This is a genomic window from Fusibacter sp. A1 (genome assembly GCF_004125825.1).
Lineage (GTDB): Bacteria > Bacillota > Clostridia > Peptostreptococcales > Acidaminobacteraceae > QQWI01.
The window spans coordinates 230,686-288,356 of sequence record NZ_QQWI01000006.1; the positions used below are offsets into that span (position 1 = coordinate 230,686).

At 44.3% G+C, this 57,671-nt stretch carries 53 protein-coding genes, 1 pseudogene, 1 riboswitch and 1 other annotated feature (2 of these 56 only partly in view); of the genes and pseudogenes, 11 read left to right on the plus strand and 43 right to left on the minus strand.

The window, feature by feature from the left end:
• The 5 genes from DWB64_RS10405 to DWB64_RS10425 form a co-directional block, all read right to left on the minus strand.
• Positions 1-166 carry the start of a hypothetical protein gene (locus DWB64_RS10405; RefSeq protein WP_129488169.1) on the minus strand. Its footprint begins 1,439 nt before the window's first position, so only the first 166 of its 1,605 coding nucleotides appear in the window; it begins with the start codon at positions 164-166; its stop codon lies beyond the left edge, outside the window.
• Entirely contained in the window at positions 159-878 is a 720-nt protein-coding gene (locus tag DWB64_RS10410) for an ABC transporter ATP-binding protein (protein ID WP_129488170.1), read from the minus strand. Before DWB64_RS10410 ends, DWB64_RS10405 begins: the two co-directional genes overlap by 8 nt.
• Before the next feature lie 155 nt (positions 879-1,033).
• Positions 1,034-2,023, minus strand: coding sequence for an adenosine deaminase (gene add / locus DWB64_RS10415; RefSeq protein ID WP_129488171.1), 990 nt, complete (start codon positions 2,021-2,023; stop codon positions 1,034-1,036).
• Between the two features lie 161 nt (positions 2,024-2,184).
• A riboswitch (purine riboswitch) is annotated at positions 2,185-2,284 on the minus strand.
• 84 nt (positions 2,285-2,368) lie between these two features.
• Positions 2,369-4,495, minus strand: a complete 2,127-nt coding sequence (locus DWB64_RS10420) for a diguanylate cyclase domain-containing protein (RefSeq protein ID WP_129488172.1) — start codon at positions 4,493-4,495, stop codon at positions 2,369-2,371.
• A gap of 47 nt (positions 4,496-4,542) precedes the next feature.
• Positions 4,543-5,316, minus strand: coding sequence for a sulfite exporter TauE/SafE family protein (locus tag DWB64_RS10425; protein ID WP_129488173.1), 774 nt, complete (start codon positions 5,314-5,316; stop codon positions 4,543-4,545).
• A gap of 169 nt (positions 5,317-5,485) precedes the next feature.
• Between DWB64_RS10425 and DWB64_RS10430 the strand changes: the two genes are divergently transcribed.
• Positions 5,486-6,172 carry a response regulator transcription factor gene (locus tag DWB64_RS10430; RefSeq protein ID WP_129488174.1) on the plus strand — a complete coding sequence of 229 codons (687 nt, stop codon included), beginning with the start codon at positions 5,486-5,488 and terminating at the stop codon, positions 6,170-6,172.
• Positions 6,173-6,218: 46 nt separating this feature from the next.
• On the opposite strand, the gene DWB64_RS10435 is transcribed toward DWB64_RS10430, so the two are convergent.
• The 4 genes from DWB64_RS10435 to DWB64_RS10450 form a co-directional block, all read right to left on the minus strand.
• A complete protein-coding gene (locus DWB64_RS10435) occupies positions 6,219-7,991 on the minus strand; it encodes an aminopeptidase P family protein (protein ID WP_164980353.1) in 1,773 nt (590 codons plus the stop codon).
• Positions 7,992-8,115: 124 nt separating this feature from the next.
• Positions 8,116-9,273, minus strand: coding sequence for an HD-GYP domain-containing protein (locus DWB64_RS10440; protein ID WP_129488176.1), 1,158 nt, complete (start codon positions 9,271-9,273; stop codon positions 8,116-8,118).
• 261 nt (positions 9,274-9,534) lie between these two features.
• Entirely contained in the window at positions 9,535-9,858 is a 324-nt protein-coding gene (locus tag DWB64_RS10445) for a hypothetical protein (protein WP_129488177.1), read from the minus strand.
• A gap of 111 nt (positions 9,859-9,969) precedes the next feature.
• Positions 9,970-10,590 carry an HD domain-containing protein gene (locus DWB64_RS10450; RefSeq protein ID WP_207713457.1) on the minus strand — a complete coding sequence of 207 codons (621 nt, stop codon included), beginning with the start codon at positions 10,588-10,590 and terminating at the stop codon, positions 9,970-9,972.
• A 146-nt stretch (positions 10,591-10,736) separates the two neighbouring features.
• On the opposite strand from DWB64_RS10450, the gene DWB64_RS10455 reads away from it, so the two are divergent.
• Positions 10,737-12,020 (plus strand): MFS transporter, encoded by a 1,284-nt coding sequence (locus tag DWB64_RS10455; protein WP_129488178.1) that lies wholly within the window; start codon positions 10,737-10,739, stop codon positions 12,018-12,020.
• Positions 12,021-12,075: 55 nt separating this feature from the next.
• On the opposite strand, the gene DWB64_RS10460 is transcribed toward DWB64_RS10455, so the two are convergent.
• Entirely contained in the window at positions 12,076-12,636 is a 561-nt protein-coding gene (locus tag DWB64_RS10460) for an AAA family ATPase (protein WP_129488179.1), read from the minus strand.
• Between the two features lie 114 nt (positions 12,637-12,750).
• Between DWB64_RS10460 and DWB64_RS10465 the strand changes: the two genes are divergently transcribed.
• Positions 12,751-13,956 carry a DNA glycosylase AlkZ-like family protein gene (locus tag DWB64_RS10465; protein ID WP_129488180.1) on the plus strand — a complete coding sequence of 402 codons (1,206 nt, stop codon included), beginning with the start codon at positions 12,751-12,753 and terminating at the stop codon, positions 13,954-13,956.
• Positions 13,957-14,081: 125 nt separating this feature from the next.
• On the opposite strand, the gene DWB64_RS10470 is transcribed toward DWB64_RS10465, so the two are convergent.
• From DWB64_RS10470 to DWB64_RS10480, 3 genes are all read right to left on the minus strand, one after another.
• Positions 14,082-15,266 carry a metallophosphoesterase family protein gene (locus tag DWB64_RS10470; RefSeq protein ID WP_129488181.1) on the minus strand — a complete coding sequence of 395 codons (1,185 nt, stop codon included), beginning with the start codon at positions 15,264-15,266 and terminating at the stop codon, positions 14,082-14,084.
• Between the two features lie 114 nt (positions 15,267-15,380).
• A complete protein-coding gene (locus tag DWB64_RS10475) occupies positions 15,381-17,753 on the minus strand; it encodes a valine--tRNA ligase (protein WP_129488182.1) in 2,373 nt (790 codons plus the stop codon).
• Positions 17,754-17,820: 67 nt separating this feature from the next.
• Positions 17,821-18,054: a binding site (T-box leader), on the minus strand.
• A 346-nt stretch (positions 18,055-18,400) separates the two neighbouring features.
• Positions 18,401-19,453 carry an NADH:flavin oxidoreductase gene (locus DWB64_RS10480; RefSeq protein ID WP_129488183.1) on the minus strand — a complete coding sequence of 351 codons (1,053 nt, stop codon included), beginning with the start codon at positions 19,451-19,453 and terminating at the stop codon, positions 18,401-18,403.
• Between the two features lie 109 nt (positions 19,454-19,562).
• On the opposite strand from DWB64_RS10480, the gene DWB64_RS10485 reads away from it, so the two are divergent.
• Complete coding sequence (locus DWB64_RS10485) at positions 19,563-20,771, plus strand: DEAD/DEAH box helicase (protein WP_129488184.1); 1,209 nt, start codon at positions 19,563-19,565, stop codon at positions 20,769-20,771.
• A 76-nt stretch (positions 20,772-20,847) separates the two neighbouring features.
• Here the strand turns inward: DWB64_RS10485 and DWB64_RS10490 are convergent, their stop codons facing one another.
• Entirely contained in the window at positions 20,848-21,492 is a 645-nt protein-coding gene (locus tag DWB64_RS10490) for a class I SAM-dependent methyltransferase (RefSeq protein ID WP_129488185.1), read from the minus strand.
• 143 nt (positions 21,493-21,635) lie between these two features.
• Between DWB64_RS10490 and DWB64_RS10495 the strand changes: the two genes are divergently transcribed.
• Positions 21,636-22,484: a DMT family transporter gene (locus DWB64_RS10495; RefSeq protein WP_129488186.1), complete on the plus strand. Its 849-nt coding sequence runs from the start codon at positions 21,636-21,638 to the stop codon at positions 22,482-22,484.
• Positions 22,485-22,538: 54 nt separating this feature from the next.
• On the opposite strand, the gene DWB64_RS10500 is transcribed toward DWB64_RS10495, so the two are convergent.
• The 3 genes from DWB64_RS10500 to DWB64_RS10510 all read right to left on the minus strand — a co-directional run bounded on the left by DWB64_RS10500 (position 22,539) and on the right by DWB64_RS10510 (position 25,822).
• Positions 22,539-23,429 (minus strand): NAD(P)-dependent oxidoreductase, encoded by an 891-nt coding sequence (locus DWB64_RS10500; RefSeq protein WP_129488187.1) that lies wholly within the window; start codon positions 23,427-23,429, stop codon positions 22,539-22,541.
• A gap of 89 nt (positions 23,430-23,518) precedes the next feature.
• On the minus strand, positions 23,519-24,769 hold the full coding sequence (locus DWB64_RS10505; protein WP_129488188.1) for a 4Fe-4S dicluster-binding protein: 1,251 nt from the start codon (positions 24,767-24,769) through the stop codon (positions 23,519-23,521).
• Between the two features lie 141 nt (positions 24,770-24,910).
• Positions 24,911-25,822, minus strand: a complete 912-nt coding sequence (locus DWB64_RS10510; RefSeq protein WP_129488189.1) for a phosphotransferase family protein — start codon at positions 25,820-25,822, stop codon at positions 24,911-24,913.
• A gap of 211 nt (positions 25,823-26,033) precedes the next feature.
• Here DWB64_RS10510 and DWB64_RS10515 point away from each other — a divergent pair, with 211 nt between their 5' ends.
• Positions 26,034-27,317, plus strand: coding sequence for a sulfite exporter TauE/SafE family protein (locus tag DWB64_RS10515; protein ID WP_164980354.1), 1,284 nt, complete (start codon positions 26,034-26,036; stop codon positions 27,315-27,317).
• A 49-nt stretch (positions 27,318-27,366) separates the two neighbouring features.
• Here DWB64_RS10515 and DWB64_RS10520 read toward each other — a convergent pair whose 3' ends face one another.
• The 3 genes from DWB64_RS10520 to DWB64_RS10530 form a co-directional block, all read right to left on the minus strand.
• On the minus strand, positions 27,367-28,236 hold the full coding sequence (locus DWB64_RS10520; RefSeq protein WP_129488191.1) for an AraC family transcriptional regulator: 870 nt from the start codon (positions 28,234-28,236) through the stop codon (positions 27,367-27,369).
• Positions 28,237-28,314: 78 nt separating this feature from the next.
• Positions 28,315-28,806: a cysteine hydrolase family protein gene (locus DWB64_RS10525; protein WP_129488192.1), complete on the minus strand. Its 492-nt coding sequence runs from the start codon at positions 28,804-28,806 to the stop codon at positions 28,315-28,317.
• Complete coding sequence (locus DWB64_RS10530) at positions 28,803-29,015, minus strand: cysteine-rich CWC family protein (protein ID WP_129488193.1); 213 nt, start codon at positions 29,013-29,015, stop codon at positions 28,803-28,805. The genes DWB64_RS10525 and DWB64_RS10530 overlap by 4 nt, the downstream gene beginning before the upstream one ends.
• A gap of 181 nt (positions 29,016-29,196) precedes the next feature.
• Here DWB64_RS10530 and DWB64_RS10535 point away from each other — a divergent pair, with 181 nt between their 5' ends.
• Positions 29,197-29,907 carry a bifunctional 2-polyprenyl-6-hydroxyphenol methylase/3-demethylubiquinol 3-O-methyltransferase UbiG gene (locus DWB64_RS10535; RefSeq protein WP_129488194.1) on the plus strand — a complete coding sequence of 237 codons (711 nt, stop codon included), beginning with the start codon at positions 29,197-29,199 and terminating at the stop codon, positions 29,905-29,907.
• Between the two features lie 44 nt (positions 29,908-29,951).
• Here the strand turns inward: DWB64_RS10535 and DWB64_RS10540 are convergent, their stop codons facing one another.
• The 17 genes and pseudogenes from DWB64_RS10540 to DWB64_RS10620 all read right to left on the minus strand — a co-directional run bounded on the left by DWB64_RS10540 (position 29,952) and on the right by DWB64_RS10620 (position 46,601).
• A complete protein-coding gene (locus DWB64_RS10540) occupies positions 29,952-30,689 on the minus strand; it encodes a hypothetical protein (RefSeq protein WP_129488195.1) in 738 nt (245 codons plus the stop codon).
• Positions 30,682-31,380, minus strand: coding sequence for an ABC transporter ATP-binding protein (locus tag DWB64_RS10545; protein ID WP_129488196.1), 699 nt, complete (start codon positions 31,378-31,380; stop codon positions 30,682-30,684). Before DWB64_RS10545 ends, DWB64_RS10540 begins: the two co-directional genes overlap by 8 nt.
• Positions 31,381-31,389: 9 nt before the next feature.
• Positions 31,390-31,740, minus strand: a complete 351-nt coding sequence (locus tag DWB64_RS10550) for a GntR family transcriptional regulator (RefSeq protein WP_129488197.1) — start codon at positions 31,738-31,740, stop codon at positions 31,390-31,392.
• Positions 31,741-31,904: 164 nt separating this feature from the next.
• A complete protein-coding gene (locus tag DWB64_RS10555; protein WP_129488198.1) occupies positions 31,905-32,807 on the minus strand; it encodes a helix-turn-helix transcriptional regulator in 903 nt (300 codons plus the stop codon).
• A gap of 91 nt (positions 32,808-32,898) precedes the next feature.
• Entirely contained in the window at positions 32,899-33,918 is a 1,020-nt protein-coding gene (locus DWB64_RS10560; RefSeq protein ID WP_129488199.1) for a serine hydrolase, read from the minus strand.
• Positions 33,919-33,920: 2 nt separating this feature from the next.
• Positions 33,921-35,015 (minus strand): low specificity L-threonine aldolase, encoded by a 1,095-nt coding sequence (locus tag DWB64_RS10565; protein WP_129488200.1) that lies wholly within the window; start codon positions 35,013-35,015, stop codon positions 33,921-33,923.
• Positions 35,016-35,108: 93 nt separating this feature from the next.
• A complete protein-coding gene (locus tag DWB64_RS10570; RefSeq protein ID WP_129488201.1) occupies positions 35,109-36,170 on the minus strand; it encodes an endonuclease/exonuclease/phosphatase family protein in 1,062 nt (353 codons plus the stop codon).
• 21 nt (positions 36,171-36,191) lie between these two features.
• Entirely contained in the window at positions 36,192-37,115 is a 924-nt protein-coding gene (locus DWB64_RS10575) for an alpha/beta fold hydrolase (protein ID WP_129488202.1), read from the minus strand.
• A gap of 3 nt (positions 37,116-37,118) precedes the next feature.
• A pseudogene (gene dhaK / locus DWB64_RS19575) lies at positions 37,119-38,786 on the minus strand (dihydroxyacetone kinase subunit DhaK).
• Positions 38,786-39,871, minus strand: coding sequence for a glycerol dehydrogenase (locus DWB64_RS10585; protein ID WP_129488203.1), 1,086 nt, complete (start codon positions 39,869-39,871; stop codon positions 38,786-38,788). The pseudogene dhaK and the gene DWB64_RS10585 overlap by 1 nt, the downstream one beginning before the upstream one ends.
• A 167-nt stretch (positions 39,872-40,038) precedes the next feature.
• Complete coding sequence (locus DWB64_RS10590; RefSeq protein WP_129488204.1) at positions 40,039-41,031, minus strand: PocR ligand-binding domain-containing protein; 993 nt, start codon at positions 41,029-41,031, stop codon at positions 40,039-40,041.
• Between the two features lie 80 nt (positions 41,032-41,111).
• A complete protein-coding gene (locus DWB64_RS10595; RefSeq protein ID WP_129488205.1) occupies positions 41,112-41,936 on the minus strand; it encodes a ZIP family metal transporter in 825 nt (274 codons plus the stop codon).
• Between the two features lie 96 nt (positions 41,937-42,032).
• Complete coding sequence (locus DWB64_RS10600; protein WP_129488206.1) at positions 42,033-42,440, minus strand: secondary thiamine-phosphate synthase enzyme YjbQ; 408 nt, start codon at positions 42,438-42,440, stop codon at positions 42,033-42,035.
• A 50-nt stretch (positions 42,441-42,490) separates the two neighbouring features.
• Positions 42,491-43,048 (minus strand): GNAT family N-acetyltransferase, encoded by a 558-nt coding sequence (locus DWB64_RS10605; protein ID WP_129488207.1) that lies wholly within the window; start codon positions 43,046-43,048, stop codon positions 42,491-42,493.
• Between the two features lie 64 nt (positions 43,049-43,112).
• Complete coding sequence (locus DWB64_RS10610) at positions 43,113-43,700, minus strand: helix-turn-helix domain-containing protein (protein ID WP_129488208.1); 588 nt, start codon at positions 43,698-43,700, stop codon at positions 43,113-43,115.
• Positions 43,701-43,748: 48 nt separating this feature from the next.
• On the minus strand, positions 43,749-45,029 hold the full coding sequence (locus DWB64_RS10615; RefSeq protein ID WP_164980355.1) for an MFS transporter: 1,281 nt from the start codon (positions 45,027-45,029) through the stop codon (positions 43,749-43,751).
• 150 nt (positions 45,030-45,179) lie between these two features.
• Positions 45,180-46,601 carry a DUF2087 domain-containing protein gene (locus tag DWB64_RS10620; RefSeq protein WP_129488210.1) on the minus strand — a complete coding sequence of 474 codons (1,422 nt, stop codon included), beginning with the start codon at positions 46,599-46,601 and terminating at the stop codon, positions 45,180-45,182.
• 172 nt (positions 46,602-46,773) lie between these two features.
• Between DWB64_RS10620 and DWB64_RS10625 the strand changes: the two genes are divergently transcribed.
• The 3 genes from DWB64_RS10625 to DWB64_RS10635 all read left to right on the plus strand — a co-directional run bounded on the left by DWB64_RS10625 (position 46,774) and on the right by DWB64_RS10635 (position 49,985).
• On the plus strand, positions 46,774-47,418 hold the full coding sequence (locus tag DWB64_RS10625; RefSeq protein WP_129488211.1) for a peroxiredoxin-like family protein: 645 nt from the start codon (positions 46,774-46,776) through the stop codon (positions 47,416-47,418).
• Positions 47,419-47,677: 259 nt separating this feature from the next.
• Positions 47,678-48,970, plus strand: coding sequence for a UDP-N-acetylglucosamine 1-carboxyvinyltransferase (gene murA / locus DWB64_RS10630; RefSeq protein ID WP_129488212.1), 1,293 nt, complete (start codon positions 47,678-47,680; stop codon positions 48,968-48,970).
• A gap of 28 nt (positions 48,971-48,998) precedes the next feature.
• On the plus strand, positions 48,999-49,985 hold the full coding sequence (locus DWB64_RS10635) for a YeiH family protein (RefSeq protein WP_129488213.1): 987 nt from the start codon (positions 48,999-49,001) through the stop codon (positions 49,983-49,985).
• Between the two features lie 49 nt (positions 49,986-50,034).
• Here DWB64_RS10635 and DWB64_RS10640 read toward each other — a convergent pair whose 3' ends face one another.
• The 5 genes from DWB64_RS10640 to DWB64_RS10660 form a co-directional block, all read right to left on the minus strand.
• On the minus strand, positions 50,035-51,198 hold the full coding sequence (locus DWB64_RS10640) for a S8 family peptidase (RefSeq protein ID WP_129488214.1): 1,164 nt from the start codon (positions 51,196-51,198) through the stop codon (positions 50,035-50,037).
• Positions 51,199-51,325: 127 nt separating this feature from the next.
• Positions 51,326-52,513: a class 1 isoprenoid biosynthesis enzyme gene (locus tag DWB64_RS10645; protein ID WP_129488215.1), complete on the minus strand. Its 1,188-nt coding sequence runs from the start codon at positions 52,511-52,513 to the stop codon at positions 51,326-51,328.
• Between the two features lie 133 nt (positions 52,514-52,646).
• The gene (locus DWB64_RS10650) at positions 52,647-53,096 is read right to left on the minus strand and encodes a hypothetical protein (RefSeq protein WP_129488216.1); all 450 of its coding nucleotides are present in this window, start codon (positions 53,094-53,096) and stop codon (positions 52,647-52,649) included.
• Between the two features lie 12 nt (positions 53,097-53,108).
• Positions 53,109-53,651: a phosphatase PAP2 family protein gene (locus tag DWB64_RS10655; protein ID WP_129488217.1), complete on the minus strand. Its 543-nt coding sequence runs from the start codon at positions 53,649-53,651 to the stop codon at positions 53,109-53,111.
• 51 nt (positions 53,652-53,702) lie between these two features.
• Positions 53,703-54,431, minus strand: coding sequence for a hypothetical protein (locus tag DWB64_RS10660; protein WP_129488218.1), 729 nt, complete (start codon positions 54,429-54,431; stop codon positions 53,703-53,705).
• 151 nt (positions 54,432-54,582) lie between these two features.
• Between DWB64_RS10660 and hutG the strand changes: the two genes are divergently transcribed.
• On the plus strand, positions 54,583-55,569 hold the full coding sequence (gene hutG / locus DWB64_RS10665; RefSeq protein WP_129488219.1) for a formimidoylglutamase: 987 nt from the start codon (positions 54,583-54,585) through the stop codon (positions 55,567-55,569).
• A 66-nt stretch (positions 55,570-55,635) separates the two neighbouring features.
• On the opposite strand, the gene DWB64_RS10670 is transcribed toward hutG, so the two are convergent.
• Positions 55,636-57,671 carry the 3' portion of a methyl-accepting chemotaxis protein gene (locus DWB64_RS10670; RefSeq protein ID WP_129488220.1) on the minus strand. 19 nt of this gene lie beyond the right edge of the window, so the window shows 2,036 of its 2,055 coding nt (coding positions 20-2,055); its start codon lies beyond the right edge, outside the window; the stop codon is at positions 55,636-55,638.

Here is a 57,671-nt window from a genome sequence, read left to right on the forward strand (position 1 = left end):
ATGCCTGATACATCTGGTAGATCATCTGAATGAAAGGCAGCGCGATGAGTAGCGGCAGCACAAAGACTAGTTTACTCAACCATTTGTTCTTGATATTCATCTGCTGATTATATCGATTGAAAAAATCGATCAAAAGAAGTTTGGTTAACGCCAGAAACTTATTCATCTTTTGTCATCTCCAAAAATAAATCTTCTAAACTGATTTCTCGGTTTGCTTTGATCGCCTCAAGCGTATCGCATGCGATCAGTTCTCCCTTATGGATGATCGCTACACGGTCGCATAGGTTTTCGACCACTTCAAGAACATGCGAAGAAAACAGAACAGTCCCCCCCTGATCCCTATGCTCTCTCATTAAATCCTTTAACACTTTGGAAGATTGAGGGTCAAGGCCGACATGGGGCTCATCCAAGATGAAAATCTTGGGTTTTGGTAAAAGGGCCGCGCAGATCATCAGCTTTTGACGCATGCCGTGGGAATAGGTGGTGATATGCTGTCCAAGCGCGTCGTCGATTTGAAACGCCTTGCTGAAGCGTTCGATTCTTTCTTTTCTATCTTCGATGCCCACTTCGTACATGTCCGCAATAAAATTCAGGTAATTGATTCCTTTGATTCCATCATATATTTCCGGATGGTCCGGTACAAAGGTGAACTGCATCTTCGCCTCTATCGGATTTTTTGCGATATCCGATTCACCGATGAGTATGCTGCCGTTAGTAGGTGCGAGAATCCCGGTGATCATCTTGAGTGTGGTCGTTTTACCAGCCCCGTTAGGACCAATAAAGCCGAAGATCTCACCCTTTTCAATCGTCACATTCAAGTGATTCACAGCTACTTTTCCGTTTTGATAGGTTTTAGAAATTTCATTCAATCTAATCATCCAGCACCTCTTTATCCTTAGTTTTTATACAGGGCTCACTATGTATGAAATAAAGCACTTCTCTTTATCTGACTACAGTGTATAAAAAAAAGAGCTCCTCGACAATACCTGAGGAACTCCTAATCTTATAAAACAGAATTTACCACCGATGGCATTTAGTTCAGAAAAGACTTCAGCCAATCCTTGACTTCATCGGAAGCGTAGCTTGCTTCAATCGAAATCTCAAAGATCCTATTGAAATCACTTTCATTCCAGTGGAAGGCTTCTTCGATTCTTTCAAATTCCTTTGTCATGGTCGTGTCCGATACCGTGCGGTTGTCCGTATTGACCATCACCAGAAGATCATCTTTGTAAAAATCATCAATCGGGTGTTCATCCATATTTAGAACGGCCTTAGTCTGCACGTTGCTTGTAGGGCAGCTTTCGATGACGACACCCTTTGATTTTAGTAAACCATAAGCTTCAGCATTGTCTTTAATCGCCACACCATGACCGATTCTAGTTGCGCCCAGTAGTTTGATGGCATCGATCACATTGCTAGAAATACCGGTTTCGCCCGCATGGATCGTCACCTCGTACCCCAGTTCACGCGCATAGTTGACCGGTTCGACAAATCGTTCTGAGAACGCTTCCAGTTCACCACCACATAAATCCACCGCAACAACCCCCTTATTGATAAAAGGCCTTCCTGCGTCGATCATCGTGTACATCTCCTTAGGAGAAGTATGTCTTAGATAAGAAAGAATCAGATTGCCCTTGATTTCAAATGCATCTTCAGCCCTCTTGATGCCATCCAGCACACTTTTGATGACTAGGTCCTGAGTCAAGCCCTTTTCAGTATGCTGTTGAGGCGCGAACCTGATTTCAAGGTATTTTACATTTTCATTTGCAGCGTCCTCCATCAGCTCATATGCGACTCTTTCTAGCGCATCTTCTGTTTGAGTGATCGCGATCGGAAGGTCGAACCTTTCAAGATAGGTAAGTAGGGAATCACAGTCTGCAGGTGCCACAAGGTGGTCGTTCAGTTCATCCATGACCTCTGAAGGCAATATGATATGATGTTTCTTAGCCAGTTCAAATACGGTTTCAGTTCGTAAACTACCGTCTAGGTGGCAGTGAAGTTCGATTTTAGGTAGATGTTTCATTTTTTTCGCTCCTTTATGATGGCTTGATTAAGTTTTTTTGTTTTTTAGTTTTTAAAAACGTCTAAACACCTCTTCGTGACCTGCAATACAAGCTCACTTGCCGGTGGGGCGCTACGAACAGAATACGTTCGTAGTAAAAAAAAGCTTGATTACGAAGAAGACACGTGAAGCGTCTTCTTCGTAATCAAGCTTTTAAGGTGCTTGGTAGAAACTCCCGAACCAGATTATCGGGATTATACGAAGTTCATAATTATTATATTAGTTGCTATTATACGACCGACAAGTCTCGTTGTCAAAGGTAATTATCAACAAAAAGGTATTTCTCCAATAGTCACTAATCTATAATTAAAGTTTTTCCCGTCTTTTTTGACGCTCCTTATCGATATACATAGCCTCATCTGCAGTCTGTAAACACTGATCGATAGAAATCTCTTCATTTTCTCTTACTCCGTAACCCATAGCCACACTGATTCCTGTCTTTACTTCCTCGTCATCTTTGACCAGACTGATGTGTTTGCAACCAATTCGTATTTTCTGCATGATGATCTTAGCCTGTACTTCGTTTCCGCTTTCAATCCAAACTAAAAATTCATCACCGCCCATTCGAATGGCATCAAAGGGTTTTGATGCGTCTTTTAGCAGTTCAGAAAACTTGATAATCAGCTGATCTCCCACTAAGTGTCCGAATTCATCGTTGACAAGTTTTAGATCATTGATATCGAAAGCAATAACATACTGAGGATAGCTACGTGTGTCGGTTTCCATATCCAATTGATTAAAATGGTTTCTATTGAATAATCCTGTTAAGGGATCGATATAGATAAGCCTTTCTCTTTCACGCAGCAATAGCAGGTCGGTATTTTGTCGTATCAGTTTTGTGATGATGTGATAAAGGATAACAAAAAGAAGGGCAAGAAATAATCCTGAGATAATCAAGGCATTTCTCAGCTTAATGTTTTCGATATTTTCAATTACAGGCAATCCCTGCATTCCATAGTATTTTGCTTCATCATAACTTATCAATCGCTTTGATTTGTTGAAGATGCTCACCATCAGCCCTAATTCCTTCTGCACTCCAAAATATAAGAAGGAATCTGTGGGTGTATCCCCTTTTTTCTGTATATTGCTATAACCTAAACCGTGGATATAATAGTCGGCAACTGCTGGTGTTTCAATAAAATAATCCGCCTCTCCACTATCCACTTTGGCTATCGAAGTTTGAATATCAGGTGTATTGACAATCGTAACATTCCTTAAGTTCTTATTAAGGTACTCTTCATGCCAAAAGCCATCGATCACAGCCACTCTTTTTCCTTCTAGTCCATAGGTATCAAATACATATGGACTTTTATTGTCACCATAGATGATGTCGCGTTCGTCACTAAAAGGAGCGGTAAAAATAAAGGATGCCTTACGCTCTTCTGATATCGCCATGTTAAGAACATCCACTTGCTTGAGCAAGGCTTTGGCATAAACTTCTTCAAATGTGCCTGGAACAGCTTCAAGTCTAATGCCAAGCAGCTCTGAGAAATTAGATAGATAATATCCTGCGATTCCTCCATAGTTACCATTCTCATAATAATCGATTGGAAGATAATCTGTTGCGACGCCTACTCTTACACTTGGCTCAGATTCAAGCCAGGCTTTCTCTTGCGGTGTTAAATCAAGAATCATCCGAATGTAGGCTTGCCTTGCGTTTTTTATCATACGATCGATCTCTGGCCGACTGCCGATAATCACTTTCTCAATAATTCCTAGAAGCATCTTATTTTCATTCAGTGCGGATATCGTCAGTTTGGATCTGATATCATCTAGGTCTGTTAGTTTTATCGTGTTGGGATATTTCAATGAATAGTCATAGAGGATCTCCCCGCCTGCGGTGATAAACGCTTCTATTTCTTGATTTTCTAACGCTTCCAATCCGTGATACTGATCTTCAAAAATGATAGGTTCGTAGTTGATTTTATTATAGGACTGCTGAAACAGATCGATGACAATATCACTGTCAATAAAACCGACTTTCTTATTGTCGATATCTCCAACTGTTCTGATCGTACCGTTTTTAGACGCCAATATCGCATAAGGGACACTATTGATCTCATTCGTAAACGACATTGTCTTCATCCGTTCTTCCGTTGGATTCGCACCAAACAAAAGATCGATTTCTCCACTATGGAGCCCGTTATAGACTGCTCCCCAAGATAGGTCATCCACAACTTCAATGGTTAGTCCCAACTCTTCATTGAGATAATCGGTGAACTCAAGCATATAACCCTTTGAATGGTCCCCATCATAAAAAAATTCGATACCAGCGTAAGGATCCAACCCCAGAGTATAAATCTTATTCTTATTAACCTTCAACCACTGGGTTTCTTCAGGTGTCAAACTAGCTGGGATGAAGGAATCTGCATACATGCTACAATCTGATAGGATCAGAAGGATGATAGCAATGACAATGAGTGCCCTTTTCATAACCGCCTCCAATACTGTATAAACTTCCGTTTTCTTTCGTCAGGTAATTAGCTTAAAAAGAAATAGGCATTGCCTAAGTTGACGCATGCGATAAGAATTATCGCTATATTGAATATGATCCGTAAGTATCCTTCTTTTATCCTTCTATACAACTTGCTGCCCATGAATCCACCCAAGATCCCTCCTGGAATCAATACGACCAGCATGCTCATATCCATGGTCGACCACTCATTAAGCATGGTCAAGGTAAGTAGCTTTGTTCCCTGTGACGCGAAGATTAAAAATATGGATCCGAATGCCGCATACTTTCTATCCATACCGCAGATTAGAAAAAGAAGCATTACATTCAATGGCCCCCCACCGATACCGAGAAAGCTTGAAATCGTACCTAGTCCTATACCAGCAAGCAAAATGTAAATCGGATGTGAGACCTTTATTTTTTTAGGACTCCTATTTACTAGATAGATCACTAAGATCATGATCGCAACAAGCATGAGAGATTGAATTCCTTTGGCTAGCTTATCATTTGCAAGCAGTAGGATAAATTGCGAAAAAAGTATTTTTCCAATAAAACCGCCAATGACACCCCCGCCAGCAATCCACCATAGTGACTTTTCAACCACCACGCCAAGTCTTATATTCATCGTTAGCGCGATGATTGTCATAGAAAAAACGGTTACAGACGATAGGGTGCTTATTGTTGCCGCATCGAAGTGATTAAGTGTGTCAAGCGCCGGTTTGATGATGACTCCGCCACCTAGCCCCACTAGAGACCCGAATAGGGTTGCGATCAGTCCAATAAAGAAATAAATGAAATACATGATGACTCCTTTGCATATTAGTTTGCTTATTTGGGTACAATTCGAGTATATCCGTAATAACGAATCTGATTATTAATCAATTATTAATTGACTTGTTACTATATACTTGATATTGTGAAGGATATTAATCATCAAGTCAACAAAGAGCTTAACATGGGAAGGAAATCAAATGGCTAGAATACTGATCGCTGATGATTCACTCGTGATGCGAAGGAACATCAAAACCATGCTTCAACAGACTAATCATAAAATCATAGGCGAAGCCGATAACGGAAAAAAAGCATACATGGCTGCCATTGAGCTTTGTCCCGACTTGATCACGATGGACATCAACATGCCCATCATGACCGGTGTTGAAGCTGTTAAAAAAATTAAAGCTCAAAATAAGGATATAAAAATCATCATGATCAGTTCTGAAGCGGATAAGCATAGCGTCTTTTCAGCCCTAGAGGCGGGTGCTGACAATTACCTGCTTAAACCGCTCAATAGGGACAAACTGATACAAGTGATCGACAAGGTATCTTCTGATTCTTCAAGTGCCTTACGTGTAGATAAGCTTAAGACCTTGACCGGTCATGAGCCCTTTTTCGAGCAGATAAGTAAAGAGAATTCAGGGTATGTCATCGAAAACGCCAAAGGGATAATCTCAGTTTTTGTAGGCAACTCATTCGGTAACGAACATATCGATTCACTTCATCAGACCATTCACAGTATGCTTCAAATAAGCAACTTAAGCTGGCATTTTAGCTTTGAAGCCTATAATGAATTGGGTACGAACGCTATCGCATTTTTCGAATCCTCTTTCAAGTCCTTAGAACAGAGTAAACATGAATATACTTCTTCACTTATAAAATAAAAGCTGAATGAGCATGACTTTTCTTCGTGCTCACTCAGCTTTTTTATTATATTCTTCGTGTCAACTTATCAAGAAGTTCAAGTGTGCTTCCTTCAAGCATAGGTGAAAGATGACGATTCACTTTGTCGTGGTAGTCGTTGATCCATTCGAGCTCAGCTTCTGTAAGCAAGTCCATCACAAGCGGCACCGTATCAATCGGGCAATAGGAGATCGTTTCAAATTTAAAAAACTCTCCGAACTCCGTGACACGGTCCTCCACAACCAGCAAGGTGTTTTCAATTCTTACGCCATGTCTTCCTGGTTTATAAACACCCGGTTCATTTGTAATCAGCATGCCCTTTTCAAGTTCCACATCGTTTTGATTGCACCGTATCGTGTGTGGTCCCTCGTGCACGCTTAAGACGTATCCCAACCCGTGACCTGTGCCGCACTTATAATCAAGCCCCGCATCCCACATCGGCTTTCTAGCCAGTATATCAAGATGTGGACCACAGGTGCCTTTTAAGAATACCGCCTTTGAAAGTCCTATATGCGACTTAAGCGTCAGCGTATAATCCACTCTTTCCTCATCTGTCAGTTCTCCAAGAGCCACTGTCCTTGTGATATCGGTGGTACCGTCCAAGTATTGTCCACCGGAATCAAATAGTAGGAATCCCTTTTCCTTTAAAACGGCATGGTTGTCCTTTGTGGCGCCATAGTGCATCATTGCAGCATTTTCACCGTATCCTGCGATCGTATTGAAGCTTGGACCCATGCTAAGCGGCTGCTCTCTTCTGAACTTTTCCAGTTGATCTGCGACATCAAGTTCTGTGATACTGCCAGATTTCACTTCGCTGTAGAGCCACTCCAAGAAGTAGATCAGGGCTATACCGTCCTTTATCTGGCTGTTTCTTATATTGGCAATTTCCTCTTTTGATTTTACAGCCTTAAACTTTGTGATCTCATCGCCCTTATCGATATGGATGACTGTTTCAGGTAAGGCACCAACAAGACTTGCGCTAATCTGATGTTTATCATAGATGACTTTTTTGTGGTTCATCCCGTCTAAATCCATAAAAATGCTATCATAATCCAGTAGATCGATCCGATCTGCCTTCAATGAGTTTTTCACCTCATCATCCAGTTTTTCTGAATGTACATATAATTTTACCTCATCAAGAGTGATGATCACATAAGAAATCACAAAAGGACAATACTGTATGTCCTCGCCCCTTATGTTAAGGAGCCACGCGATATCATCAAGGTTTGGTAGGATAAAAGCGTCTGCGGCGTTCTTCTTCATCGTCTCTCTGACTCGTTCAATTTTTTCAGTCCTAGACTGTCCGGCGTACTCGAGTTTGAAATCGATCACCCTGCCCATCGGAAAAGCAGGTCGCTCGGTCCAAAGGCTATCTATCAGATCAAGATCGATCTTAAAATCGAAGGCTTTTGATTTAGTTTGTTGAAGTAGCTGCTCAAAAGCGGATTGACTATAGCATTTGCCGTCAAAGCTGATGACAGCGCCTTCATAAAGATTGTCTCCCAACCACTCCGCTATTGTCGGTTCTCCAGGAAGACCCTGTTTGACCAACTCGAATGGGGTATCTGAAAGTTGAGTCTCGGCCTGGGTATGGTATCTACCGTCTGTCCATAATCTCGCCTTATACTCAGTAATCACCGCAGTTCCAGCAGAACCTGTAAATCCGCAAATCCATTCACGCGATTTGAAATAGTCCGATACATACTCGCTCTGATGCGCGTCAAAGCTTGGAACAATGTAACAAGAGATACCATGGGCCTTCATTTGATTGCGTAGTTCACTCACTCTTTGATTTATCATAAATCCTCCTTGATTTTCACTTAATTTCATCATACCTAACTCTATTTTTTTATCAATATTTCATCAAAAACACTTGTTACATTTACGAAACATAAAATGACTAGCCTTTTCACAGTCTAGTCATTTAAATGGTTTTGCTATTTTTTATTGTATGTACCGATTGACTCGATCCAAATCCTTTTTTAAAGGTTTCGACATCCCAAACATCTTCAATGAAGAGTGTCTGTTCCTTTTCAAGATTTACTTCCTGTATCTCTGTATAATGGAGCACCGCTTCCAGATTTAAAATCCTGACTCTCGGTCTACTTGGATTTGAGGCCCGGTAACTGGCTACGATACCGATTCTACCATCGGATAATACGACTCCGCTTCCCGGTGGAAACATACAGATATTGTTCATCATCTGTTTAAAGATATTCCTATCGATTCGATAGATGCACTCGACCATGAGAATATCAAGCGCCTCATAAATCGCCATCTTGCTTCTGTAAACCCTGTTGGTCGTCATCGCATCATACATGTCACAGACGGTGACAATCTGAACATACTCTGGAATCTCAATTCCGCTGATTCCAAGGGGATATCCCGACCCATCCAACTTTTCATGATGAAGTAGGACAATTTGCTTAGCCAAATAAGGCAACTTTTCAATATCCTTGAGTAACTCATAACCAAGCTGAGGATGCTTTTGAATCACTCTGATTTCGGCAGGAGTGAGTTTTCCCGGCTTTTGAATGACATCTTGGTCGATACGCGCCTTACCTATATCGTGAAGCAGGGCTCCCAGCGCGATGTTCTTAATATCTTCCATCACATAGTTAAGGCCCTTGGCAGTCAGTATCGATAGCACGGCTACGTTCACACTGTGTTTATAAGTGTACGCGTCGGTTCCAATCAGCTCAGAAACTGTATATAGAATATCACCTGATCTGCTAAGCGTTTCAATAAGCATATCCACAACATTTTTTACCAGTTCAATTTGATCATTTGGTATGAGCGCTTTAACACCCATACTTTCCTTATGTAAAATATCATCAAAAATCTCTTTAACATTTTCAATTGCCTGTTCCATCTTATCTTCTTCGATAATCCCGACAGGTTGAATGCCACGGCTTGCTTGATCGATTACATGTACCACATTGACATTGTGGCTTAATAACTTCTCAAGTATGTCATTATTTACCACCGTGCCTTTCTGCAAAAGCATACTACCGTGTTCAGTAAACACGGGTTCCAGTAATTGATTTCCGATGAGTTGATGACCTACTTGTGCCAATCTCATACGCGCCTCTCCTGCAGTCTTTTATGTCTACTACTATCATACAACAATTCATACTTAATTCATACTCTATTAATCTATCGTCAGATTGTCGCATTATATTTAATGGAATTCTCCGATTTATTTCCTTTTTTTTATCAAATTTGTGCTCGGAAGGCTTCATCTTGTTAATTTTTAATGAAGGAGCGTCCCTAAATGAAAGAAAGGTGATCTTCATATGAAAATCACCTGACAAAGCCAATACTATGCACTTTATCCTTTTTACTAAAAACTATCAAAAATTCCTGCAAGGATAAACGTTACTATCGTATCTTCATCCATGAATATTTCTGAAAATACGGGGTGGACACTCATCTCATCGATCAGTTTCGAGGCCGTCAATTTAATCTCTTTTTCAATAGCCTTAAAATAAGAGATATGCTTCGCTTCAGAACTCACACCTAATCTGCAGACAATGCCACTCACTTCAATTCGTTCTCCTGCGCTGTGTAGGATACTAAGAACCAGTTCCACGCTCTCGTCTGATTTGATGAACCGCTCTGCGATGAGCTTGATTGACGCGTTGATTGTTAATGTTGATAATTTCAAAAGTATTCTCCTCTTCAATCAAAATATAAATGAGTATACCATGATTGCGAACGACTTCCTATGTGCATTTTCAATATTTTGTGAACAATAGTAGAGAATTTGTGAAGTCTATCAGACTCTCTCTCCCCATTCGCTATAGAATTCCTCTAAGAACTCAAGCATAAACAGATGTCTCTTCTCGGCGAGTCTCGTTCCTGTTTCAGTATGCATCAAGGCTTTCAGTTTCAGGAGTTTTTCATGAAAATGGGATATGCTATCTTCTCCCGGCGCATCGGGTGTATGCTCAGGCGAGTAAATCGCCCTACCTGCATGTCCGCCAAAAGCGAAAGTTCTAGCGATTCCGATGGCTCCTAAAGCATCTAGACGATCCGCATCTTGCACGATCTTCCCTTCTATGGTTGTAAGCACATGTTTGTTTTTTCCGCCTTTAAAGGAGATGTTGTTGATGATGTAAATAACATGGTCGATCTGCTCGTCACTTATTTCAGAACCCCATAGGCAGTCCTTTACCATCCTCGCCCGGTCCTCGTCACCATATCCCAACTTGTGATCCATCACATCATGAAGTAGCGCTGCGATTTCAATCACATCGGTATCAACAGCCCCCTCCCCTTGAGCGATAAGAAGAGCTGCTGAGTAAACCCGTTTAGTGTGATACCAATCATGTCCCGAAGTATCCCCGTTCAGACCGTTTTTTGCGAAATCTATTACTTTTCTTATTATAGCTTTCAAAATAGACCTCCTTTTTTTATTATCAATCAATTTTATCAAGTAGCATATTAATTATATCAATTTCTCATATACTTCTAGTTTGTCTCTAATGTTCTCTTAATGATTTCTGTATATACTTAGTTCATCTTATTAAAGGAGGACTTATCATGTCAACTTCATCATCCCTCAATCGGACTGAAAAAAGAAACACCTTTTTGCTTATAGCAGGACTCGGGGTTTCAAGAATCGGCACACTCGCATTTAGTTTTGCAATTGGCTTATACATACTCAATCGTACCGGTTCCGGCATGTCATTTGCGATTTCGATGATTCTAAGTGCGCTTCCTCGTATTATTTTATCACCTTTGGCCGGAATCTGGGCAGATAAGTTCGACAAGAAAAAAATCGCAGTCATTGGAGATCTGCTAAGTGGTATAGTTGTTCTGTTCTTGCTATTACAGCCGTCAATATCCATTATTTCATTGTTTATCGTGACGGCATTGCTTTCTTCAATCAACACCTTCTTTGATCTCGCGCTTTCAGCAGCCATTCCCAATATGGTACGCGAAGAGAACTTAATGAAGCTGAACGGTTCAAAAGAAGCTTTCATGGCCATCGCCTCTATCATGGGACCGGTAGCCGGTGGCATCATGTATGGATTCGGTTCAATTGAATTTATCATCTTGATCAATGGTGTATCCTTCATATTATCCGGTATTTCAGAGATGTTCATCGACTTCAAGGTCAACTCGACCATGGAGCAACCAGATCAAAACACCAAGCTTAAGGAATCTTTTGTCGTCGTCAGATCCTTCATCAAGAAAAACCCGGTATTTTCCTATATGCTCATCTTGTCCTTAGGATATAATTTCGCCCTAACCTTTGGAATCAACGTACCGCTGACTTATCTGATGAACACGATCTTAAAGATTGATCCAAAGTTCATCGGTGTGATTGAAGCCGGTTTTCCAATCGGGGCACTTCTTGGTGCGATCTACATCTCGCGCGGTGCTATCGAAAACGCCTATAGGAAGATGTTTATCAGTTCCACTCTTCTAGGCCTTGGAATCGTCTGTGCGGCACTGCCTTTTGTCTTTAAAATCGACTTTTCCCAAGTATTCAACGTCATTTACCTTGGAGGCTTTTTCGTAATTGCCGGATTCACCCTATCCGTGATCAACGTACCTGTCGGTACGAGAATGCAGCAACTGATTCCAGAAGAAATCAGAGGTCGGGTCTTCAGCCTATTCGGTGTGATCGGCGGACTTTTAGTTCCTTTCGCGCTGCTTTTAAGCGGGTCCCTTATCGAGATACTCTCAGCGCAACCGCTCATTATCGCAGCTGGTATCCTGGTAGTCGTGCTTACTTTCCTCTTTATGACCAAACCGGAACTCAAGGTCCTGTTTGTCGATTCTAAGGACAGCGAGCAGCATATAAAACAGGCAGTCTGATCAAAAAAGTGAGAACCGCATTCCACGATCATAGAATGCGGTTTTTTTATACACGTTAAAACTCAAAAAACTCAATAATCTTATCGGCGACAGCTTCAGGTGTCATCTTGGAATTGTTGATTCTTAGGTAATTGTTATGATCGACTTCACCTGGTTCTGAGTTAAGTCTGTATTTTTCAAGGCTCTTTACCAACTCATTGTGTGACCGCTGTGTATCCCGCTTAGAAGCCTTTTCCTGTAGCCTTAGCGGAGTCATATTCCGATCAATTCTGGTTTCAAGATCCGCCTCCAGTTCTACGATATAGGTTTGAGCGCCGTTTTTTTCAAATAAGCTAAGTAGCTCCTTCACATATTCATACTCGCTTTCCAGGTTAAAGGCCCATACATAGGTGAAAATCATCCCCGCACCATCCGATTCAGCCATGGTTTTGAAAAGCTCTTTTCTAAAGGTATGGATGATATGCTGCGCTTCTTTTGTAGCGTAGTCGAAAAACTGAAGTGCAAGCTCGATGGTCATGTGGTTGTGAAACAGTTTAAGCCCCGTTTTTTCAGCGAGTGACATCCCTACAGTCATCTTTCCTACAGCCTGTGGTCCGGTAATCAGTACAAATTTCATAAGCGCCTCCATAAATGATATTGTCGTAAATCTTAGCATAATAGGACTTATAATTCAACACAAGTTCATCCACAATCGCAGTTTTTTTAGGTATAATGGATGTAAGGAGACGATATGAAAACTGATTATAGCTTTACCAAAACTCAAGCAAGAAGATTTATCCTACTTCATCAGCAGCTTTTGGGCGAGTCAAATCAAAACACACCGCCAAAAGAAGCCATCATGAACTATCTCAATAAGGTAAGGTCCATACAGTATGATCCCCTCGATGTGGTCGGACGCAATACTGACCTTGTTCTTCAATCAAGGGTGCACGGCTACAGACGACACTATCTGACAGAGCTGCTTTATAAAGAAAAGCTCTTGCTTGACGGGTGGGATAAGATGATGTCCATCGTCTTATCAGAGGATTGGTCCTACCTAGAACCCATAAGAAAAGCAATGACACACAGCGTTAAGGCTACTCTGAGAAACAGAAAGTCAATCGAAGCCCTTGAACTTGTCGATGCCATCCATGAACATATCAAGAAAAGCGGTCCTACACGAACCAAGGACCTTGACATGGGAAAAACAGAACGGGGCGTATGGGGCCATGGCAAGCTCTCGAGCGCCGCCCTGGACTACATGTTTCACGAAGGCAGCTTATGCGTCGAAAACAAAGAACATGCGATCAGGTGCTTTGATTTATCCTCCAGAATCGTCCCGGCAGAACACTACCATAAAAAGGTTGATTTCAGTTCAGACGAAGCGTTCTTTAAATGGTATTTGCTAAGAAGGTTATCAAGCACCGGTCTATTATGGGCCAAAAGTGGTGGCGGTTGGTTGGGTCATGGCATATCAAAGGCCACGATCAGAAAACCGCTGCTTCATGAATTACACCGTGAAGGACTTGTAAAGACCGTAGCCATCGAAGGATTTAAAGAGCCCTTCTATATGCTGACTTCTTTGACCGATTTGATCTCACAGCTTAACGATCCACCTCAACCCATCTTCAAGTTTATCGCACCACTTGACAACTTGATGTGGGACAGGGACCTCATCGAGGATCTTTTCAATTTTAAATACCGGTGGGAAGTGTATACCCCTGTCATCAAAAGAGAGTTCGGCTACTATGTTCTTCCAGTGCTAATGGGCGATACCTTTGTCGCAAGATTCGAACCCGAGCACTACAGGCAGGGCGACTTGTTGGTGATCAAACACTGGTGGTGGGAACCTGGCATAAAAGTTACCAAGAATTTGCTCAACCATAGAAAAAATGCTTTAAGACGGTTTTCGACTTATCTGGGTGCAAAGGATTTTGTCATCGAAAAAGAGCATTAAAAAGCAAAGAGGCAATCATAAAAAAATGATCGCCTCTTTTTTTATAGAATATTGAATTTGCTGGCAAAAGCCTTCACGCGTGGTAAGCGCTTATCACACAAAATGATTTTAATCGATTTTTGATGTCATAGCTGCTTATAAGTAACACCTTGATGGGTGACAAGCGCTATTTTCGGTGTGATTCCCAAATAGGCGGTTGTGACGTTCTTACCATAGTTCATTGAATCACCGCTAGAAAAAACAGTGATCACGCGACCGCCAAAAAATTCCTTAACGCCTTCCTTTTCCGCCTCATGTCCTCTAAACAAGACATCGATCCCCAAATAAGCGCTATAGGCTTCAAAGTGTTCCCTATTGTACTTGAAGCGTCCTGAGTCCCAGTTTAGTTCGATATCACCTTCTCTAGGGTCGCTCCAGTAGATGTTCTGTACGATCGATCTGTCGACATGATCAAGAATTGACACATCAGTCAGTTTTGAGAGTGAATCGATATAATCGAACCAATGTTCCTTTTCAAGCAGAGGCCTTGCAATACCCGCATGGCAAGCCATATAAACCTTCTCATTTTTCTTGAAAACCGCAATGGTCGCCAGACTTTCAAAGAATGCAAGATAGTCAGAAAGTATCGGAGACAGGATACTTGGATTCTCTTTTTCAAGCGACCTGATAAAGGGAGGAAAATAATCGTTCGGATTCTCATGGTCTGGAATTCGATAAGGTGTCTTCACCGTCCCGTTATTCTCGATGTATCCGCCATCATGATTCCCTCTTAAGAGGTAGACATGCTCAGGAAACACATATTTAAGCGCGAAAATCCAGTCCATCATCTCAAGATGCGCCTTTCCACGGTCGACGTAATCCCCCATAAAAATCAATCGGATCGGAGTCCTGTCGGCGACTTTCTTGAAAAAGTCGCATGCTTTCAATATCGCTTTGCAGCTGATCGGATCGGAATGGATATCACCGATCATTACCGTTTCGATCGTATCCTCCACATCCGGCATGATATAGATGCGGTGGGCTCTGGCGACATGAGTTTGCAGTTTTAGTACCGGTGGAAACTGATTATGCTGCTTCAGCAACTTAGATAGACTCAGTGACTGTTCATTTCTATGAATCTTCATCACAAAAGCCATCAGGTCCTGCTGATCATGTATGATACTGCTCAAATCATCCTGAAAGACATCCCCGATAACCGACCAACGGTGGTCAATCCAGTCCGCCATTTCAAGAAGCTTTCGCTCTGTCAATTCAGGATTCCTTTTTGCAACATCAGATTTTAAATTTTCTAGTTTTGAAATATATCCCATATAATCCTCCTAAACCTCTCATAGCCCAATATAGCATAAAAGCGTTGCATCCGCCATGTTTTATGGGGATACAACGCTGATATACCAGATGATGATTTGAGGCTTAAGGCTTGTTTAGGAAAGCTGCAGATACTCGATTTCAATTGCCTGTGTGCACGCTTTCAGGTCGGATGAAACCGAGTCCAACAGGTCTTCAAACTCAGGTTTAAGGGCAATCGTAAGCTTAGGCATCGTGTCCTTCATGGATAACCCATGTTCCGACTTATACTTTCTGGACTCAGATAGGGCCGCCTTCACCGCATCGCCAAACATGAACAGCGAAGACGAAAAAGAGCTTTCAATCTCCCATTCATGCTCATGGAGCATGGACTTTTCCTCATGGCTTGTATAAAAGGACTGATAGATTTCTTCAGTGATATGGGGCATGTAGATGCCGTAGCACTTCAGTAGTATGAGAAGGGTCTCGTAAACCGCTCTTTGGGCCGATTTTCTTTCACGTTCACCATGTTTTTCGGGCTGATAAAGGCGTTCCTTGACCAGTTCGATATAGTCGTCGCAGTAGTCGTTCCAGAAAAAATCGTCGATCAGCTGTCTTGCTGTTCCCATCTCGTAACGGTCAAGCGCATCGGCCATGTCACGTGTTGTCTTTCTCGCCCGTTCTAAAATCCAGCGGTCGATAGGCAGAAGCTCTATTGAGGCATCCCTTTGATAATCCCGCAAGTGCATCAGTGAAAACTTAGATGCGTTCCACAGTTTGTTCATCAGCCGCTTGGCGGTTTCAAGTTCAGCCGTATCAAAGAAGGTGTCTGTGCCAAGCTTGTTGCCGGCAGTCCAGTACCTGATGGCATCGGCGGCATGATCCTTGATCAGGGCCTCTGGGGTCATCGTGCTGTTGCTCTTTGATTTGCTGATCTTCTCGCCTTTTTTCGCCAGTACGAATCCGCTGATCATGATGTCCTTCCAGGGAATCTCACCTGTGTGGAAGATGCTCTTGGCAATGGAGTAAAACGCCCATGTCCTTATGATTTCATGCGCCTGGGCCCTCATGCTCATGGGTCCTTTAAGTTCTGTTCTCTCGTCGGGTTCCTGCCATTTCTTATTGATCATAGGAGTCATCGACGAGGTCATCCAGGTATCCATGACGGCCGATTCGGCGCTAAAGCTGCGATGGCCGCAGGAACACGCGCTCTCAGGTGATGTCGACAGTGGATTGACAGGCAGCGCATCCATCTTGGCAAGCTTTATCGCACCGCAGGCGTCGCAGTACCAAACCGGAAAAGGAACGCCGAAATACCGCTGACGCGAAATGCACCAGTCCCACTTTAAGTTTTCTACCCAGTGGATGTACCGTGATTTCATGTAGTAGGGATGCCAGTTGATCTGATCTGCCGCATCAAGAAATGCCTGCTTGTGAGGCATCAGTGAGATGTACCACTGCTTAGAGGGCAGTATTTCAATCGCACTGCCGCACCGCTCATGGGTCTGATAACTATGGTGTAGTTGCTCACTCTTAAGCAGGTATCCGTTTTTTTGAAGCCTACCGATGATTGCGGTTCTTGCATCCTTTACACTTAATCCGCCGATATCCGGTATGTTCGAGCTCATCAAGCCGTCAGCCGTGATTGTTTCTCTGTAGGGCAGCTCGTGTTTTTCATACCAGGTAAGATCCGTTACATCCCCGAATGTACAGCACATCACAAGCCCTGTGCCCTTATCCATTTCAGCCTGGTCATCCGCCAGAATCGCAACCTCATGCCCGTAGATCGGAACCGTCGCCATTGTTCCGATCAAGTGCGAGTATCTGGAATCGTCCGGGTGGGCGAAAATGGCGACACAGCCATAGAGCATTTCAGGTCTGGTGGTTGCGATAGTTATGGGGTCGTTTTGTGTGTCGAATCTAATTTGGATAAAGTCCGTGTCCTTCTCATCCGATCCGATCTCAGCCTGGGCGATCGATGTCTGGCAGGTCGTGCACCAGAGTACCGGCGATTCTTTCGTGTAGGCCTTGCCCTCCTCGATCAGTTCGATCAAGGATCGCTGTGCGATCCGCTGGGTGGATTCGCTTATGGTCTGGTACTCAAGTGACCAATCTACAGAAAACCCGAGGGACTGCCAGAGTGATTTGAATTCAGCTTCGTATTTTTCAGTGGTTTTCAGGCAGAGCGCGCTGAAGGCTTCCCTTGACAGATCCTTGGCCCTTATCTTCTGTTCACGTTCCACAAGCCTCTCTGTGGGTAAGCCGTTGTCGTCAAAACCGAAGGGATAAAAAAGATTGTACCCCCTTATGCGTTTGTATCTTGCGATGATCTCGGCCTGGGTATACGAAAAGATATGGCCGATGTGGAGCGAACCGCTTACTGTGGGTGGTGGCGTGTCGATACTGAAGACCGGCTTATATGAAGTTTTGTCATAGGCGTAAAGGTTTGCGTCCTTCCACAGGTCCTGAATTTTTTTGTCTTTGCTTTTAAAATCATAACGTTTTTCCATTCTACTCTCCTTGTCTTCAAACATCAGCTATCCTATCATGCCAATAAAAAACGCCCTAAGCATATATGCTTAGGGCGACTGTTCGCGGTACCACCTAAATTAAGAGTAAACTCTTATCTCATCATGTACAGAGAAATCCTCGATACATTATCCAGATAACGGCGGAATCCGTTGGCGCCTACTTTACTTTTCGGGCCAAAGCTCAGAGACTACTTCGAGACACCCTTCACGAAGATTTTCACCGTCCATCTTCTCTCTAGGCATCGGGTGTGCCTGTACTCCTTCTCGTCATTGCTCAAATTTTATATTGGACTCATTATAGATCTAATATTCAAATAAGTCAACAGGGAGGGGTGAAGAGTTTTTTGAAAAAAAAAGAGGGGGACGAGGGCTTTACCTCGCTTTGCTCGGGTTTTACCTTTGTGCTTCGCACTCAGGGCTTTACTTCGCTTGCGCTCAGGCTGTACTCGCTTTGCTCGGATTGTTGTGGCCTTTGGCCACGCAAGAGCTGTATTAGCCGTGGTCGAAGGCCACGTACAACCCAAGCGTCAGCGCCGTACAGCCTGAGTGCGCAGCACGAAAGTATAACCTGAGCGCAGCGAAGTACAACCCTCTCAAAACTCAATCAACTAAACTCCCTTACCCTTCTACCTTTTTAACTCTTTCAATCTCCATGGACATTCGTTTCCGTTCGTTCCATATTTACATCTTGGCTTGCAGTGGTAGCAGACATTCACACTCTCGCCCGCTATGGCTTTGATTCCCCAGTTGGGATCTGCCAGTATCGCTCTTCCTAGGGCGACAAAATCGCAGTGACCCTCTTTGACCAGCTTTTCCGCTTGTTCAGGGTACCTGATGCCGAACACACATGCTACCGGTATATCCGTGTGCCTTTTAATGACTGAACCCATATAGGTGATCTGTGAAAATTCGAAATCCGCTGGAACTTCGACATCGCCATAGACTATCCCAGACGAGACATTCAAAAGATCAACGCCTGCCCTTTCGAGCTCCTTCACAAAGATAATGTCCTCTTCGAAGGAAGGATCGTTCACTCCGTATCTGTAACCTACCACAAAATCAGGACCGGTCGCTTCCCTTACCGCCTTTACGATTTCAATGCCAAGGCGCATCCTGTTCTCGAGTGTGCCCCCGTAGCCATCTGTTCTTTTATTTGATTTGCTCGATGCGAACTGGCTAAGCAGGTATCCGTGCGCTCCATGGATCTCCACGCCGTCAAGTCCTGCGGTTTTAGCCCTTACGGCAGCCTTTACAAAGGCTTCTTTCACTTCATTGATCTGCTCAAGTGTCATCTCAAGACACTCTTTGGCATCTGTTTTCAGGGGTGATGCTCCATAAACCATAGGTCCTACCGATTTATCGCCTGCATGGACCAGCTGTACAAGGCTTAGCGATTTATTTTCACGGCATGCATCAGCCATCTTGATAAACTGCGGGATATGCGCATCGTCCCACAGCCCAAGTTCGGTGTCGCAAAGACGCCCCGACTTTAAAATGGCAGTCGCCTCTATCACGATCACACCTGCGCCGCCCTTGGCCCTTAGTCCGTAGTGCGATGCCCTATCATGCGTTTCAAATCCCTTATCGTCCGCCCAGTTGAAACATACCAAAGGCGGCATCAAAATCCTGTTCTTCACTTCTATCTTATTGACTCTTATGCTTTGGTCTAAACTTGACATAATTATTCCTCCGTTTGTACCTATTCTAACATACTCAGAAAGTCCTTTGTAAAAAGATTAAACTATGATAGACTGTATCAGCTTATACTAGAAAGTTAGAGGAAGAATGATGAATACATTTAAAGCACTCGGGATCAACGACTCGCTCGTCGATTTGTTGGCCCATCAAGGGATAAAAACACCGTCACCTATCCAATCGATGACCATACCTACCATTTTGGACGGTACCGATGTCATCGCACAGGCCCAGACAGGAACAGGAAAGACACTCGCCTTCTTGCTTCCGATCTTTCAGACGATCAATCTGGACTCAAGGGAAGTACAGGGACTCATCGTCACGCCGACAAGAGAGCTGGCGCTCCAGATTACTGAAGAAGCCAACAAGCTCGCAGGCGATTCAGAAATAGGTATCCTATGCGTCTACGGCGGACAAGACCTTAAAAAGCAGCTGAAGAAACTGGATAAGGGTATCCATCTCATCATCGCGACACCCGGCCGTCTCCTTGACCATCTGCACCGCGAGACGATTGTTCTTGACCATCTTAAGGCACTCGTGCTCGACGAGGCCGACCAGATGCTTTTGATCGGATTCAAGCAAGAGGTCGAGCTTATCCTAAAACGTACAAATAGAAATAAGCAGAGCATGTGTTTTTCAGCGACACTCGACAAACATGTGAAAAAGCTTGCCTATAAGTTTATGAACAACCCTGTCGAAATTCAGGCGCAGTCAGAAAACGTGACCCTGGATGTGATCAGGCAAAAGGTCATTCTTGCGACGGACCGTTCCAAGCAGGAGGCGCTGATCAAAGAACTTGAAGCGACCAATCCTTTTCTTGGAATCATCTTTTGTAGGACCAAAAGAAGAGCCGATAAGCTAGAGGGCGACATGACTAGGCTAAAGATGTCTGTCAACAAGCTTCACGGCGACATGTCGCAGTCAGCGAGACAGCATGTCATGAAGAGCTTCAGAGATGCAAAGTTTCAGTTCCTGGTCACCACGGATGTCGCTGCAAGGGGTATCGATGTGACCGGCATCACACATATCTACAACTATGACATTCCAGAAACACCGGACAGCTACATCCACCGAATCGGAAGAACCGGTAGAATGGGAGACGATGGAGCGGCAATCACGTTCATCTCACCAAAGGACAAACCGCTTTTAGTTGCCATCGAAAACGCCATCGGTAAAAAGTTACCAGTCACAGAGCATAAGTCCGAGCATTTTGATAATGTCAGCGACATGAAGGATAAGATGCACCATGTGCGTGTCGAAAAGAAACACGTCCCTAAAAAAGGCCACAGGTCACGTCGCTAGTAGCTGCATCTACCCTATGAGTCACTACAAACTAATAGAACAGCCCAAGAAGAAATAGTTTCTTCTTGGGCTGTTTTTAATTTCTTCTGAAAGTGCAAATTCTTTTTTCATCGCAGTAGAGGATGCTTAAGTCCAGTTGGACTGCGATTTCTGAGAGCGTCGTCTTATTGAAAAACGAGATATGTGTCTCATCCCTTCTATACCACCATTTTTTAAAGGCTTCCTCGTCGTTATAGTGGAAGAGCGTCATGACAGCCAGTATTCCTCCTGGCTTCAAATGCTTCTTAAACAGTTTGAAATAGCTAAGTGGGTCAGAAAGATGTTCGATCACCTCTGTCGAGACAATCACATCGTATGTCTTTTCCTCATAGACTTTTACCGGTTGAAAATGAAGATCGTAATGGTCGACATTGAAGTCTGTGTCCCTTTTGATCACTTGTGACAATACCGGTTCCGGTCCGCTTCCAAAATCAAGCAGTTCACCGCTTGAGGAAAATGGCAGCACCGCCTTGTCGACAAAGTCTTTGAACATGTTCACATAGCCCTCGTCCTCAATGGTGTTGTTGTGCAGGTCATAGACCTCACGCTCCCTTTTGAAATCGACGGTCTTACTGTCGTCCATCTGAATGAACTCGCAGTTCACGCAGTTGTAATAAGCTATATCAAATTGGCCGTCATAGATTGTTTTCGTATCCGACCCGCATATTTTACATTTAACCATGGTTGACCCCACCTTTATCAGTTCTTACAATTTGCTAACTTATCATACCACACTTGAAACCTAGTCTCAATTGGTTATAATGGGATGATTGGTGATTGGTGATTGGTTACGGATGATAGAGGATAGAAGAGGGATGGTGTGTGATGGATCATAAAAAAAGGGCGATTGTTACGATGCTGGTTTCCGCGTTTGCGTTTTCGCTGATGGGTGTGTTTGTAAAGATGACAGGGGATATCCCCGTGATTCAAAAATCGGTCTTCAGAACCGTCACCATCATGGTCATCTCTTACTATATGATGAAACAGCAAAAGGTCAACTTATCCGAAATCAGGCATATTAAACTGCTTGGTATCCGCTCTGTCACAGGTACTGTAGGCATCATACTCAACTACTATGCCATCGACCATCTGATACTATCCGATGCCAATGTGATTTTCAGGCTCAGCACGATCTTTGTCATGTTCTTCAGCTGGATTTTTCTAAAAGAGCGTATGAACCACACCCAAGGACTTGCGGCGATCATCGCCTTCAGCGGCGTGGTGCTTATCATCAAGCCTCAGTTCGCAATCGAAGTGATACCCTATGCGTTGGCACTGCTTGGAGCGGCTTCTGCAGCCGGAGCTTACACAGCCCTAAGAGCTCTTGGCGGAAAAGAAAAGCCGGTACTGATCGTCTTCTTCTTCTCGCTTTTTACAACGGTGGTCTTGCTGCCCTATGTCGCATTCACCTTTGTCCCCATGACTCTGTCTCAGTGGATATATGCTGTTGCGGCGGGCGTTTGCGCGGCTGTCGGCCAGTTCGGTGTCACCTTCGCCTATAAGTACGCACCCGCCAGAGAAGTATCCATCTACAATTACTACGGCGTCATTTTCTCTGCCATGTTCGGTATGATCTTCTTTGGCACCTTCCCAGACGGCTGGAGCCTTGTTGGATATGTCATCGTATTCGCGTCCTCCTATCTGATGTATTACAGCAACAAGATTAAAAACTGATTCTATTGTTAAAAGCTTGCGCAAAGAGACACGGTCCCTTTACGCAAGCTTTTCTTATCTTGTCGATTTTAAATTATCAAGCACCTTTTGAGAAAGCCTGCCCTCAGCCTGTCTCGTGAATCCCGATACCTTTTGAGTGGTGATCACCCGGTCCATACTACTTAAGATATCCGCCTTAGACCCTAAGCCTCCCCTATCTGTAATCAGAAAGTTCGAAGGTCTAGCGATCCACTGTTCAAACGCATCAAGTTCAAACGTGGGTTCCAACGACGTATTGATCAGAATCTTGCCGTTTCCAAAAGCTTCAAAGGCCTCATTGTCCATCACTTCTGTGAACTTTGGCAGGTGGGTCGACACCATCTGTGCCTCACTTAGCATTTCATGAAGGGGTCTAAAGCTCAGCCAGTCCGATTCCAGATGTTCTTTCCGAGTTCGGCTATAATAGACCACCTTCATTCCAAAGGCCCTTGCACGCTCTGCGAGCATGTATCCTGTAGTGCCAAGACCGATGATACCGAGTGTCTTGCCTGTGAGCTCCTCTTGCTTTTCTGAAAACTGATAGGCTCCAAAACCGTGCAAGAGCCTGATGAGTTCGCTGATGATGAACTCTACAAGACCTTCGTCACCGTAATCCCTGACACCCAGCACTTTGATTCCCTTGCTTCTTGCGTATGCGATGTCGACATTCGCGCTTTTTTCGTCATACAGACTGCAGCACATCCCGATATACTTGATCTCAGGGCACGCGTCGATCACGGCCCTTGTGACAGGGGTTCTCCATGAGACCAAGAGCACATCAGCCCCACTCGCCCTAACAATCGCCTCCTGTTCATCCACAGGATCCGAATCGTTCATCACCAGTTCCTCACAGTACTTCTTCAACTCCTCATATGCCCAGGGTTCAAGGCCCGTTTGATCAAGGTTTACAATTTTCTTATATGTCATTATGTCACTCCTTTTGTTTTTTTCCATCGTACCATTAAACCGACATTAATAAAAGTAAAGCGCTACCACTTTCGCGGTAACGCAACTTCTTACTTGAACGCCTTGATCAACTTTTGCAGATAGACCGATCTGAACTGCTCGCTTGCCATGGCTTTCTTTACAGGTGACAGTTTAAGAATGGATGACAAGATCGCCGCCATCGCGCGGTGGCTGTAAAGGGCGTCGTTGTCAAAAACAAGATTTTGAAGCTGACCTTTTTCAATGGCCATCAGCACCGTTCGGTGCACCGAGCTATCCGGCGTGATGATTCTTTTTTCGCGCTGGTTCAGATCGAGGGCGTCTATGTTGCAGCTTCTCACACAGATGCCACAACCCAGGCACACATCTTCAAGTACCACCGTCTTATCACCCTGCTTCTCAATCGCGTCGACAGGACACCTGCTCACGCATTTACCGCAGTTGACGCATTTGTCGTTGATATGTGCGATAAAGTTGGTGGTTTCAACAGGATGGAGGTTTCCAAACCGCTTCACAGCAAGAAGCGCCTCGCAGCAGCAACCGCAGCAGTTGCAGATATAGCCGATGCCCTTCTTCACATTTTCACCACACTGCACAAGGTTGTTCTCATAAGCCTGATGAAGCAGCTCCATGCCTTCCACCTTGTCCACTCTGCGGGCATATCCGTTTCTGATCAGCGAATCGCCGACCGCACCGAAGGTCATGCAGATATCCATGGGTGCGTCGCAGGCCCCCTGTTCTGTGTGCGACATCTTATGTCTGCAGTAGCACATGCTGATTCCCATATGTTCTTGAGTCTCTATGTAGTAGCTCGCCTTTTCAAAGTCCAAAATCTCGACCATCTGCTCAGAGCTCAGAACGCTTTCGTTCACATAAGCCCGTATCATGTTGGTCTCTGTTCCTGTGAACAATTGCTTCACAAAATCCTCTTCCTGGTTCAAATACTGATAATAGAGCTGTCCCAAGACCTTTTGGTCCACATCGCCCCTAAGCCTCATCATCGAAAACTCGAAGAATCCCGCCATCGGCGGAGGCAGCACATAACGCATGCCCATATCCGTTTCGATATCGATAAGGACAGCCCGGCTTGCAAGCCCCGTCAGGACCTTTTGAGCCTCTTCCTCAGGCATCGACCACCGCTTTGCGGCACCCTTTACAGTTACGGGTCTTATAGGTAGCTGAGCGACAAGCTCCGCCTCTTTCTCGCTGAATAACATTTTTAAAATCGAATAAAGTGTCTGTGATGGTGGAGCCCCCTGCGGCATTTTATTTATCCTATCCACCAGCTTCTCGTAAGATCCTCTTGCGGTTACATGTGACATAAATAAACCTCCCTAACCTACTTCCATTATGCCTTTTGGGAGGTCATTATGCAAACCAATTGTCAGACAATTCAAAAAACAACCCCAAATCGTGCCAGTCACCAAATGAACCACGTCAAATCGTGCCTGTCACCGAATGAACTATAGTCCGGTGGCTTCTGATATGATTTCCTTAATTTGGTCCAGTCCGCTTAGGTCCTGGATCGTCCTGTTTTTGCATTTTCCCATGAGAATCTTCAGGATCTCCCCTCCAAAATCATGAATCAATAGCCCCTTGTATAGCTCTTCTATTATCTGCTTATCATCAAGGCCTTCGAAATAGTAGCGTATCAAGGTCTTATCGCAGCCGAACAGATCAAAGCATATGGGTGCATGCTCGTAATAGCTGGGGGCGATCGTCGTGTCTGCAAAATCGATGATATGGACATGACCTACCTTGTCGATCATCACGTTTTCTGCTGTTAAATCACCATGCACATAACAGCATGCTTTAAGGTCGATACCGCTCAGGTAATCGGCCAATGCCTCCTGTATTTTATGCGGATAAGCCTTCCATCTTTGACCAAGTATCACCCTGTCGACCAGTCTCTCCTGGGCGATCATGGGTTTATCACAATCATTCATCTTATCTACAAGACTTCTGATCTCAAACGCGAATGCCCTTTTTTGATCTTCTGGCATCTTTTTCACCGCATGGCCTGCTTCTGCCGCATCTAGGTATTCAAGAAGCAGGTATTCCCATTTATACCGATCGACAACAAATCCACTGGCAATGATTTTAGGTGTGTTGATCCCCAGCTTGACCGCCCGATCGATATGAAAGGTCTCGATTTCAAAATCATCCTCCGACCATTTTTTCACTTGTGTCGGAACAAAAATTTTAATGACGTGCCCATCCACTTTGAACACGCCGTTGGTTCCTGGTGTCAATCCTAGGATCGCAGCAGGCTTTTCCATTCCTTCTTTTTCATATATCTGAAAGATGATGGGTCTAAAGAATTCCGGATCGTTAAAGACCTCACACCATAATTCCCAAGTCAGTTCTTTTACCATAAAATACCTCCATTTATGATTTTATCATATGTAATTCCTTTGACACAATCCACGCTTGATTATAGTTGTTTGTTCTCTAAGAAAATATGAGTTCAGCCGGTCACCAACTCAACTGGACAAATTGTCCGAGTGTTTAACGTTTTTCTCTTCGATGATTCTCCCCAACAAATGTTACAATGATTTAAAATGCATAAATCGATATGGAGGTCGCATGAAATATACATTAAAGATTGACGGCATGACCTGTGCTTCATGTAAGAAAAGAGTTGAAAAGATTGTCGGTAGCATGGATTCAGTTACTGCCGTAAGGGTAAACCTTGATCGTCATACCCTTACCTTCGAAGCGGATGTCTATGATAAAACCAAGCTTTCAGCTTTACTCGAAAAAGATGGTTATGCCATCGCCGGTTCAAAATCCATTCTTGGCACCATTCTACTAGTCGCCGTTTTACTAGGACTGCTTTATGTCAGCAATCAATTTTACGGTCAATACGGAAGCTCCTCCTTTAGTGGATCCTTAGGCATGATCGGTGCCTTTATTTTTGGCCTGCTGACCTCTTTCCACTGTGTGGGAATGTGCGGAGGCATCGCCCTATCGAGAGCGAAGTCAGAGGATAAGGTCCGTAATTTTATTGCAAGCATCCAGTATAATTTTGGTCGCATACTCACCTATTCGGTGATCGGAGGATTCCTAGGACTGATCGGTCAGGCGGTCACCATCACCTTTAAGACCAGAGGACTTCTGTTCCTGTTAATAGGCGCTGTCATGCTTCTAATCGGACTGCACAATAGCGGCATCATCAGATGGCGGATCAACTTACCGGTATTTTTCCGTCTGAAAACTAAGAATGAGTCATCGAGCTCCTTCTTTGTAGGCATTCTAAATGGATTCATGCCTTGCGGCCCCCTGCAGACCATGCAGCTATTCGTTCTCTCTACAATGAGCTTTATCAAAGGATTCACCTATATGATGGCGTTCGGTCTTGGCACCTTGACGCTTATGATGCTGCTCGGCAATATCGGCGCATTCATTCCTAAGAAGTACAACCGATACGTACTGAAAACAAGCGGACTGGTCGTCATTTTTATGGCTATGCTCATCATCAACCAGGGTCTTGTCGGTTTCGGCCTAAACCTTCCCTTAAGCAGGCTTAAAGCAACGGCGCCTTCTTATACGGTCAGTAGCTTTGAACTCTCCAGCGAGGATACACTTGATTTCGCTCCAATTGAAGACGGCTATCAGATTGTCAATATGACCGTTAAAAGGTTCTATGACCTTGAGAATGTCAAGGTGAAAAAGGATATTCCCGTAAGGATCGTCATGGACGTCGTCAGCCTGTCACCTTGCATCGATACGATCACCATTCCTGAATACGAAGTGGTAAAAGGACTTGCGGTCGGTACTGAAGAAATGATCTTCACCCCAAATAAAAGCGGTGATGTGGTCATCACCTGTTGGATGAACATGGTGACCACTTATTTAGAAGTCGAGTAAACAACAAGCGAGCCGATCACATGATCGGCTCGTTTCTTTTTATCGAATTTTATTTTATTGGCACATAGATATACATTTTCGAAGTTGCCTCACCCGGTTTGAACTCCTTGCCGTAAAGCTCGAAATCATGGGCATGGACAACTTCGTATCCGCTTTCGGGCAACCACTTTGAGTAAATGGACTTATAGGTTTCGCCCATCAGTGCGGGATCGCCGATATGTGTGAACACGGCGTATTTCGTATGCGGTATCTCCCAGTAAGTCATTCCCTTTGGTAGATGTTCACCGTCACTTACTTCCACACATGCCAGATACCTGATATCATTTACGGCATCCAGATCAATGTCTTCCAGATTTTCAATGAGCGGCTCGCACATTCCATAATACTGCCCGACCTTGGTCTGATTCTGGATTTCTGTGACTCTCTGATTGAACACACCCCATAGTTCCGGTATTTCATAATTCTGATTGGTTCCCTCATACAATAGACCTGCTACTTTTAGCGGGCCGATTTCTTTAACTATCGGTTTCACTTCAATACCTCCCTGAACAACAACTAATTGTCTTGCGTCAATAGGAGAGAGAAGATACTTGCTATAATCACCTTTTCTGAACTTTGCAGGTGATACGCCAAAATAGTTGCTAAAGGACCTTGTGAACGATTCTTGAGAAGAAAACTGATACTCAAGTGCAATATCAATAATCCTTTCATTTGAATCTTTGAGCCTGACCGCTGCCTCACTAAGTCTTCGTCCCCTTACATAATCTACGAGCGTATGCCCTGTAAAGGAATGGAACAACCTTGAAAAGTGGCATCTGCTAAATCCACTCACCGATGTCAGATCTTCGAGTGTAAAAGGTTGATTTAAGTTTTCTTCAATATATGAAAAGATATTATCCAGCGCGCCAATATAGTACATTTCAAACCTCCTATAATCAGCATACACCTTTTAAAGATTTAATTCTTACCATTTTGTGCTCAGCTAAGCTAGCGTAAGTTATTCAAGTAGCTTAGTCAGAATTCCATACGTGATGCTTTCACTGATTGATTCTACAAATTCGACATTCTCCTTAATAGGTCCTGCCACCGCATTTTTCAAAAGAACTGGAGTCAAATCCAAATCAAGTGCTCCCCGATAGGTCGACAAGATACAATTCTCCGCTCGATATCCTGCTAAGACCCAGGTGTCAACTCCGCTTTCATCGACCAGCTCTTTCAAATTAGTTTTGTTGAACGCGTTTCCATAGGTCTTATGGATTATTGGGTCTTCCTCATCGGGAATCAACTGATCCAACATTTCAAATCCGTTGCTTCCAGGTAATACACCTCTTCCTTCAGCAATGTGCTTGATATAGATTACCGGCAGATTCTTACTTTTAAACAATGGAATGATTCCATTGATGTAATTACACGCCATATCCATCGAAGCTTTTGAATGCTCATCATACCAGGCTTTTTGTAGATCGATTACCAATAGACCGATTTTCATACTTTTCCTCCTTCTATCTTCTCATGTTCTTTTTTGTAAGCCGTGACACAGGACCTACAAACACATGATTCACCTCTTTTTTCTGGTGGAATTTGCTCCAGCAATCCTTTTGGCACTTTGATCGTCATGCACCAGCACGATTTAGGATCTTCACCAGTCATAAAAGCGCAGCCGTTTTCTTTACCACATATCGGACATATACCCTTCATAAGGCCACCTCATTCTCTTCAGTTTCATTTATGTTGTTGTCATGACTCTATCTACTAGGCGTATTTGATAGCTGACACCTTTTGACTCAGTGTATCAAAAAAAGGAATCTGCGTAAATGGTACCACAGGTTACACACTTTTTAGGGCAAATGGGGTATGATAAATAAAAAAGGAGGCCTCTATGTTTTACAAAGAACTTTCAAAAGTCTATCACCATGTCTTTCCTGCAAAGGGAAAGTTGAATTTCTTAACTACTCATTTTAAACCCGCTTCGCACCTACTCGATATGGGCTGTTCGGATGCTAGGGTCGCACTAGGCCTTGTAGAACTTGGGCATACCGTCGAAGCGGCTGACCTTAGCGAGGATATGGTCAAAGTCGCTGACGCCGTCAGTGAAAACGGAACCCTGTTTCCGGTTCGGCTTGCAAATATGCTCGATACCGCTATAGACTACCCAAAAGAGCACTTTGACGGCGTCTACTGTATCGGCAACACACTGGTCCACCTGCTTGACAAGGCGGATATCAAACGCACACTCGAAGGATTCAAGCAGGTACTCAAGCACGATGGCACCTTGATCCTGCAGATTCTAAACTACGAGAAAATTTTAAGCGACAAGCCGGACAGTTTGCCACTTATCGACAATGAACACGTCACCTTCCAAAGACGGTATGAATACGAAAATGACCGCATTGATTTTATCACAACACTTCATGTCAAATCGGACGCTGAGGTATACACTGCAAAAACTCAGCTTAATCCACTGACAAAAGCTGATCTTGAATCACTGCTTAAAGACATCGGATTCAGCCAGCTGGAATGGTTTAGCGGCTATGACGCAAAGCCCTATCATAAAGACGAGCTGCCTTTACTGGTAGTCGCAAAAAAATAAGAAGCTACCGCTCTTTTTTTAAGAGCGGCAGCTTCTTTTTGGAATCAGTCAAAATTCGCCTTTTTCTCAAACAGATAACCCGTAATTCCGTAGCTGGCCATAATCGAAAGACCCACTACCGCCAACTCAAGCCATTCTGTTTTCCATAAGCTCATCGTCATAAACGTCGTATCGTTACCTGTGACTTCAAGACCTCCTACCAACTTAAAGTAGAGGTAGTTGATCGCAAGATAGATCATGAAGGTGATGAATCCGCCGAACTTAAGCTGCGAGAAGAATGCCCTATAGATTGCGAACGATAGGTAGACCATGGCGATAAAGAAGATGATTTGAAAAATCGATGCGATAAGGATATAAGAGGTATTGCCAAGATTCATTTGCATAAACTTGAGCGCCTCTGTGAAAACCGGCTCATTAAGCAGCTTTTCTGTCGTAAATAGTGTGGTCACAGCGGCAATTCCACTTGCAAGCGTCATCACAACCGTCGATAGGATCAGTTTTGAGCCTATCTTCGTAAAACCCGAATAAGGCAAACTGAAGTACAAGTCGCGTGTCGATCTTTTGGCTTCCAACCTTAAATTGTTGATGCAGTCGACAATCGCTGCAAACCAGAAGCAGGTTGCTAGCAGAAAGATGAATGCTATGTATTCGTCCGACGTTTTGATCCGTCCTGAACTAGTTAAGTAGACGGCAAGTATCAGGTTTGCCAGTTCATAAAGTCCAAAGGCTCCAAGAAGCACCTTCCACTTTTTCTGTAATTCAAAAACCAATAATTTAAGCATACTTGTAAACCTCCTTATATAGTTCATGGATCGACATCTTGTTCTCGATTCTAAGGAATTCTGTGTCCCCTTTCATTTCAAGCCTGCCATTTTTGATAAAGACGATTTCATCACAAATCCTTTCGAATTCATGGACAAGATGGCTGGAGATGATGATGCATTTGTCCTCATCCACTTGAGATGCGAGTAGGTCAAGAATCATATCCCTTGAAATCGGATCGAGCCCGTTGAGCGGTTCATCGATGAGATAGACATCCGAAGTCCTGCACAGTGTCAGTGCCGCCTTGAGTCTTCCTCGTTGTCCCGTCGACAGTGATTTTATCTTTTGCTTCGCTTCAAGTTCCAGTTCAACAATCAACTTTTGAGCTTTTTCCTTATCGAAGGCATGATAGAACTTATGGTAAAAATTGATACTTTCTTGAATCGACATCCATTCATACAAATGCGATTCTGTCGGCATAAAGGCAATCCTATCTTTTTTATGTGTTTTCTCACCGTCGATATGATAGATGACTTTTCCGCCGCTAGGCTGTAAAAGACCTGCAGCGATCCTCATAAACGTTGATTTTCCACTGCCGTTGGGTCCAAGCAGTCCGATGATTTTTCCCTTTTCAAAACTGACACTCAGACTGTCAAGCGCTTGCTTCAGTATGAATTTTTTCGATAAGTCCTGTACTTGTAATGCGATCATATTGACCTCCTATGATTTTTCTCTTATCAGGTTGATTAATGCTTCTCCGTGTATGCCTATCTGGTACATTTCTTTTATATACTCGTCTGTCACCCTATCCACAAGCTGTTTTTTCAGTTCTTCCTGTAAGGTCGGTTTTTCGACGATGAATCTGCCAAGCCCACGCTTGCTTTCGCATAAGCCTTCACTTTCCATTTCCTGATACGCCTTTTGAACGGTGTTGGGATTCACTTTCATCTGAGCCGCCAAATCCCTGACAGAAGGCAACAGGTCGCCAGACTTTCTACGCCCGTGGATGATGTCCATTTTAATTGCATCCATGATCTGAATAAAAATCGGTATATGTAGCTTGAATTCCATGTTTCACCTCCCGTTTAACTGTATTGGCTTAATAATACAGTCAAACACTTAGAACATTCTGTGATGAAGATTAGAAAAGGATTAAATAGCTGCTTATTTTTGTAATATTCATTCAGACAATAAAAAAAGCTGTCAGGTGAATCGCTCCTGACAGCGCTTAACTTCTATAGTTTTTTTACAGGTCGTCCTTCGATATAGCCTCTGTAGCCTTGAGGTTCCATCTGGAACCTTGGTGCGTCATCACTAGCGAACTCAAAACCATATAGGGTTGGATCGTAATTGTCGATGACTTTCCAAAGGTCCGCGATCGCCTCGCTGAAGTCCTCGTCCTTAAAAGGCTGACCCTGGAAGATCATCATTTTACAAGGACTAAGCTCGATTAGCTCGAATCCCTCTGGTATCTCACCTTCAAAATCTAGTGATACCTCTACTCCCTGAACATACTCAGAAGTGTTTTCTCTGATCAGTTTTCTAGGCAACCACAACCCTAGCGGTTCACCTAAGGCGCCTTTGATACTGGATAGGATTCCCCATACATCGCATCCCACCTCTTCGCAGTACTCGAAGTAATGTGTCGCCTTTATCCCGCGTTTTAAAATAAGTTTTCTAGCCTCTTTTTCTACGACCTGTACAAAAACAGTATTTTGCGTGTTCTTTTCATTCATGGGTCTCTCTCCTTTTTTTCTCATGACATAAAGATGTCTGATATAGTAGGGCATGAACAGCTGGATAGGTGGTGTCTGCTGAGCGTATTTCTTTGGCGTCATTCCAAAGCTCTTTGAAAAGGCTCTGGTAAATCCTTCGTGCGAATCAAATAGGTAATCAAATGCGACGTCGATGACTTTCACCTCATCATCTCGTAGCACAAGCGCCGCACTGCTCAACCTAAGCTTTCTGATATACTCGAACGCCGAAATGCCTACAAGTTCTTTAAATATGCGAGCGGCGTACCAGGGCGAATACCCTGCTATGTCAGCAAGCATATTAAGTGTGATGACCTCTTTGAGATGCTCCTTGATATAGACTTGCATCCGGTCCACCGCATTGATCTTGTCTTCATAGCTCATTATCCCACCTCCTAACTACAGTTTACGCCCAAAGGAAAAATAATTCTTGACCTGTGTTGTCATTGTTTGTACCTTTACATCTATTCTAGCACTACTGATTCAAAAAATAGGTTTGAACATCTACAAGCTCGTCACACAAGTCCCAAATATCATCGCCTCTATTGGACACTGCGTAAAGATAGTCGTTCGAATCGTGCTTGTAGGCCGACCTGAACGATACTCCGGCATCGCCACCGACGATGAATGAGATTTTCTTGTTGCCACTGATTCTAACGAATACTCCGAGTCCATAGTATAAGTTCAGTTCCTCATTAAGCAGCACCTGACCTGCAAGCATTTGATTCACAAGTTCTGGACTTAACAAGATTCCATCATAAAGACCTTTCCATATCGCATATAATTCCTCGCCTGTCGTATAGATGCCTCCGTCACCGCCCGCCTGGATAGGCAGCTTGTAGATGTTGGTGAACCATGCGCCATCTTGCTCATAATAACCGTATGCCGTATTATGAGGCAGTCCGTTAAAGGCATGTACACCTGTTCTTGAGAGCCCAAGGGGTTTTAGGATGAACTCTTCTATGCACTTCTTGTAACTCATTCCAGAAAGCTTCTCAATCAGCATCGCCAAATAGACAAATCCGCCGTTGGAATATTTATATTTTTCACCAGGTTCAAAGTTCATCTTTTTGTCAAAAAACATGGGAAGATAGTCCATGGGTGAAACCAACTTCTGAACCGGCACCTCAAGTTCAAACGCGTCAAAGTCCTCAATCAGATCCTCATCATAATAGTCAGGCATGCCTGAGGTATGGGTCAGCAGATGCTTGATCGTGATATCCGGATTGTACTCCGCCGAGTCGATCTTCAAGATGCTTGCGGCCTTGGTGTCTAAGGTAACTTTCCCTTCGTCCACCAGCTTTAGCATGGCGATCGCTGTAAACATTTTTGTGCCGGATGCGATACCGAACAGAGTATCCCCATCGATGGGTAGCTTGTTTTCAAAGTCCCTGTATCCCTTGATCTGATCAAGGATTACTTGACCTTTTGAAACGATTTTCACCTGTCCGCTTAAATCAAAGGCCTCTAATTTTTTAGTCAATTCACCAATCATTCTTAACCTCTTTTCTGATTTGCGCTGATACCGATTTGCTTTAACTCCGCTATCGCACGGTCGATCTTTTCATCACCGATCAGGCCGTATTCATCGCCAATGTAAATCTCAGCTTTAGCCAGCCCGTTCGCTCGATTTTGAAGGCCTCCGAACAGCGCGACATCAGAAGACTCCATTACCTTTATCAGCTGACCCGTCACGTCATCAGCCCTTTCATTAAAGTGGACATGAAACATGTTGCACACAGGCACTTCTGGTAGGATTTTTATACCTTCTACCTGGCTGAGCTTACTCGCATATTCCACGGCTTGTTCATAATAGCCTTGCATTCTGTCTTTTCTTAATTCATAGGCATGAGAAGCGGTAACCACATAGGGATACAGGTGATAAAGGTCTCCACCATGCCTTCGCTTCCATACTTTCGACTTTTCAGTAAATGCTTTCTCGCCGGCAAGTATTGCTCCTGTGACTCCAGCAAGCCCCTTATAGAAGGAGATGTAAACAGAATCGAAAAGCTCACAAACCTCTTGAGCGCTCTTTTCATAGTAAGGCAGACACTCGAACAGCCTAGCACCGTCAAGATGCGTATGGATGCCTCTACTTTTCAAATACATCACCATTTCAACCAGATCGGTCCACGAAGGCAGTTGTCCGCCTATCTCCCTTTGTGGAAGTTCAAACAGCACGACCGCTACTTGACCTAAGTGTACAAGGTCTTCAAGTGTGAACAGGCGCTCCTTGTCACCAAGGAGAACAGTCTTGATACCGTGAAGCTCTTTTAAACCGTCCTGCTCATGAATTTCTAAGTGGCATAAGGGATGATAGGCCACTTTCTTGTTTTTCTCCCTATCGCACCAGATTCTTAGCGCTATTTGCTGGGCCATCGTTCCGCTAGGGAAAAACACGGAAGCTTCCTTGCCAAGGACCTCGGCCATTTGATTCTGAAAGGACTCGATCACGCTCCCTGTGCCGTACATGTCAGGCATCAGGTTTTCATCAAGTGTTTCAAACACTTTCATTTGCTCTTTCATCGGCGCCAGCCTATGTCCGCGCACCTTGTGCTTTGTCGCCCTTAAAACTTCCATGTATGATTTCATCAAAAAAAACCTCCTATCTACTAGTCTAATTAAAGTCTAGCATATTGAAGGAGGTAATAATCTTTTAAATTGTTTTTTCCACTTTGGGTTTTATCAGTTGAACCTCAGCTCGATCGTCACCGGATTATGGTCGCTAAACTCAAATCCAAGGTCGTGACCTTTGACATCGACGATTTCAAGATTAGGTGATACCAAAAATCCGTCGATGATTGTGACAAAGGTCTCATCGGCGATATAATCCGTGACAAGGTCTCTAACCGTCATCACCGAATCATCCACGCCCCATTTGAACCCTGTTTCCGTCAGCTCAGTGCTGATTTGAACAAGCCAGGTCGGCCAGTTGGCCATAAAGTCCGGATCGCTCAACTGCACATCCGAAATCAGCTGGTTCCAATCCCCACCCAAGAGCACGTAGTTTCCAGCTTCGTACTGCTCGTTGATGTACCTCTTAAGGTGTGCCACCTGCTGATTTCTTAGAAGTCCGCCTTCATCGTATGCGGATAAGTGCAGGTTGACTACAACAAGGTTCTTGCCGTTATCAAGCGGAAGGTTGGTTTCGATAAAACATCTGTCAAGCTCTACAAGCTTCATCGGCCATGATTCCTGTCCTTCAAGCTGGTGCCTTTTGGCATCGTCCATAAGGTACTTCGAAAAGATGCCCATACCCGCGTCCACATGTCCCATCGGCGACATAAGTGGCACCGGAACCCAGATGGCATTGTAGTTGTAGGCGAAGACACTGCTGTAATCATCAAAGCGCCTTTTAAGTAAATCGAGCTCGTTTAAGTTATAGCTTCGCGACGCTTTAACGTCGATTTCTTGTATCAGATAAATATCAGATTGTATCTCAGACATGAACTCCATTGAAGCATCCATATTGTCCATGGTCTTTTCAAGACTATCGGACCTGCTGTTGACGCCGCCGTCTGCAAAAAAGTTTTGTGACTTGTCAAGACCGCCATAACCTATGTTGAAGGTGGTCACTTTAAAACCGGTCTCATGGCTAAGTACAGTTTTACTGCTTTGAACCACCTCGAGTGCTTCAATGGGCTGATGCACTTGATTGGCAAGTGTCAGATATCCTATAAAGAGACCGCATGCCACAAAGAATGTAAGTAGGATGACAAGTACCGCTTTGACCGTTTTCTTAACCATGTTCCCCCCCGTAAGCTTTGATTATATCTCGATTTTTCTATTGATCCAAGCGATGACATCCTCATAGACTTCTCCGCGATTGGCCTCGTTGAGCATTTCATGCCGCCCCTTTGGATAAAGGAGAATCTCTGTGTCGAAACCGAGATTTTTATAATACTCACCGGTCTTCATGACTCCTGTCTCACATTCACCGCAAGGATCGTTCGATCCGGATAAAACCAGTACCGGAATCTGTGGTTCATTAAACACAGGTTTATTTTTGTAAAGCAGGTGATAAAGCCCGTCGATGAAATTCACAAAAAAGCTAGTTGGGTGAATTTGACCGCACAGCGGGTTCTCGATATACTTATCCACTTCTTCCTCCACTGTAGATAGCCAGTCAAAGGGAGTGCGCGGATCTTTAATTTGTGCGTTGAACTTACCGAAGGAAAGCTTGTCCAACCGTTTTGAGGGTTCGTCCTTAAGATTGAACACCGATTCGATTTTAGCGATCGTTCCAGCACCGATCAGTTCCATCTTTGAAGGAAAACCGGTACCTGAAAACACGATGGCATCCGCTTCGTGCTCGTACTTCTTCAAAAATGCTCTTGCGACGTAAGAACCCATGCTGTGCCCGTAAACGACTTTAGGAAGGCCGGGGAAGTCCTTGGCTGCCATATCGACAACTGTCTTTAAGTCTTCCACCATCTTGTTCCAACCATCCTCACCGATATAACCGAGTTTTCCAGCGGCGGCTGCAAGTTGACCATGTCCTCTATGGGAATGCCCGTAGACTACAAATTGATTATCTACAAGAAACTGCGCGAATGCCTCATATCTTAAAATCGACTCCGCCATTCCATGTGACAATACAATAATGGCGCGAGGCTGACTGTCCTCGCTATACCATTTATGCCCCTCAAGCTTCACTTCGTTAAACGAATCAAATTCAAAATCCGTTCTCATACCTTACACCTCGATATTCTCCGCTATTTTTGTAAAGATGATTCCAAGCGCCATGGCACCGGCATCGGGAAACCCGACACTGCGCTCACCGACATAAGACGCCCTACCTCTTGATGCTACCATCGTTTTTGTCTTTTCTGCGCCTTCAACTGCCGCCTTGGCTCCGTTCAATAAGGCTGTCATCACATCGGTATCCGCCTGAGCGCTTTCTTTCAAGGCTTCGACTGTCGGAATCAACGCATCCAGCAAAGTTTTATCACCAAGTACCGCTTTTCCACGCTTTTGAATCGCATCTACTGCGCTTTGCATCATCTGTGCGAACTCCTGAACGCTTAGCTGCGTCTTTCCTGTCGCGAACTTACCGGCACCCCTGAATGCAGATCCCCATATAGGACCAGATGCGCCTCCGCAGTGTTCTGTAATAATCATACCACAATCTTTTAAAAATGTGCCTATGCACTCCTCAGAAAGCGTCTCCCACTGAATGTTCAATTCCTTAAATCCCTTGGCGATTGACATCCCGAAATCGCCATCACCTGCCACGGAGTCCAGTTCACAAAAGTAGACTTCGTTTTGAATGATCACACCCGACATGTATGCTACAATTTCTCTGATATTTTTTGTTGTCAACTGACCCATAGTATCCCTCTTTCTTCTCTTATGTGCTAAATTTCAAGCTTATTTAAAAGCAATCGTATCAGCTGATTCGTTCAGATAAGCCTTGAGTCTTTCATCTAGTCTGAGTATCGTAACCGATGCTCCAGCCATATCTATCGCCGTCATATAATTGCCTACATAGCTGTTTACAACCGCGATTCCATGCTCCTTCAAAACATTTCTGACAGAACGGTTGAGCACATATAGCTCTTGTAGCGGCGTAGCTCCAAGTCCGTTGATCATAAGGGCGATTTCGCCGCCTGATTCCACTGGCATATCCTCAAGTATTCTATCTACCATCTTGACTGCGATCTCATCCGAGGTAAGCACCTTCTCTCTTGCGATACCGGGCTCGCCGTGGATTCCCACACCAAACTCCATCTCATCGTCTGAAAGTGTGAATGTAGGTGTGCCCTTTGCAGGCACCGTGCAAGAAGTCAGGGCAAAGCCTATGCTCCTTACATTTTCAATCGTCTTAAGCGCTACTTCTTTTACAGCCGTCAGGTCAAGTCCGGCTTCTGCGGCGGCACCTGCGATCTTTTGAACAAAAACGGTTCCTGCGACACCTCGTCTGCCCACTGTATAAAGGCTGTCCTGAACCGCCACATCATCATTGACATAGACGCTTTCGACAAGTAAATCATCATCTTCAACGGCCATTTCAGCCGCCGCATCAAAGTTCATGCAGTCACCCGAATAGTTCTTGACAATCAGCAGAGTCCCTTTTGACGACGCCGTATGTTTAATGGCCTTATACACTTGAATTGTAGACGGTGATGCGAAAACATCGCCACAAACCGCCGCATCAAGCATACCCCTACCGACAAAGCCCGCATGGGCAGGCTCATGACCGCTTCCGCCTCCACAAATCAGTGTCACCTTATCCTTGTTGAGGTCTTTTCTTACCATCGATTTACTGTTACTGTGAAATACAAGTCGATCGGGATGTGCGAGCGCCATGCCCTCACACATCTCCACCACTAAGGATTCAGGCGTATTGATGATCTTTTTCATTACATACCTCCCAGGTTATCGGCAGAGACAATCGCAGCACAGACATCTTCTTCAGTTACTTTGAATGGCATGTTGTAAATCGTCTCACCTTCGGCGCAGGCGAGCTTTGCAATCGCCTTCACTTTTTCCGGTGTCACTTCGCTGATTCCAAGATCCTTAAGTGTGGTCGGTAGTCCGACTGACCTATTGTAGCTTATCACTCGTTCCAGTTCCTCAGAGCTTGCGTTTTCAAGAACCAGCTGGACAAGAACACCGAAAGCGACTTTTTCTCCATGGTAGTAGTGATGTGTCTCTTCGATCGCTGTAAGTCCGTTATGAACCGCATGTGCAGCGGCTAGTCCGCTGCTTTCAAAACCCAGTCCACTTAAGAGTATGTTCGCCTCTATTATGTTTTCAAGCGCCGTAGTCACCACATTGCCTTCACAGGCGGCTTTTGCTTTTGTAGAATCTTCAAGCAGTGTCTCATAACAAAGTGTTGCAATCGCTACTGCGGCTTTCGTGCTTTTTCCACCTGGAATATTGTCAGCGAATGACTTTTCACAAGCTCTCGCTTCAAAGTAAGTCGATAAGGCGTCGCCCATGCCTGCAACCAGGAACCGAACAGGAGCTTTGGCGATAACCGAAGAATCCACCAAGACCAGATCCGGGTTCTTCGTAAAGAACATGTACTCGTCGAACTCGCCGTTTTCAGTGTAGATGACGGCAAGACTGCTGCACGGCGCATCTGTTGAGGCGATGGTTGGAATGACGATCACTGGCAGTTTCTCAAAGTGGCTGATCGCTTTTGCCGTATCCAGCGCCTTACCTCCGCCAAGACCGATGATCACATCACAGGCTTCTTCCTTAGCGACTTCTCTCAATCGTTTGATCTCGATATGGGTGCATTCGCCACCAAAGTTGCCGTAGACAGCATCGAACTTCTGCTTGGCTTTAGCGGCATTTAATTCGTTATCCATCCTTTTAAGGTCGTCGTCTGAAGCGACGATCAGCGCCTTGGTTCCATAAGTTTCAATGGCTGCACCTAGTTCGTGCAACATGTCTTTTCCTTGTTGATAGCGTGATGGTGCGATCAGTATTCTTTTCATCATATTCTCCTTTTAGCTCCATGAAATCGTTTGCTTGTCACCATTATAACTTCATGCAAACTCAAAAGCATCGGACAAACCAGTCCAAAACTGCCATAAACATAGCACAAAGTGAAAATTTTCTGATAATTCAAATAAAAAAAAACAGCACATTGTGCTGAATTGTTTTATTTCATAGAATTTTGATGGTCTAGCACCTTCTTCAGATGATAGCTTTTTCTATACTGAGTCGGTGTCACACCCGTCTGCCTTTTAAATAGTTTAATAAAGTAGCTCGAATTGTCATACGCCAGTGTATCCGCGATCTGACTGACCCCTAGCTGACTTTCCTTCAAGAGGTCTTCAGCCCTCTGTATTTTCAACTTGTTCTGGTAAGCTGAAAAGCTCATACCTGTCACTCTATTGAAGGACTTGCTGAAATAGCTTAAGCTTACATTGCAAAGTGTAGCCATTTCCTCGGCATATACGTGATCGCCTGTATGTTGCTCCAAGAACACAAGCGCAGGTTTTAAGAAGTCGACATTGAAGTGGGTCTGCAAAAGCTCGTCACTCAGGGGAGTATGCTCCGACTGAACGACCTGTTTACTTGACTGTGTCTTGCTGATTACGCCGGGGTGTACCGATTTCATTATCGCACTCTCAACATTGTACCTGGCGATATGCGACAACATCGCGGCGATCGCCTCCACTTTCTCAAGTGTCATGACCGGCAGCGCCTCGTACAGTGTAGACAACCGCTCTTCTAAGGCGACTTCAGCTACACTTGCTTTACCACTGACGATGCGTTCAAGGGAGTTGACACTACTTTCATCCGACAACCTGACTTGACCGGCCATGATCGCCCCGATATACTGGCCGTTTGCGATAATTGGAACCGCCAGGTCCACAAGGCCCCTATGGCAAATATAAATGTACGGCTTTTGAATCCTCGCAGCCTCGAGACCACCTCTGGAATCACACTTTTGACAAAGGTCCCTATACTTGTCGTCCGATCTGACTGCTTGACAATGCGCGCTGCTATAGCTGTGCGCTGTAAAGGGCACCCCTTTGTAATCCACGGTGACTACCGCCATGTCCGTGGCTCGTGAAATGTCGTTCTGCACTTGCTGAAACTGATTGACGTCTATGATGTCTTCAAGCTTATATAACTCTTTTTGCATTTTGACCACCGTTTCTCAAAATTATGGGATATGTTTATCCTATAATTTTGCCAGCCCCCTGTCAATTGAAGAAAGTACTCCTAACCTAAGGCCACATCCAAGACCATCATCACGGTAAAACCGATCATGCATCCGATTGTGGCGATATCAGTTTTTGACCCGCCTTCTTCCCTTTGGGCTTCTGGAATCAGTTCTTCCACCACTACATAGATCATGGCACCTGCTGCAAATGCCAAAGCATAAGGTAGAATCGGCTGCATTTTGACAACCGCATACGCGCCAAGCACACCGGCGATAGGTTCTACGATACCAGATGCCTGACCGTACATGAAAGCCTTTGTTCTACTAAATCCTTCACGTCTTAGAGGTATGGATACGGCAGCACCTTCTGGAAAGTTTTGAAGACCGATACCGATCGCTAGGGCTATGGCTCCAGCAAGCGTCGCCGTTCCACCGATACCGGCAGCAACTGCGCCAAAGGCGACACCGACCGCCAGGCCTTCTGGAATATTATGCAGTGTGATGGCAAGCACCAAGAGCACACTTCGTTGCCAATTGGTTTTAACACCCTCAGCCTGTGACGTATCAAGTCCCATATGAAGGTGAGGAAGTAGCTTGTCCACAAGGTACAGGAACGCCCCCCCACTTAAGAATCCGATCGCCGCTGTCAAAAATGCGATCTGTCCCAAGTCTTCCGCCATGCTGATTGCCGGTGCCAACAGGGACCAGAAGCTTGCGGCGATCATCACGCCCGCAGCAAAACCCAACATACCGTTTAAAACTGTCTTGTTGATCGATTTAAAGAAAAATACGAGTCCTGCGCCAAGGGCTGTGACGCCCCATGTAAATAACGTTCCTATTAGAGCCTGCTGTACAGGTCCAAATTGCTCAAACCATTGGATCATTTTGTTCCTCCTATAAAATTGTAATGATTACAATTCATTATAACCTTGAATACTTCTTTTTCCTAGTTGAATTTTTATCACATCAAGGGGCTCTATTCAATCGCCCATCACCTTGATCACTAGTTCCCTGGTTCGGGGACCGTCAAACTCACAGAAATAGATGCCTTGCCATGTGCCTAAAAGCATCAATCCGTTTTCAACAAGCACGGTCTGGTCGACACCGATACAGGACGATTTAAGGTGGGCATGGGAATTGCCCTCATAGTGCCTGTAATCTCCTTTTTCGGGAAAAACTTTTTCTAGTCCTGCCAGCATGTCCCTCACCACATGAGGGTCTGCGTTTTCATTAATCGTGACAGCAGCTGTGGTGTGGGGCACAAAGAGCACAAGCATCCCATTTCTAATTCCGCTTTCCTGCAGCGCCACACCCACTTCCCTTGTCACATCGATCATGGTCTGATGACCCTTGGACCTTACTTGAATTACCGTTTTTACTTGTCTCATCTGATCCTCCGAAAAATGATTCCATATCGCTTATTGCTTCTACGAACACCTTACAGGCTTTCTCTCTCAAGCAGATAGGACATCACAACCCGGTCTTCGTACCTACCGCTTTCTTTTATGTAAATCGCATCTCTTTTTATACCTTCTTCAGTAAAGCCGACCCTTTTCGCTAGATTCAGCGAAGCCGAGTTTTTAGGATTGATGCTCACCTCGATCCTTCTGATGTTTGTTTCTTTCGTCAGAAAAGCGATCACACCTTGCATCACCTCCGTCATGATTCCTTTTTTCCAGTAAACCTTACTCAGCATGGCTCCAAAGGATATGGCCCTGTGACGTTTATCATACCCGTTCATTGAGAAAACACCTATCATGTCATCTTTCTCATCGACAATCGCCCAGCGGAGCATTTTTCCATCCAGCTGCCTTTTCCTACATGTCTCAATATAGGCCTTTCCCTCTTCTTCACTCTTTAAGGGATCCATCGGCTGAAACGCCAGTCCTTCCTCAGAATAAACCTCGCAAATCTTCTTTGAGTCTTTCAACTCAAGTGTTCTCAACCGGTACCGCTGTAGTTCGATGACCGGCGGATGCTTGTAATACGATTCCATCCTATCGTCCTCCTCTATTTCTACCTTATTATACCACTTAAAAACAAAAACCCCTTGCGAGGTTTCATTTGTCGTGGATTTCGAGGTCGTACATGTTCATATAGACTCTGGTCTTTGTTTTTCCCTTCATCTGATCCGGTTTTTTGGAGTGGCTACTCACGTAATCACTCACCATTTTTTGCAGTTCCATACGCTCTTCAAAGTCCAAATAGATGTCATCATTGAAGAAGTGGATACCGAACACCTTTTCCTTGCTGTCCAGTCTTCTTAGCGTTTCATGATAGCTTTGTGCAAGTGACATGAAATTCTCATCGCTGTCTTTTTTCAACTTGTCGAGCATATCGTCCATCAGCTGCGCATTGGTAATATGCTCGTCGGGATCTGCCATGATGTTGACCGATTCATAATCCAGGTCGTAATAGACGGCGGTGATATTGCCCATGGCCTCTTCATGATCTAGGCCCACCGCTCCGATTTCGAGCAGTTTGCGCATATGGTAGTGTACCTTTGAATGAGAAATCTCCATGGTATCCGACACATCTTTGACAGTACACGGCCTACCGATCTTCTTCATGGTTTTCAGAATGCCCTGCCTGAGAGGATCATAGAATATCTTATATTTTTTTCTCGTATCTATCACCAGTGTCTTCATGAAAGGTTCCTTCCCGTAAACAGGTCAAGATCATGCCAAAATTTCAGCTTATGCCGCCTCGTTTTGCTTGATACCCGGAATGTCATTGATAGACGCATAAGCATTTAGTTTTCTTATCGTCTTAAAGGTCGCAAATAAAAGTGTGAAGGCGACCATCGCTATTCCATTATAAACGAAAAGTGTTCCAATGTTCATCTTATCGGATATCAAACCAAAAAAACCTGCTCCGATGGGATTGGACACCATCACGACCATACCCACAAGGCCCCCCACATGTGCGATGATTTCATTTGGAGTCCGCTTCATCATATAGGTGCTAAGGAGCACATTCACAAATGGAAGCATGAGCCCGATCACAAAGAAAGACAGCGAGGCGATCAGCACAGCCGGTAGAAAGTGGACCACAAGGGGCAGCGAGAGCCCTGCGTACAAGACACCCACTCCTACGAGCGGGACGATCAGGCACTGATACGGCGTGTACCGTTCTCCAAAGTGATTGACCACGAGACCGCCAAGCAAGGATCCCACGGTAATGGCGACGGATAGGATTCCAATTGCGGAAGCCGTAGCGCTCAAGGTTTCTTTCACATACACAGGAAGTAGCGCGTTTATCGGTGTGATCAGAAAGTTGAATACCAGGCACAGCCCTAAGATGGAAACGAGCGTTTTGTCATTCAGAATAAAGCGGTAACCCGACTTCAGGCTTTCCAGATAATCTCCGTTTTCAAATTTCCTGATCGGTCTGTTTGGAAGCAGCGTGACCAGGATCATCAGCGCTGAAATCAAAAATGTCGCAGCATCGATCAGGAAGGCCACTTCAACTCCAAGTATGGCGACAACCCCGCCAGCAAGGGCGAAGCCGATCAGCTGAGCGGTTTGAACAATGGAATTTCCAATTGAATTCGCTTTCATATAGAGTTCGTCCGGAAGGGTCAACTGGAAGATAGCGCCTTTTGCCGCCATCGCGAACACCTCTACTGTGGATGTCAACAAGGTCAATAGGTATAGATGCCATGGCTCAAGCAAACCCGTCATGTAAAGCGCCGCGATGATGATGACAAACACTCCCCTCAAGGCGTCCCCTATCACAAGCAGCGGCTTGGTGGGCAAATAATTGACCAGCGGTCCGATAAAGGGACTCAGTATCAGGTTGGGTAGTATATTGAGTATGTAGACGACTCCCAAAAGGGCGGCAGATCCTGTGATCTCATAAACGAGCCATGAAAACGCGACTACGTCGATACTGTCTCCAAATCTTGATATGGTCCTTGCGATCAGCATATTCCTATACGCCTTATGCGAGCCTAGCGCTTTTAAATCTTTATACATCGTTGTTCCCCCATTTATTCGACTGTAATTACACCGTCGTCCAATTTTATTGGACGAGCTTATCATAATATTTTTTCCAGTCCCTGTCAATAGAAAAAGAGGCTCGACATCGAGCCTCTCAGGAAGTAGACAAAGTCCAATTTCATGTTCCTATTTCAGTAGATACTTAAGCCCGTTCCCCAAGCTCAGTGCGGCGTCAAAAAAGGTGTGTCCGCCCACATGCTCCTCAAAGCATACCGGAATATCCTTGTTTTTCAGTACTTGGACCATCTCGAGATTTGCCTGATGGTGGTCTGCTATTTTTGATTCGAGCCTACCGATACTGATATGAAAATCAACGCCTTCGAGCGGTTCGTTTCTGAAACGCTTGACCAGTTGCGACTGCTTATCCACGTTCTCCCCAGGTTCCCAGTAGTAAGCGCTCGACTGGGCTAGGACATACTTGAAGGTCTCGGGGTTCTCAAGCGCCATGAAGCTTGCCATCAGTCCACCTAGGCTAAACCCCACCAGCACGACATGAGCAGGGTCGTACTTAGCCAGTTCATCGGTCACGGCGGCCATAAAGTCCTTGTCAAAGATCAGATTCGTCATCCGATCCTTTCTGTTGTCGATAAACAGGACGTTCACACTTGGGATTTCATTGTTTTTCACCAGTGAGTCGATGATGTTCAAGGCTTTCGTTTCATAAAAATATTCATACCCGTCAAGAAATACAAGGAGCTTGTCTGAAGGACCAGCCAGCGGTTCACAGTACCACATCCGTCTGTCCCCTTGTAAAAGCGGATGCGACAGGGCTTTCTCTTTCACACTGAAGGAATGCGTGCTTCTTGTCGCTTCAGAGGGGAGTTTGAACTCTGGAAGCTCCAACATGGATTCCTGTTTGAACAGTACCGCAAATTCCTCTGGAAACAGTTCATCGTCCGTGCATGTCACAGTATGGTCCATGAGTGGGTCAAGTCTCACATCCACGTCCTCCCATTCCGCTTCAGGGTCTTCGTTGACAAGATAGACATAAAGCGATCTTGTGTTTCTTGCTACCACATAGGACTTATAAAACACATCGGTTCCTTCAATTTGGCTAAACAGGTTTTCTTCTGTGTCCTGTCCGAAAAGCTCTCCAAAAATCGACACGGTCTTTACAGAATCGTCTCCCCTAAAGACCATCGTCAAAATGCAATAGTTTTCATCGTATTCAATCGGATCGATGAAATGACCCTTATGCTTTTCTGCCATCTTCCAAAATTCATCGACCGCTTTATCCTTATCGTCCTCTAGGGACTTATGTAATCTTTTGATTGCAGGTGATTCAAACCCTTCCTTGATCCTCCAGTATTCAGCACCGTTTTTTGTCCTCTGAAGCAGGCGAAGTTCAATTAATCCCCTTCGCAGTAAGAAGTAGTCACCAAAGGTGTGCCACTGGACAATAAGTTCATTGACCTTCTTTTCACTGTAGTCTTTGTCAAAGTCGAATTTTGAAGACAGATAGCGTAAGACCGCTTTTTTCTTCGCTTGTTTTGAGGGCCAGATCTTAACTCTTCCCTGATCATCCAGGTACTGACTGATTTTTTCCATCTCGTTCTCCTGACTTTAAAATTCATTTGCGCACGGTTTGCTTATATGGGTTATAATAAGGCTGAGTCTCATTAACAGAACATTGAATTAGTTTCAGTATATCAAATGTCAAGTCGGATCATACCGGAACAAATGATTATAAGGATTAATAGTAAACTATCTAGGAGGCCATATGGCATTTTTAAAAAGTCTACAAACCGTAAAAGAAGAAACCGAGAAAAAGATTCCAAAGATACTGAACCGATACATGTATTTTCAGATTGAGCAGTTGAAACGTACCCAGCTTGTCAATCAGTCCATACGAGTCGGGAACAAGTTCCCTGATTCCGAACTTACCTTACACGATGGAAGTAAAACGACTCTTTTCAATTTAATTGATGACAAACCTACCATACTTTCCTTTTACAGGGGTAGTTGGTGCCCTTACTGCAATTTCACATTGATGCATTTTGACGATCTTTTGAAACTGCAGTCAAGACCTATAAACATGGTTGCGATTTCTCCAGAAAAGCCGACAGAAAATGAATTGATTTCATCGAACCCAGAACTTCAGTTCAAGGTCACGACAGACGAGGGAAATCAGCTTTCAAAATCACTCGGACTCACTTTTAAATTACCGCTTATGTTGAGAATCATCTACAGGCTGGGTGGCATACAGCTTAGTCATTCGCAAGGCAATCGTGAGCACGAACTTCCTGTTCCGGCTACCTATCTTGTCGACAGCAAGGGTGTAGTCATCAAGCGCTGGATCGAAGTCGACTATAAAAAAAGGGTTTCGCCTGAAAAGGTGATCAACGCGTATTTCAATTACAAGTAGCATTTTTTTAGGCCATACCGATCCTAATAAGCGATTGGATGGCCTTTTCTATTGCGCTATTTCAATCCTCGAAATAACGACCCTGCAAAAGCATTTTATTTGACCCTTCCTGCTTTTTCGTGATATTCTTAAAAAGTGCTTGTATCAGGGGTGTTTTACATAGCAAAGAAGAGATTTTCAAGCAATCCTTTTACATCATCATTTACATGATAAAATCAACTGCTGATGTCGTTTTTAGTGATAAAGTTAGGAGCAAACCATGGAGAAACAATTTAAGCATGAATTGACTTTGGATGAAGCTACTTCATTACGTATAACCGGCGGAAAACCGCTTTACGGCGAGGTAAAACCGGACGGTGCTAAAAACTCAAGCCTATATGCGCTTGTTGCCGCTACTTACATACGAGAAGGTTGGATGACACTCGAAAACATTCCGCTTATCACAGATATTCAGATGACCCTGCTTACACTTAAAGAAATCGGCATGAACTTCACCATAAAGGACGGCGCCATAAAAATCTACGGCGAGGTGGAGCATACGAACATCTCCGATCAATACGCGTCAAAAACAAGAGCATCGATTGCCTTTTTAGGGGCCCTGCTGTCACAATACGGCAGCATCACCCTTCCTTTACCTGGTGGAGATAAGATCGGCGATCGCCCGATAGACATTCACATCGATGTCATCAAGAGCTTCGGTGCCAGCATTGCTATCGAAGGCGGATTTGTGAAAGCATCGATGGACATCAGCAAACTGACAGGAAAAGATATCTTCCTTCGTTACCCAAGTGTGGGTGCGACGATTAATGCGATCTTTATGGCTATCACAGCTTCCGGTCGAACAACCATCACCAATGCCGCGAAAGAACCCGAAATTGTCGACTTGATTACACTTTTAAGCAAAATGGGTGCTGACATTCGTGGTGGCGGAACCAATCGGATCATCATTGAAGGTGTGTCGACCCTCGAAAGCGTCAACCATGAAATCATACCGGATAGACTTGAAGCTGGCGCCCTGATCATGTGTTTTGCTATGACAGGTGGTAAAGGCATCGTTTCTGGAAGTATTCCAGAACATAATAGACCTCTCATCCATACCTTGCAGTCAGTAGGCATGAACATCGAGGTCATTGATGACAATATCCATATCGACGCGTCAAAACCCATAAAACCCTTCCACGTCGAAACTCAGCCATATCCTGGTTTGGCAACTGATTTACAAGCCATTTGCACTTCATTCGCACTCGTTTGCCCAGGTACTTCGACCATAAAAGATACCGTTTTTGAAGAACGCTTCGCTCATGTGGAGGAGCTTCGAAAAATGGGTGCCGACATCGAAAAGAATGGCAACAAGATCTATATACACAATGTGCCTCATCTAACCGGAGCGACTGTTTCAGGTGGTGATATCCGATGTGTCGTATCGCTCATCATGGCTGCTCTGGCAATCGATGACATCAGTCACGTTGGAGGTATCGAGCACCTACTGCGCGGACATATCCATTTTATCGATAAACTAAAATCTTTACATGCCGATATCGAGCTCATTTGAGTAGAGATTCAATCAAAGGGAGCTGAACATGTTTACTAGATTAAAAAAGTATCTTCCAGGACTACTGCTCACACTACTCATAGCCATACCCGCGTGGATTTTGGGTAAACAAGTACCGATCATCGGCAGCCCGGTCCTGGGCATCTTATTCGGAATGCTCATCGCCTTTTGGCGAAGACCCATGCATTATGAGCTAGGTATCAAGTATTCTTCCAAGAAGATACTCAAATACGCGATCATCTTTTTAGGCTTCAACATGAATCTGTTTAATGTATTTAAAGTCGGTCAAACGACATTGATTCTTATGCTTTTCACTATGACCACAACCCTTTTCACGGCATTCTTCATCGGAAAAAAACTTGGTCTTGATAGCAATACAAAAACACTTATCGCAGTTGGAACAACGATCTGCGGCGGATCTGCTATCGCCGCTACAGCGCCCATCATCAATGCCGATGACGAAGAGGTGGCTAGAGCCATCTCCACGATCTTCTTGTTCAATGTGATCGCGGCATTCGTTTTTCCTCTCATCGGCCATTTGTTCGGTATGAGCGACTACGTCTTCGGGATTTGGGCGGGAACGGCTGTCAATGATACGTCCTCTGTGGTCGCAGCGGGTTATTCCTTTAGCGATGAGGCAGGGAACCTCGCAGTTATTGTTAAACTAACTAGAACCTTGATGATTGTGCCGATAACGCTTTTTCTTGCGGTGAAGACATCAAAAGAGGCAGCGAAGACATCTGGCGATTTTAAGTTCGCATCCGTTTTCCCGTGGTTTGTCATCGGCTTTATCGCGGCATCTGTGGTAAACACATTCCTACCGGTTCCTGAGGCTCTGACCGGATCACTGGTTCAGGTGGGTAAGTTTTCGATTGTCATGGCAATGGTCGCAATCGGACTTAACACACATTTGGTGAAACTCATCAAAAATGGTTGGAAACCAATTCTTTTAGGACTGATCTGCTGGATCGTGTTGGCTTCGACTTCTCTGATCGTTCAATATTCCATTTTATAAAAAAAGACTCAGAACAGTTCAGTTGACTGTTCTGAGTCTTTCGTAATTTCTAATGGTTCAATAATTCCGCTGCATCAGGTAGGCCATAGCCGTAATACTCATCATATCCGGGATCGCCTAAATCCAATGAGCTAAGGGTCAATGCTTCTCTAAAATCGGATAGGGTGGCTGCCGGGTTTACCTGTTTGTAAAGTGTCGCTAAGCCCGCGATATGTGGCGAAGACATTGATGTTCCGCTCATTGTCGCATAAACGCCGTCTTTATAGGTCGAATAAATGGCTACGCCAGGACCTACGACATCCACTTCAGGACCAAACGATGAGAAGTAGGCTAGGTTCTGAGATTCATTGATCGCACCTACAGCGATCGTCGAATCGTAAGCTCCAGGAAAATCGACCTCACTTCCATCATTGCCTGCGGCAGCGACAGTGATTATGCCTGCATTTTCAGCACGTGTAAGAACATCAGCAAGTGCACCGTAATCATAGTTGGTACCTAAGCTCATGTTGATGACATCCATATGGTTTAAGATAGACCATTCTACGCCTCTGACAATATCAGATAGATAGCCTGATCCTCTCTTATTAAGAGCTTTGACCGCATACAACTCGGCATCATAAGCAACACCGACAACTCCTAGATCGTTGTCCTTCGCTGCGATGATACCTGCCACATGTGTACCATGTCCATTATCGTCATCATAAGTTCCACGACTCATATAGGTGATACCGCCAACTACTTTTAGGTCTGGATGGTTCTTATCGATACCGGTATCGATCACTGCGACTTTGACACCGCTGCCGGTAGAGTCAGCCCATGCCTCTTGGGCTCCGACAGCAAGTACGCCCCAATCAATCACTTGACTGCTTGGCGGTTCTGCTGGAGGATCTTCACCACCAGGTTTACCTGGTTTATCTGGTTTTGGCAGGGCATTTACGATTCTATCCACTTCAATGCTTTTAATTCCCTTACCTTTAGTGATTTCGATGACCGCCCTTTGATTCGCATGAACCACAAAACCGTCAAGTATGTCGAAAGATTCTACTCTAAGACCTGCTCTAGTAAGGGCTTCCATCGCCTGAGACATCTGGGCATGCTCTTCAAAAATGACGATCAGCCTGTTTGTGGCTTGATTGGATGCCGCATAGCCAGGAACCATTAGCGTTACAAGCAATAAGCAACTTGCCAGAAAAACAGCTAGATATTTTCTCATTTTGTCATCTCCTCTTCATTGATCATCTGTAATTATGTATACCCATTTTATTGATAGTTATTCTCGTTAGGCCAAATTCATCGCTATTTCCCTAGGTGAAACTACTACAAAAAAAGAACACCGGTATCTATTCGATACCGGCTGCCACTAGTTTTTTCAGTTGTCGATTAAAGGTCCTTTCAACTTTTTTATAGGTCCTACCTGAGAACATATTTGCTTTTTTGATTTTTCGGTATAGTGATCTGGAAAGATACCTCTTATTGTTCATCAGCGATGTATACACCAGAAGATTCAAACTTCGAGACATGATTTCCTTTAACGCCTTCTGATGATCCGTTTTCACGATCATGATCTCATGAAAGAACCGGTCGATCATATTCAGATATTTGAACACGCTTTCGTCAATCTTATGGTTTTGGACATTGAAGATCGTACTGTGTTTGCTTTTCTTGTCTTCTGACATATCTTGTAAGTCATCGGCCAGTTGAAGGAGAACACCATAGTAAAAAGAAAAGACGGCCTCTTCGTCTGTAAGGTCTCCCCGCACCAGGTAAGCATCTGCGAGTACAGACGCCCCACCCTTATAAATGCTTATCTTCAGTAGATCCACCGAATACGGTCCTTTGACATCCTGCTGACTGATGCTCAAGCCCTGTCCATCCAGTATCGCCAATAAGGCGGTTGTCACATGTGGGTATGCGGTGCGGTCGTAATCGCCTGTAATCATATCGATCATATCGAAAATTCTTTTTTCCTCATTCGTATGGTATTCCGCGGAGCCGGTTCTGATCTTTTCTCTGAATCTAAGATTGAACTCATACTTTTCAGTTTTGGTTCTATTAGGACTATCCAGATAGTTGTCTGTAAGAGGATACAACATGCTATATGCGAACATCGAATTCGTCAGTTCCACTCGTCTATTCATATAAAGCTGCATGCTGTTCATCGTCCAGACATTTCTGAGCGCTTGAAATATGCCGTTTACATCCAGTTCAGGAGCAGTTTCTCTTGCCCGTCTGATAAAGGACCGCGAACATTCCAAATAGTCTTCGTCGAACAGGTGCTCCGCAGCCCATCTGCTTATTCCCATGGTTTCAATCATGAACTCCTTGCACGACAACATGATCTGATCAAACTCGGCGCTTTTTTCAGCTGCCGGATGATATTCCGTAAGGTACTTAAGCAGCTCGGTTTTCAGGTCCATCAATTTCTTATCGTTCTTTTTATCATAGGCTGAGTCGAAGCACGGGTAGGTCAATCCACTGTTCCACCAGGACTCCTGTGCATGATTCACAAGCTCTTCTATCTTCATCACAATCACCTCTACTTGATTTTAACATTATCTAACTTTTGTTTCATTAAGCGAACATTAGAGTTTCATTAACGAGATAGAAATGTACCTAAATGTAAAAAAATGCGACCATCAATTGAATGGACGCATGTTGTGACTAAAGTTGATCTAGTTCATTAAGAGTATATTCCTTGTCTTTAGGATCTTTGATTCCAGCGACAAGTTCTGTCGCTCTCTTTTTAAAGGATTCATAATCGGAAGTATTCCCCAGTACCTTATGTGCTTCTGCAATCGCCATATATGCAAAAACAATATCCCAGTCTTTGATTGTGTATAGCTCACAGATTTTCAAGCAGGCGCTCGCATGTAACAGTGCCTGTTCACCCATACCTAAAATCGCATATACTTTTGATACCTGCCATTCACCTCTTTCAAGGTTGACCGGTTCCCCAACCTTGCCCCATAAAAACCGTGAGGCATGAGCTGCATGAATCATATTTATGTTGTCGTCTTCTGTGCGATCTTCCTTATCGATATATTCCCAAACAAGATTGAAGCACGCCTTGGCCTGTTCGACCTGAAAATCATGAAATGCACTTTGTGGCATCTTCTACTCCTCCTACTTATTAGATAACGAACGATTCAACCGATTGTAGAGCTTGATTGTGAGAATTGAGCATAGGCCACCAATAACAGCTCCAAAAATGATGTCTGTCGGATAATGGACAAGCAAGTACACTCGAGAGAGTGAAATCAAACATGCCAGGACCCAAATAACCGTCCTATGTCTAGAAAGCATATATGACAACACTCCAGCCACTGCGAATGACGATGTCGTATGACCTGATGGGAATGAATAGATCCCCTTAGGATAAATAAGCGGTACGATATCGGTGTGGGTGATAAAGGGTCTGGGTCTCAAAAAACAATGCTTCAGTGTGACTTCTCCAACTAGAGTCGATAGAATAAGTGCGAACAGGGCAAGAAATCCCGCACTCCTTGTCTTCTTATCGATAAGCAACACTCCACAGATCAGCATCCATATCAATCCGCCGTTTCCAAGTGAAGTGATAGCAATCACAAGGTCGTTTAGCGGTTCATATTGGTGAAAATTTTTAAAAATCTCCAAAATTCCTAAATCCAGTCCCATGATCAATGCCATCTGCGATCTCCTTTTACAATACTTCTATTGTAGTGATAAGCATCGCACCTGTCAATTACTCAAATCAGTTACTTGCGCGTCCTCAGGATAAGTGATGTCTTCTTCTTTCACCCTACCGAAGGCAAGGTCTTTGAAGTAGAACATCGTCTTGACATCACCAACTTTCGATTCCATTTTGATAATGAGTCCATACTCCTTCCATACGTAATAGGTCGCAGAAAATTCAGGACCGCTGTATTCGAAAACCAGGACCTCCTTGTCATCCAGTGTTTCCTCACCCTTGTAACGGATCTGAGAAAAAGTGGATTTATCGAGACTTGCGATATAGGTGAATGGATTTATCATCTCACCTGTGTCCTGATAATCCATAAGCATGACAGAATTGGTTTCCTCAGTATAGATGCCCATCTTACCGGTTTCTTCGTTCACGAAAGTAATCATGCCCATCGTTTCAGTCTTATAGCTGCGCCCGATCGCCCAGTATTTCATACTCACTGTTTGCCCCATGTTGTCCATTACAAGTTCATAGTAATAATTGTCCGCCATGGCCGAACCCCCGAGTACACTTTCGAACTCTATTCCTGACACGCCGGGTTCATCGGATGTTTCCGAATCCTTTAGTACTTCGGTCTTGGCAACTGCTTCAGTTTCAGCTTCTTTCGCCATTTTTTCTGACTGCGTATCGTTCTTGTCAATGCTGCTTACCTCACTCTTACACGCTGTGAGTAAGAAAACCGCGATTGCGATCAGCGTCCATAATTTCCACTGTGATTTTTTCATAATTCTCACACTCCTTCAACCTGCCCTCTTAAAAACTATATATCCAAAATGACAAATTTGAATCATGGTCTTTTGCGCTTTGTAGGGATACAGCCCATCAAATCTCTGATATACTATAGTTGAAAATCAACACTTGATAGGAGATGAACTTATGACGTATGTCAAACCAAGCCTATCCGACTGGAGCGGTCGAATGGACAGCACTACAAATTACGATGCCTTTAGGTGGCATCAATGTGTCAAGGCACTCGATTTAACTGCTGCACCGGAACAGCCGGCTGCACTCAAAATAGGATTTATCGGATTTGAATGCGATAAGGGCATAAAGCTGAATAAAGGACGTGTCGGCGCAGCCCTTGGTCCAAAAATGATTAAGAAAGAGTTATCCAACTTACCATGTCTGTTCTCGCAGGAACTTCAGCTTTATGATTGCGGAAGCATTCAAGCATTTAACCAGTCACTCGAATCACTTCAACAGGAACTCGCTGATCACGTGGGTGTCATGCTTGATCTCGGCATCTTCCCTATTGTCTTAGGTGGCGGCCACGAGCTCGCGCTTGGCCATTACAAAGGACTTAGGAGAAAGTATTCCGATTTGGGAATCATCAATCTGGATGCGCATCTGGACATGAGGCCCTACCACGAGACAGCCTCCTCCGGAACCATGTTCAGACAGATCGCCGATATGAACCAAGCCAGCGGAGAGACTTTCAAGTACCTGTGTCTGGGTCTTCAAAAGCGTGGCAACACGATCGACTTATTGAAAACAGCTAAGGCGCTGGGTGCGGAGTTCACCTATGCTCGAGACATCATACATGGCAATTTTAGCGATACGCAAGAAAAAATCATAAAGTTCGCCCGTAAGAGCAAACATATCTATCTGACCCTATGCACCGATGTCATCGCCTCTGCGTATGCCCCGGGAGTAAGCTCTGCACAACCCCTAGGCATCCATCCAGAGATCATTCTCGACTTGATCAAGTTTGTTATCCGTACAGATCGATTGATCGCATTCGATGTGGCCGAGGTCTCCCCGCGATTCGATCAGGACAACGTGACAGCGAACCTTGCGTGTACCTTCATTTTCGCCCTAGTGAACGAGCTTGCGGATTTAAACAACCTTTCGATTACAATCTAAAAGACTGATGTCTACATGTTGTCCCCTTAGCAGGGGGCTTGTGGACATCAGTCTTCTTATTTAAAACTATACGGTGAAGATTTTTATCTTATCATTGAGTTCAGCAGACAATGAGTTTAGGCGCTCGGCATTCTTAGCGACCTCCTCCACAGCTTTGGTCTGCTCATCCATCGAATGTTCCACTTCTTCAGTGGCTGCGGCAGTCTCTTCTGATACCGCTGAAATATTGTTTACACCCTCAATCAATTTGTTTTTGCTGATAAACAGCTCATCAAGCTCCTTGGTCACTACTTCGATTTGGGCAGATATACTTTCGACCGAACCGAATATTTTGTCGAATGAATCATTCACGTTTGTCAGGGACTCGTTTTGCTGTTCATTGATCTTGGCTACTTCATTCATCACAGAAACAGTTTCCTTACTTTCATTTTGAATCGCACTGATGATGGTTCGGATTTCGTCGGCAGACTGACTGGAGCTTTCAGCTAGCTTTCTGATTTCCTCAGCGACGACTGCGAATCCCCGACCGGCTTCCCCAGCTCTTGCAGCCTCGATGGACGCGTTTAGGGCCAGCAAATTGGTCTGTTCGGAAATAGAAGTGATCGTCGCGATGATGTCTGTGATCGCATTTGCTTTTTTGTCTAGATTGTAAACCGCTTCTTTGACCTTATTGTTGGATGCGTTGTTCGCATCTGACTTTTCTCTTAAGTCATCAATGGCGACAAGGCCTGATTTATTGACCTCCATGGCGTATTCGGCGTTCTTTTTCATACTCGTCGAGTTATCCATCAAGGTGACGAACTTTTCATTGATTTCACCTGCGACTTCCGCTCCAAGTTCGGCATTTTCAGCGGTATCCTGAGTCCCTTTTGCAATTTCCTGTATGGTCAGTGCAACCTGGTCCACTGTCGCATTGGTCTCTTCTGACATGGAAGCCAAGTTACTCGCGGCATCCACCATATCCGATGCGACATGCTGAGCCTCTTTGATCAGTGACCTAACCGCTTCTGACATTCCGTTAAGACTTATCGCAAGCAGTTTTGTCTCATCATTTGTTTTCACTTCGACTAGGGTAGTAAAATCACCATTCTTGATTTTTTCAGTTGCTTCTACGATCTGGTTGATCGGTTTAGTGATTCTCTTACCAATGACTTGAGAGACAATCACCGAAATGACCACTCCGAATACAAGAACGATTAAAAGTACGTTGATGATGCTTCTAACGATACTCAGCACCTCTTTTTCAGGCACGGCAGAAGCAACGATCCATCCATTGTCCAGGTGAGAATATGCCGACAGTATATCGGTTCCGCTTCCGTCTTCATAATGCGTGAAGCCAGTCTCCTTACTGTTCATTTCATCCAGCAAAAGTTGATAATCACCCGTATCCAGTATGTTTTCTTCAAAAGCCAAATCCTTATGCACCATGGTTCGTCCATCAGGATGCATCAGGTAGAGATATCCGCTTTCAAAGAGTTCAACGCTTCCGAGCTTTAGGGCGATATCATCCAGATAAAGGTCCATCCCTGCAAGACCTATGGATTCGCCGTTGACGATAATTGGTTTAACATAGGAAGTGATGATTCCGCCAGCTTCTGAAACATAAGGGAATGTCCAAAGCGTCAACTGGCTATCGATAGGGTCGCTATACCAGGAGTTATAGTCCTTGTAATAGTCAACGCCGAATGAATCTTGAAGTTCAAAAACGTTCGAACCGTTATCGAGCATCCATATGTCCACTTCCTGGCCGAACTTCTCGACGTTGAAGTAGACATACACGGATTTAGTCAAACCGGTCCCTTCTCCGACTTTTTTTAGTCTTTTGGCAAGTTCTTTTTTGTAGTCCTGAAGGTACTGTTTGTCCCCCATCGCCATGCTGACATTCACATCGGCGATAATCTCACTTGCTATCACCGAAACAGCGGACTCGATATTTGAGAACGCCTGTTCGAATTCATTGACATTCGATCTGACGATCGTCGTGGCAAACTCCTTTGCCTCGTTTCCTACATTCTCATTAAGCAGGTAGACGACTGTACCTGAAATCGTTCCTAGGATAATGAGATTGACCAGAATGATTGATAACATGATTTTTGTCGAGA

Coding starts and splice junctions, on each gene's coding strand:
- DWB64_RS10435 (WP_164980353.1), bottom strand. CDS start 7,991: ATGATAAATCAAAGAGTGAGTGAACTACGCAATCAAATGAAGGCCCAT.
- DWB64_RS10650 (WP_129488216.1), bottom strand. CDS start 53,096: ATGCCACAAAGTGCATTTCATGATTTTCAGGTCGAACAGGCCAAGGCG.
- murA (WP_129488212.1), top strand. CDS start 47,678: ATGGAGAAACAATTTAAGCATGAATTGACTTTGGATGAAGCTACTTCA.
- DWB64_RS10545 (WP_129488196.1), bottom strand. CDS start 31,380: ATGATCGCATTACAAGTACAGGACTTATCGAAAAAATTCATACTGAAG.
- DWB64_RS10470 (WP_129488181.1), bottom strand. CDS start 15,266: ATGGGATATATTTCAAAACTAGAAAATTTAAAATCTGATGTTGCAAAA.
- DWB64_RS10520 (WP_129488191.1), bottom strand. CDS start 28,236: ATGTACTATATTGGCGCGCTGGATAATATCTTTTCATATATTGAAGAA.
- DWB64_RS10530 (WP_129488193.1), bottom strand. CDS start 29,015: ATGAAGGGTATATGTCCGATATGTGGTAAAGAAAACGGCTGCGCTTTT.
- hutG (WP_129488219.1), top strand. CDS start 54,583: ATGACGTATGTCAAACCAAGCCTATCCGACTGGAGCGGTCGAATGGAC.
- add (WP_129488171.1), bottom strand. CDS start 2,023: ATGAAACATCTACCTAAAATCGAACTTCACTGCCACCTAGACGGTAGT.
- DWB64_RS10425 (WP_129488173.1), bottom strand. CDS start 5,316: ATGTATTTCATTTATTTCTTTATTGGACTGATCGCAACCCTATTCGGG.
- DWB64_RS10550 (WP_129488197.1), bottom strand. CDS start 31,740: ATGGAATTCAAGCTACATATACCGATTTTTATTCAGATCATGGATGCA.
- DWB64_RS10615 (WP_164980355.1), bottom strand. CDS start 45,029: ATGTATAAAGATTTAAAAGCGCTAGGCTCGCATAAGGCGTATAGGAAT.
- DWB64_RS10420 (WP_129488172.1), bottom strand. CDS start 4,495: ATGAAAAGGGCACTCATTGTCATTGCTATCATCCTTCTGATCCTATCA.
- DWB64_RS10490 (WP_129488185.1), bottom strand. CDS start 21,492: ATGGTTAAATGTAAAATATGCGGGTCGGATACGAAAACAATCTATGAC.
- DWB64_RS10485 (WP_129488184.1), top strand. CDS start 19,563: ATGAATACATTTAAAGCACTCGGGATCAACGACTCGCTCGTCGATTTG.
- DWB64_RS10655 (WP_129488217.1), bottom strand. CDS start 53,651: ATGGCATTGATCATGGGACTGGATTTAGGAATTTTGGAGATTTTTAAA.
- DWB64_RS10430 (WP_129488174.1), top strand. CDS start 5,486: ATGGCTAGAATACTGATCGCTGATGATTCACTCGTGATGCGAAGGAAC.
- DWB64_RS10610 (WP_129488208.1), bottom strand. CDS start 43,700: ATGAAGACACTGGTGATAGATACGAGAAAAAAATATAAGATATTCTAT.
- DWB64_RS10505 (WP_129488188.1), bottom strand. CDS start 24,769: ATGTCACATGTAACCGCAAGAGGATCTTACGAGAAGCTGGTGGATAGG.
- DWB64_RS10525 (WP_129488192.1), bottom strand. CDS start 28,806: ATGAAAATCGGTCTATTGGTAATCGATCTACAAAAAGCCTGGTATGAT.
- DWB64_RS10535 (WP_129488194.1), top strand. CDS start 29,197: ATGTTTTACAAAGAACTTTCAAAAGTCTATCACCATGTCTTTCCTGCA.
- DWB64_RS10480 (WP_129488183.1), bottom strand. CDS start 19,453: ATGTCAAGTTTAGACCAAAGCATAAGAGTCAATAAGATAGAAGTGAAG.
- DWB64_RS10555 (WP_129488198.1), bottom strand. CDS start 32,807: ATGAGCTATGAAGACAAGATCAATGCGGTGGACCGGATGCAAGTCTAT.
- DWB64_RS10640 (WP_129488214.1), bottom strand. CDS start 51,198: ATGAGAAAATATCTAGCTGTTTTTCTGGCAAGTTGCTTATTGCTTGTA.
- DWB64_RS10565 (WP_129488200.1), bottom strand. CDS start 35,015: ATGAAATCATACATGGAAGTTTTAAGGGCGACAAAGCACAAGGTGCGC.
- DWB64_RS10625 (WP_129488211.1), top strand. CDS start 46,774: ATGGCATTTTTAAAAAGTCTACAAACCGTAAAAGAAGAAACCGAGAAA.
- DWB64_RS10560 (WP_129488199.1), bottom strand. CDS start 33,918: ATGATTGGTGAATTGACTAAAAAATTAGAGGCCTTTGATTTAAGCGGA.
- DWB64_RS10585 (WP_129488203.1), bottom strand. CDS start 39,871: ATGAAAAGAATACTGATCGCACCATCACGCTATCAACAAGGAAAAGAC.
- DWB64_RS10500 (WP_129488187.1), bottom strand. CDS start 23,429: ATGACATATAAGAAAATTGTAAACCTTGATCAAACGGGCCTTGAACCC.
- DWB64_RS10515 (WP_164980354.1), top strand. CDS start 26,034: ATGAAATATACATTAAAGATTGACGGCATGACCTGTGCTTCATGTAAG.
- DWB64_RS10570 (WP_129488201.1), bottom strand. CDS start 36,170: ATGGTTAAGAAAACGGTCAAAGCGGTACTTGTCATCCTACTTACATTC.
- DWB64_RS10620 (WP_129488210.1), bottom strand. CDS start 46,601: ATGGAAAAAATCAGTCAGTACCTGGATGATCAGGGAAGAGTTAAGATC.
- DWB64_RS10635 (WP_129488213.1), top strand. CDS start 48,999: ATGTTTACTAGATTAAAAAAGTATCTTCCAGGACTACTGCTCACACTA.
- DWB64_RS10600 (WP_129488206.1), bottom strand. CDS start 42,440: ATGAGACAAGTAAAAACGGTAATTCAAGTAAGGTCCAAGGGTCATCAG.
- DWB64_RS10510 (WP_129488189.1), bottom strand. CDS start 25,822: ATGGTAAAAGAACTGACTTGGGAATTATGGTGTGAGGTCTTTAACGAT.
- DWB64_RS10590 (WP_129488204.1), bottom strand. CDS start 41,031: ATGCAAAAAGAGTTATATAAGCTTGAAGACATCATAGACGTCAATCAG.
- DWB64_RS10495 (WP_129488186.1), top strand. CDS start 21,636: ATGGATCATAAAAAAAGGGCGATTGTTACGATGCTGGTTTCCGCGTTT.
- DWB64_RS10595 (WP_129488205.1), bottom strand. CDS start 41,936: ATGATCCAATGGTTTGAGCAATTTGGACCTGTACAGCAGGCTCTAATA.
- DWB64_RS10440 (WP_129488176.1), bottom strand. CDS start 9,273: ATGAGATTGGCACAAGTAGGTCATCAACTCATCGGAAATCAATTACTG.
- DWB64_RS10455 (WP_129488178.1), top strand. CDS start 10,737: ATGTCAACTTCATCATCCCTCAATCGGACTGAAAAAAGAAACACCTTT.
- DWB64_RS10460 (WP_129488179.1), bottom strand. CDS start 12,636: ATGAAATTTGTACTGATTACCGGACCACAGGCTGTAGGAAAGATGACT.
- DWB64_RS10410 (WP_129488170.1), bottom strand. CDS start 878: ATGATTAGATTGAATGAAATTTCTAAAACCTATCAAAACGGAAAAGTA.
- DWB64_RS10605 (WP_129488207.1), bottom strand. CDS start 43,048: ATGGAATCGTATTACAAGCATCCGCCGGTCATCGAACTACAGCGGTAC.
- DWB64_RS10660 (WP_129488218.1), bottom strand. CDS start 54,431: ATGAAAAAATCACAGTGGAAATTATGGACGCTGATCGCAATCGCGGTT.
- DWB64_RS10465 (WP_129488180.1), top strand. CDS start 12,751: ATGAAAACTGATTATAGCTTTACCAAAACTCAAGCAAGAAGATTTATC.
- DWB64_RS10475 (WP_129488182.1), bottom strand. CDS start 17,753: ATGGAAAAACGTTATGATTTTAAAAGCAAAGACAAAAAAATTCAGGAC.
- DWB64_RS10540 (WP_129488195.1), bottom strand. CDS start 30,689: ATGCTTAAATTATTGGTTTTTGAATTACAGAAAAAGTGGAAGGTGCTT.
- DWB64_RS10575 (WP_129488202.1), bottom strand. CDS start 37,115: ATGAGAACGGATTTTGAATTTGATTCGTTTAACGAAGTGAAGCTTGAG.